This window comes from Mycobacterium sp. E2462 (assembly GCF_001672685.1).
Lineage (GTDB): Bacteria > Actinomycetota > Actinomycetes > Mycobacteriales > Mycobacteriaceae > Mycobacterium.
In genome coordinates this window covers 1-49,743 of sequence record NZ_LZKC01000307.1, presented here as the reverse complement: position 1 = coordinate 49,743, position 49,743 = coordinate 1, and the positions used below count along the sequence as shown (strand labels likewise).

At 67.5% G+C, this 49,743-nt stretch carries 22 protein-coding genes and 2 pseudogenes; 12 read left to right on the top strand and 12 right to left on the bottom strand.

The window, feature by feature from the left end:
• A pseudogene (locus A5714_RS27455) lies at positions 1–401 on the bottom strand (hypothetical protein); the annotation flags it as partial.
• Positions 402–771: 370 nt separating this feature from the next.
• Between A5714_RS27455 and A5714_RS15765 the strand changes: the two are divergent.
• Genes A5714_RS15765 through A5714_RS15745 form a run of 6 tightly spaced genes read left to right on the top strand, consistent with a single transcriptional unit; the run spans position 772 to position 27,253 of the window.
• Entirely contained in the window at positions 772–1,392 is a 621-nt protein-coding gene (locus A5714_RS15765; RefSeq protein WP_068286530.1) for a hypothetical protein, read from the top strand.
• A complete protein-coding gene (locus A5714_RS15760; protein ID WP_068286525.1) occupies positions 1,389–2,387 on the top strand; it encodes a hypothetical protein in 999 nt (332 codons plus the stop codon). The genes A5714_RS15765 and A5714_RS15760 overlap by 4 nt, the downstream gene beginning before the upstream one ends.
• The gene (locus tag A5714_RS15755) at positions 2,384–3,160 is read left to right on the top strand and encodes a hypothetical protein (RefSeq protein WP_068286523.1); all 777 of its coding nucleotides are present in this window, start codon (positions 2,384–2,386) and stop codon (positions 3,158–3,160) included. Before A5714_RS15760 ends, A5714_RS15755 begins: the two co-directional genes overlap by 4 nt.
• Before the next feature lie 34 nt (positions 3,161–3,194).
• Positions 3,195–3,659 carry a YbaB/EbfC family nucleoid-associated protein gene (locus tag A5714_RS15750; RefSeq protein WP_068286519.1) on the top strand — a complete coding sequence of 155 codons (465 nt, stop codon included), beginning with the start codon at positions 3,195–3,197 and terminating at the stop codon, positions 3,657–3,659.
• A 2-nt stretch (positions 3,660–3,661) separates the two neighbouring features.
• Complete coding sequence (locus A5714_RS25445; RefSeq protein ID WP_156747341.1) at positions 3,662–4,744, top strand: WXG100 family type VII secretion target; 1,083 nt, start codon at positions 3,662–3,664, stop codon at positions 4,742–4,744.
• A gap of 45 nt (positions 4,745–4,789) precedes the next feature.
• Entirely contained in the window at positions 4,790–27,253 is a 22,464-nt protein-coding gene (locus A5714_RS15745) for an NUDIX domain-containing protein (RefSeq protein ID WP_068286518.1), read from the top strand.
• Here the strand turns inward: A5714_RS15745 and A5714_RS25440 are convergent.
• Genes A5714_RS25440 through eccCa form a run of 4 tightly spaced genes read right to left on the bottom strand, consistent with a single transcriptional unit; the run spans position 27,250 to position 35,828 of the window.
• Entirely contained in the window at positions 27,250–28,947 is a 1,698-nt protein-coding gene (locus tag A5714_RS25440; protein WP_082959775.1) for a MinD/ParA family protein, read from the bottom strand. The two genes, A5714_RS15745 and A5714_RS25440, sit on opposite strands and share 4 nt — an antisense overlap.
• 55 nt (positions 28,948–29,002) lie before the next feature.
• Positions 29,003–30,388, bottom strand: coding sequence for a type VII secretion-associated serine protease mycosin (mycP, locus tag A5714_RS15735; protein ID WP_082959774.1), 1,386 nt, complete (start codon positions 30,386–30,388; stop codon positions 29,003–29,005).
• Complete coding sequence (gene eccD, locus A5714_RS15730) at positions 30,385–31,803, bottom strand: type VII secretion integral membrane protein EccD (RefSeq protein WP_156747340.1); 1,419 nt, start codon at positions 31,801–31,803, stop codon at positions 30,385–30,387. The genes mycP and eccD (A5714_RS15730) overlap by 4 nt, the downstream gene beginning before the upstream one ends.
• Entirely contained in the window at positions 31,800–35,828 is a 4,029-nt protein-coding gene (gene eccCa, locus A5714_RS15725) for a type VII secretion protein EccCa (RefSeq protein ID WP_068286508.1), read from the bottom strand. Before eccCa ends, eccD (A5714_RS15730) begins: the two co-directional genes overlap by 4 nt.
• Before the next feature lie 86 nt (positions 35,829–35,914).
• Here eccCa and eccD (A5714_RS15720) point away from each other — a divergent pair, with 86 nt between their 5' ends.
• Complete coding sequence (eccD, locus tag A5714_RS15720; protein WP_068286505.1) at positions 35,915–37,411, top strand: type VII secretion integral membrane protein EccD; 1,497 nt, start codon at positions 35,915–35,917, stop codon at positions 37,409–37,411.
• A 105-nt stretch (positions 37,412–37,516) separates the two neighbouring features.
• Here the strand turns inward: eccD (A5714_RS15720) and eccB are convergent, their stop codons facing one another.
• A complete protein-coding gene (gene eccB, locus A5714_RS15715; RefSeq protein WP_231975901.1) occupies positions 37,517–39,004 on the bottom strand; it encodes a type VII secretion protein EccB in 1,488 nt (495 codons plus the stop codon).
• 198 nt (positions 39,005–39,202) lie between these two features.
• Here eccB and eccE point away from each other — a divergent pair, with 198 nt between their 5' ends.
• Together eccE and A5714_RS15705 are read left to right on the top strand one after the other, a co-directional pair.
• Positions 39,203–40,828 (top strand): type VII secretion protein EccE, encoded by a 1,626-nt coding sequence (gene eccE, locus A5714_RS15710; protein ID WP_231975900.1) that lies wholly within the window; start codon positions 39,203–39,205, stop codon positions 40,826–40,828.
• 48 nt (positions 40,829–40,876) lie between these two features.
• A complete protein-coding gene (locus tag A5714_RS15705; RefSeq protein ID WP_068286495.1) occupies positions 40,877–41,674 on the top strand; it encodes a DUF5336 domain-containing protein in 798 nt (265 codons plus the stop codon).
• Between the two features lie 32 nt (positions 41,675–41,706).
• Here A5714_RS15705 and A5714_RS15700 read toward each other — a convergent pair.
• Positions 41,707–42,690 (bottom strand): annotated as a pseudogene (locus A5714_RS15700) (AAA family ATPase); the annotation flags it as partial.
• 42 nt (positions 42,691–42,732) lie between these two features.
• Positions 42,733–44,544 (bottom strand): type VII secretion AAA-ATPase EccA, encoded by a 1,812-nt coding sequence (eccA, locus tag A5714_RS15695; RefSeq protein WP_068286492.1) that lies wholly within the window; start codon positions 44,542–44,544, stop codon positions 42,733–42,735.
• Positions 44,545–44,700: 156 nt separating this feature from the next.
• Between eccA and A5714_RS15690 the strand changes: the two genes are divergently transcribed.
• Both A5714_RS15690 and A5714_RS15685 read left to right on the top strand, forming a co-directional pair.
• Complete coding sequence (locus A5714_RS15690) at positions 44,701–45,018, top strand: hypothetical protein (protein WP_068286489.1); 318 nt, start codon at positions 44,701–44,703, stop codon at positions 45,016–45,018.
• The gene (locus A5714_RS15685; protein WP_082959771.1) at positions 45,015–45,449 is read left to right on the top strand and encodes a YbaB/EbfC family nucleoid-associated protein; all 435 of its coding nucleotides are present in this window, start codon (positions 45,015–45,017) and stop codon (positions 45,447–45,449) included. Before A5714_RS15690 ends, A5714_RS15685 begins: the two co-directional genes overlap by 4 nt.
• 152 nt (positions 45,450–45,601) lie before the next feature.
• Here the strand turns inward: A5714_RS15685 and A5714_RS15680 are convergent, their stop codons facing one another.
• Positions 45,602–46,072: a nuclear transport factor 2 family protein gene (locus A5714_RS15680; protein WP_068286487.1), complete on the bottom strand. Its 471-nt coding sequence runs from the start codon at positions 46,070–46,072 to the stop codon at positions 45,602–45,604.
• 127 nt (positions 46,073–46,199) lie between these two features.
• A complete protein-coding gene (locus tag A5714_RS15675; RefSeq protein ID WP_068072752.1) occupies positions 46,200–46,658 on the bottom strand; it encodes a MarR family winged helix-turn-helix transcriptional regulator in 459 nt (152 codons plus the stop codon).
• Positions 46,659–46,725: 67 nt separating this feature from the next.
• Between A5714_RS15675 and A5714_RS15670 the strand changes: the two genes are divergently transcribed.
• Entirely contained in the window at positions 46,726–47,115 is a 390-nt protein-coding gene (locus A5714_RS15670; protein WP_369829447.1) for a DoxX family protein, read from the top strand.
• A 28-nt stretch (positions 47,116–47,143) separates the two neighbouring features.
• On the opposite strand, the gene ctpC is transcribed toward A5714_RS15670, so the two are convergent.
• Positions 47,144–49,330 carry a manganese-exporting P-type ATPase CtpC gene (gene ctpC / locus A5714_RS15665; RefSeq protein ID WP_068072759.1) on the bottom strand — a complete coding sequence of 729 codons (2,187 nt, stop codon included), beginning with the start codon at positions 49,328–49,330 and terminating at the stop codon, positions 47,144–47,146.
• A 10-nt stretch (positions 49,331–49,340) separates the two neighbouring features.
• Entirely contained in the window at positions 49,341–49,622 is a 282-nt protein-coding gene (locus A5714_RS15660) for a DUF1490 family protein (RefSeq protein ID WP_068072765.1), read from the bottom strand.
• Positions 49,623–49,743 lie beyond the last annotated feature (121 nt).

Here is a 49,743-nt window from a genome sequence, read left to right as displayed (position 1 = left end):
TCACCGTTCTTCTTGGTGCGCAACGCCTTATTCGCCTTATGCTCCTTGGCGCCGGGCCCACGCTGACCGCCGCCACCACCGCCGCCGGGTGGCGCTCCCCCGGCCCCCGCACCGGCTCCCACAGGCATACCCGGACGCGCCACAGCTGGGCCTGGCATGTCAGTCCCCTTGGTCGCGGCAGCCACCGGCGCCCCGGCCGGGGACAACGTGTCGCGGCCCAGCGATCCGATGCCGGCGCCGCCCCCGCCATGGCCACCCCCAGGCCCCGGCTTGCCCAGCGCGTCGAGGTCTTTCGGCACACCTTCGGGTAATCCGGTGTCCGGCATGCCGTTCTGGTGATTCTGCGCCGCACCCAACGCCTGCTGGAGTGGCTCTTCGAGGCCCTGCGCCGCTTGACTCAAGCCGCTACCCAACCCCGAGCCACCCGCCCCACCGGCCGATGGGCTGGCGGATCCCCCCAACGGGCTCGCGGACCCCCCCAACGGGCTAGCGGATCCACTTAACGGGTTAGACGATCCACCAAACGGATTGCCGATTCCGGTGCCCGTGGGCAACCCGAGGTCGTCCGAGCCGGACCCAGGCACGCCTGAACCGCTGAACGGATCGGTAAACCCGGCACCGTCGGACGCCGACGAGTTGCCGAGGCCGGCAGTGGGGCTGCCCGGTGCACCGAGTCCACCAAGGGAGCCGCTGAGCGGGTTGGCGATTGCGGCAGTGTTTGGCATCGGGAAGTCCCCGGAGCTCGCACTTGAACCACCCGACGGATCGGCGATGCCCGATCCGCCGGGCACCGCCAGGTCGTCGGAACCCGGCGGCGGCGGCGTGTTCGGGTCGTCGAAGCCTGGCGGCGGCGTGGTACTCAGATCGGTCGCCGGTGCGGCGGTGGTGTCCAAGCCGGTCACCGGGGGCGGCGTCGTGTCGAGACCGATCGCTGGCGGCGGCGCGGTGTTCAGGCCGGCCGCTATCGGCGGCGGGGTGGTGTTCAAATCACTCGTCGAAGGGAAAGCACCGTTAGCGTTACCCGCCCCGGGCGGCGGGATGGTGTTCAGGTTTGGCGGCGGCAGCGCGGAAGTGGAACCCGCATTAGGCGGGGGCGCAGTGCTGTTCACGTTCGGCGGCGGCGCAAGGTTGTTCAGATTCGGTGGCGGCGGTCAGCGTGGGCCCGGCGCCAAGGAGCATAAGGCGAATAAGGCGTTGCGCACCAAGAAGAACGGTGAGCTCGTCCTCGGCGAGGTGGATGCCGTCGTTCCGGTGATCGGTGACGACGGACCGGAAGAGGCCGAGCCCGTGCAGCGGCCGCCGACGCCGGTAATGCCTCCGGCGCCGCGACCGCCGGTGCCGACTCCCTCGCGGCGCGCCGGCTCCGAGCTGCGAACCCAGGTCGGCCGATGACGTCGCTCGAGGCGGTGGCGGTACTGCGTCCGACCCCGCGGCCAATCGGGCCCGGCGAACTGGCATCGGACGGCCACTGGCGCGCCGTGTGCGAGTACCCGGGCAGCACACCTGCCGAGATGGCCGTGCAAGCCGGGAAGGCCGCCGTCGCCGCGGCCCACACCCCGGTGGCCCGGGTGCGATGGCTCGTCCACGCGGGGGTGGGCCCACAAGGCGGCCAAGGATGGCCGGTGCATCATCACATCCAGAACGGCGTTGTCGGATGCCACGGTAACGCGCTGGAGTTGAAGCAAAACTGCGCCGGCGGACTCACTTCCTGGCTGCTGGCCGCACGACTCCTCGACGACGACGGTTACTCCGTCTCCACGGGCGCCGATAACTGGTGCTGGAGTGATCGCTTTGCCACCTCGAAAACCGTTGGCGGTGAGCCCTTTTCTGATGCAGCACACGCGGTGGTCATATCCTGCGGCGGTGGCTTCGCCAAGCTGCTGGGTAGCGGAACGGCGAGTTGCCCGCAGATGGCCGACGACTGGCAAGGTCGAGCCGGCTATTGGGAAGCCGTCGACGCCAACGACTTTCAACACGTGTACTCGCGCCTCACGGCTACCCGGTCCCTGGACTCGATGCGTGAATCGCTTCGCATGTTCATCCGCGCGATCCGGGCCGCGTTGGCCGACGCCAATGTCAGCGCGCAATACGTCACTCACTTCGTACCGCAAGGGTCCGATACCGGACAGCCGTTCCGCTCGCTGGCCAATCTGATGGGGTTGCCATGGTCGGCCGACCTTCATCAACACACCCTTGACCACGGATATCTGGGCGTGAGCACTCAAGCCGACGCCTTGGTTTTCCTGGCGCAAACCGGAAACCTGAAGCCCGACTCCATCGTGATGTTGCTGGCGGTCGAATACGAGCTGAGTGCGACAGCGATGGTCTTGCGCGTGGTCCGTCCGCCCCGAGTGTCGACGGATGGCGTGATGCGGGTGGTGGCATGAACGGGACGCTCATCTCACACGTCGGAACCCTCGATCTGGTCGACCTCAACGCGATCAGCCAGTATTTCGGCCGCGATTTCATGCCGTATCCCTTCATGTTCACCCAGGGACCGCGTTTCGCCACTCGAGACGACGCTGTCGCCTACGCCGACGCGGTGCTCGAGCGGTTCAACTACGGCGACCTGCAGGTCTTCGTGGAGTGCGTGGCGGCCTATGACGCCGCCGACATCCGGGTGGAGTGCCATGTGCAGTACATCCCCGCCGATACACCGAGCCAGCGGGTGATCGCCTACCGCACAGGGCACCTCGGCTTTTTCGCGGCTCAGCGCCCTGATAAAGATGTCGTCGACATCTACACCGTTTCACCCTACGACCTGGGTGCCGCGATCGCCGAAGCCGTCTCATTGACGCAACCGGGAGTGCACCCGGCAATCGTCATCCCCGAATACGTCCCGCGGGGAAAGGCGGAATTCGACGAGGACCCCTTCGACGTGCGGCACCGGTCCGCTTCGGCAAGCGAGATCACGGTCCCGGCGAGCGAGGTGACCGCATACTCGACGATTCAAAGTCATTGGCGCCCAACGCGCAAATGGGGCCTGGACCGAGGAAAGCGCGCGCTGGTATGGGTGCGAGTCGGCGACGACGGGGACTACATCTACGCGGCGGATCAGGCCCATGCCCGGCCCATGACCAGGGCATTCCTGCACGAGCAGGTCGATCGGCTCATCGCCGATGACGTGGCCGTTCTGCGGGAGTTTCGACGTGAGTCGTGAGCCATCGACGACCGACCCTCAAGGAGGCATTCACGTGGATAACGACGCCATGAATCACGACCTCACCCACGTGCTTTCGTTGGTGCAGGAGCAGATGCGCGATCTGGCGGTCATGCAGCAACGCCGGGCGGCGCTGACCGCGACGGCAACCGCGGCGGACGGTACCGTCGAGATAACCGTCGATGCGCAGCGCATGGTCACCAATACGGTGATCGACGAGTCGTACCTCGACGAGTACGAGTTCGCCGATTTGGCTGGCCACATCACAGCCGCGGCACAGCAGGCCGTACAAGAGATCGAACGTCAATCGGCGGCTCTGTTGGCGCCCTTGAATCAACGCCGCCAGGACATCTCGTCGCTTTCCGGCCTCGTCGCGGACCTGCCCGATTTCGGCAGTCTGTTATCCGGACTGAGCGCACCCGAGGGCACGCCGTCGCGTCTTCGTGACGGCGGAGACGCCCAGGACGAAGATCCGTCGTTCCCGACCGTGAGGAGATAGTGATGACCGAGTCACTGAGCGTGAACCCGGAGGACCTCCAGACGGCTGCCGCGAACGTTGCCGATGTCAGCGCCACGATCAAGCAAGTGCTTTCCACCCTTCAGGGACAGCTCGCCGGTCTGGGGTCGCCGTGGGGCAATGACTCCATCGGTGACGGCTTCGCCAATGGGTCCAGCGGATACCTCACGCAAGTCGATCAGGTGGATAGCTCCATCAACGCCACAACGCAGCAGCTGGACAGCCTGGCACAGTCATTGACGGCGGCCGCCAGCAATTTCCAGCATCAGGATCAACAAGGCGGTAGTACCGGAAATACGTTGTTGAGCATGGGTTCCGGTGGTGCTGGGGGCGGTTCGGGCTCGGGTGACGGTTCCGGTTCGGGCGATGGTTCAGGGTCCGGTTCGGGTGCCGGCGCTGGTCCCGGCTCCGGGGGGCCAAGCACGGTGTTGACGGCGTCGTCCCAGCTCGCACCGATGCAGCCTCGGGAGTTCCTGCCGCAAACTCCCGCCCTGTCGGGACTTTTGCCCGAGCTGCCTGCTATCCCGGCCCAGCCGGCCGTTCCGGCGGCGCACGGGTCGCAGGAATTGTTGTCATCGGGGGTGGGTTCACCGTCGCCCGAGCTGCCTCGTATTCCGGTCCAGCCGGCCGTTCCGGCGGCTGAAGTCCTGGGCGGCAACGCTTCCGGCGCGGCCGCTGCGCCGTCACTGGCCGTCCAGCCGGGGTCACCGGAAGTGCCGGCTCATCCGCCCGCGCCCACAAACGTGGCTGTCCCCGCGGCGTCGACCTCGCCGTCCAACACTCTGGCCGCCGTCTCGCCCCAACAGTCCGTTCTGCCAACGGTGCCCACCAGCGGTGGTCCGGCGACCCCCACAGGGAACGTGTTGAGCGCGATTCCGGGAGCGGGAGGCTCCACTGCGGGGTCGGGCCTCGATGCATTGGAACAGCTCGTGGAGCAGATGGCTCAACCGGCGGGCGAGGGGGTGAGTGCGGCAATGCAGGCGGCCCAGAGTGGCGGGCAGACGAATCATGGCACACCTGGTGGTCCAGCGGCGCCCGCCAACGATCCCGCCGCTGCGGTGAAGTGACGGCGCGCGACCGAGGAACCGTGCGCACGCATCGCGGGACATTTCATGGGCATTGAGATACCTTCCGGCCTGCAGTGGGTCGCGTATTTGGCCGGCGAGCAATGGCCAAAAGGTGACGAGACCGCGATGTTCCAGATGGGCACGGATTGGGACAACGCCTCGCAGCAGATGTCGGCCGTCATCACCAATCTGCAACAGGCGCAATCGCAGTCGGCGTCGGCGATCACGGGCCAGACGGCCAGCGCTGTCGCGGCGCAATTTCAGTCGCTGCTCACCGGTGACACCTCGATCCAGAGCCTCGCCGATTCGATGTCCTCATTGGGCAGCTTGGCCACTCAGACCGGAACGCAGATTCAGTACACCAAGCTGCAAATCCTGAGCACGCTGGGCATCGCGGCCGCCGAGATCGCCTATGCGCTGTCCTCTGTCGAGTGGACCTTCGGCGCATCGTTGGCATGGATCCCGCCCATTGAAGCGATCACGATGGCGGTGATCCGTGAGCTGGCCGCGCAATTGATCAAGCGCATCCTCACGGCGGTGGCCGAGACCCTGACAAAGACCGGCCTGCGTCAGCTACTCAAAGATGCTGCGGTGGGCGCGATCACCGGAGCGGCCATCGGGGTGGTGCAGGATATAGCCATCGAGGAATACCAAATCCACGAAGGCGTACGTAGCGGAATCGATTGGGGCCAAGTCGCCGAAATCGCCGTTGGCGCTGTCGTCGGCGGCGCCGTAGGCGCCGTTGCGCACGGTGTCATATCGAAGTCATTGGGCGAATCGACCAACATCGGAGCCAAGGCCCTCAAGGGCGGGCTGACCCACTTCAGTGTGGGCGCGATCGGCAATGTCGCCGGCGCGGAGGCCACCGGCGGCGGCTTGTCCGCCGACGACATCTTCGGTGGCGCCGGGGGCGGTGCGGTCTCCGGAGGGATCCATGGCGCCTCGGAGCACCCCGAAGGTGACGCCCACGGTGAGAAAAGTGCCACCTCCACCGAGGACGCATCTTCCGACGACAAGTCCTCCGATGACGCTGACGATGACGCCGACGGCGCGAGCATCACCACGCTCGTCGAGCCCGACATCCCCAAGACGTCTACGGGGTTGGATGACTTCTTCCCGACGAGCAAATCGGGGCCCGACGGTGACTTGGCCCCCGGTGTTTCGGAGACCGGCACCAACGAGAGTCCGCCGCCCGCAGGCCAAGGCCGCTCACAGGCGGCACCCACACCCTCCGACGGCGACACGTCCGCCTCCCCGTCCGACTTCGGCGCCAGCCTCAGCCGGCAGTCTTCCGGCTCCGACCTTTCGACGGCCGCCACCGTGTCCGCTGCGACAAGCGAATCGGCACCGGATCGCGGTGCACATGGCGTCTCGGGCAATGAATCCGGCGCCACCGCCGCTGGGCAACAGGCCGAGTCGGCCACCGGTGGCGGTGATGGTCCGGAGGCCCGGCAGGTTCAGCCAGTTCCCAACGACACGATCGCGCCGTCGAGTTCGCCGGCAAATGGGGGCGCTCCCGCACTGTCCGGAGGCCACCAAAGTTCAGCCGCCGCCAACCCGCAAGGGGGCGTCGCGAACGCGCATCGACCCACGCAGGCATCGGCGCCGGCGAGTTCAGCCCCGAGCGGAGCACGGACGAGTCCGCCCACCGCAGAGGCCGTCGACGGCGCCGCACGCAACGGTCACGCGGCGCAATCCAATCAATCGTCAGCGGGCGCTTCGACCGGCGCCCGCCCCTCGGCGTCCGGACCGGCACCGGTGGCTCGCACCGCGGACGGCCCCGCGGTGGAACCGCTCGAGCGACCCGGGTCGGCGGCCACCTCTACAGCCGATTCCACCTCGAGCCAAGTCGACCGCAACACCAACCCGGTGAACGCAGGCGACGGCGCGGAAGGGACCACAGCGTCGACCACGGCCGCCGAGGACGGCGGCGGAGCATCCGTAGCCCGGCATCTGCCGGACACCACAACCTCACACGACGCCGAGCCGTCGACGACACCCGTTGTTGCGCCGGCAAACTCCGATGTCGCCCACGGGGTACCCACCGAACCAAACGCCAACGAGCCGCCGGCCACCGATGGCAGCGGGCAGCTGGGGCAATCCGAACATCCCAATGACGTGCAGATTCAGGATTCGCGGCCGCATTCCGCGGAACCGATCGGTGATCCGCAAGTCCCGCCGCGAGTGCCGGCCGAGATGGCGCCTGTCTCGGGAGATTTCGAAGCCGTTACCGACGACTCGGGTGTTCGCGGCGCGGCATCCGAGGCTGACGCAGGCGGACGATCGCCGGCATCGGCAATTAGCGACGGGGACGCGGCGTCGGACGCAAGCCGTTCGACCCCCGACAATGCGGAGCGAACATCGCGCCCCGAACCACCCGAGCACCCGCAGCGCGCCTCGGCCAGCGTGTCAGCCGACGCGGGCGAGTCACGCCCGACGTCGGAGCCCGTCGCGCGAAAAACGGACGAACCGGCGTCGCGGCAGGACAAGTCGTCGTCGAATCCGAGGCCGTTGCGAGACGTGCTACAGGGATTGCCCGCAGAGCCCACATCGGCAAGCCGTGCACGCTCGGACGGCAACACCGACGAACGAACCGTTTCCGCAGCCGCGAAAGACGAATCCGCGCCCGCCGACAGCGGTCAGCACGACGTGCTGCGGCTCAGGGGCGGTGCCGGCGACGGCAGTCGCTTCTGGCAGACGCTCAGCAAGATCGCCCAACGCGCGACCGGGTCCGACGACCGGGCCGCCAGCCAGGACCTGTTTCAGGCCCTCAAGGAGAAGGCCGAACGGGTTGAATCCGCGCGGGACGGCGATACGCATCCCACCCCAGACGACGGGTTCGGCGCGGACCCGTTCGGGCTCCGCGAGCCCAGCCCGACGCCGGCTCACCTACAAGGCGTGAAACTGGCTGACGTTCCGATCCATTCGCTGGGAGAGCACATTCAGACGATGGATATGGCCAGGCGGCCCGGTGACCCGCCACCGGCGGAACTGGGTCACTGGTCGGAGGCGGCGCCGTCGCGTGGGCGCTGGTTCGAGGACGACCCCGCCCGGCCGTCTACCGAGCCGTTGCCCACGCGACTCGAGATGCCCAAAGTCTTCCACTCGATCTGGTTGGGCGGCCCGGTGACCGACGGCCGGAAAACGACCGACCTCGTCCGCCGCAACCTCGAGAAGCTCAGCAAGGCGGCACAACGCGAGGGAATGCGGGTGATCCTGTGGACCGACGTACCCCGCACAGACTTCGATCGACCCAGTAGTGACGCCGCCCGAATGCTGTCATGGGCGAGACGCCACAACGTCTCCCTCCTCAGCCCGGACGAAGTCTTTCACCGCGCGGAACCGATGCACCTGGGCGCCGAATACCGGTTGGAAAACGCGAAGGGGACCGCCGCCGGGTTCACCGCGGCCAGCGACATCCTGCGGCTGGAGATCCTGCACCGGTTCGGCGGCATCTATACCGATCACGACAACCGGGTTCGCCGCCTGGATGGGATGCGAAACCTGTTGGGAGCGCCGGGATTCGCGCTGCACTCGCAGGACAACGGAATTCCGAACAACTCAGCCCTGCTCGCCGCCCGGGGGCACCCATTCATCCGGAGATACCTGGACCGGATCGGCTCCAATTACCGGAAGGTCCAAGACCAACTTCACCCGGAGGTGCACGGCTTCGTCGGTAATTCCGCGAAGGAGCAGCACAAAGCGTATGTCCTGCGACCCGGAATGGCCATCCGGCGCCAATCGGTAACCGAGCGAACCGGCCCGTTCAACTTCACAGCGGTGACCGAGTCTCTGAACCTGCACGACGACTCGGTCCCGCGCATCCGCACCGATCAGTTGGATATGGGCGCCGCCCACACCTGGCTGAGCACCAAGCCGCTACGCTTCGCGCCCGAGCAGGCGCCGAAGGTGTTGGAACACGCCATCAGCGGCTTGATCAGGGATTTGCAAAACCGAAGGGGCGACCTGAACTTCGCGGCGATAGCCCCACTCATCGAGGGGCTGCCCGACCCTGCGGCCGGGTGGAAAGCCGTCGTCGATTACCTGCACAGCGTGCCCGAGTTACGCCGCCAGGTGCAGACAGTGACATACGCCTACCTGCGCCCGAAATCGAACGTGCCCATCCTCGGTGACCGCCTCCGGGTCCGCCAACTCGATCTGCCGCAGTCCGTTCTCGAAGCCTTCGGGTTGCCCGGGCGTGGGCGCGCCATCGACCTTTCGGGTACCTGGCGGCGGGCGGCGTTCTCTGTTGACGTGCGATCCGGTGAGTGGGGCTCGCGAGGACTTGCGCACTCGCCGGGCGATGAACAGCCTATGACGTTCTCGGACGGGGGGCATGGCGGAGATAACGCGATACTGCACGGCCTGCCGCAAGAAGACCCGAGGCCTGAAGATGCGGGCCGGAGCGTTGACGAGTTTGACCGACCGCCATCCGAGAGCGAAGCCGACTCGCTTACAGATGAGATGGTGTTGCAGTCGTCGGCGGAGAATGATCACAGCGATCCGCAGCCATCGAGAGCCGTTGACATACAGCGTGATACGAACTCGGCTGCAGGCGGCGAGACCCGAGCCGAACAAGGGGGGGAGCGGTCCGGGCAACCGACCCCGGCGCAGAGGTTGTCCGCAGAGTCGGGGCGATCCGCAGGCCTTCCCCGTTCGCAGGAATCCATCAACGACATCCGGTCGTGGATCGGCGATCTCAACAACGACGGAGACCCCGCGGTCGCCCCCGACGGTCCCCGGCTGGCGAACTGCGGCCCCGCGACGATGGTGGTGTTCGACCGCTTGTCGGGTACGCCCAGCTTCGGGCGCGCCTACGTGGACCGCTCCACCGATGATCACCGACAAACCCATGAGCGGTACTCGGGCGATGGCGACCGGCGGACTCATGAGCTGACCCGGGACGAACTCGGTGCGGCGACCGGCCTGCGCCTGGTGCGTAACACCCCTGAGGGGATTGCCGACCATTTGGCCGCCGCGGGGCCAGGAGCCCACACCGTCGTGGCGGTCCGATATCGAAACGGGCTGCAGCACAGCTTCAACGCCTATTACGACGGCACACGTGTCCACGCCTTGGACGGACAGCACGGAACGGTGCGATCATGGCCACCGCGTCTGGATCGCGCCGAGAATCCCGTCGTGCAATGGTTTGTGGGAGTCCCGTCAGACGGCGACCGGCCGGTCGCGCCGCCGGATAAATCGGGGCGGTCCCAGGACATCACCAGACACGGGGACAACCCGGACGAGCACTCGGCGCCGAACGCCCAGAATCCCGGTGCTTCGGACCACGCCGGCACCGACAACAGACGGTTGATACAGGGCCTCAGCGACGGTTCGGGGCTGCCGCACGCCGCGTCTAGTAACCAACGCCAGCTGCGGCACACGTTGCCCAGGCGGGAATCACGATCTTCGGACTCAAGTTTTGGCGGCGAGCCGACTTCTCGTTTCGGGCCCGAACACGTGAACGAATTGGAACGCGACCCGTTCCTCGACGCGGATACAGACCGACATTCCCCACGTCCTCTCGCGGCGATGTCGCCCGAGCAGCGCGACGCGTGGGAGCAGGAGTTGAGCCGGCATGGCACCGAGCTGAGCAGCAGGGCGCGGGCGAGGCTCCGGCCAGGCGCACCGACGAACCCACGCGAGGCATGGGACCGGTTTGCTGAGGCCCTCGACGCTCGACGCCTCGCTGCGGCCGACCCCTCCCACGGAGCGGCGCGCGGGCACGCTCAGGCCCTCTTGGCTGTGGCACAACACGACCTGCGGCGGTTGGGTATGGATCCCGATGCGTTGGTAGACCGGTACCACGCCCACGCCCACGCCCACGCCCACGCCCACGCCCACGCCGACGAGACGCGCGCGCCGGAGCCGGCTGCATCCGGCACACCACCGGTCGAGGGAGCCGGCGAACCACATGGCTTACCGACCAGCGGCGATGGCCGGGTGGTCGATGCAAACGGCGAGAGCCACTGGGGCCTCTATGGTGCGGCCGGGCTATTGCTGCGGGCTCGACGCCCCGACGGCTCACTTGCCGTGCTGCTGCAGCAACGAGCGGATTGGACGGATGAGGGCGGCACCTGGGGGCTACCTGGCGGCGCTCGAGACCTCGAGGAGACCGTCGAGCAGGCCGCGGTGCGAGAGGCTCGCGAAGAGACCGGCCTCCGCGACGACTTGGTCACCGTCCGCGCACCCGTCGTGACTGCTAGGGCCCCCGGCATCGACTGGACATACACGACCGTGATCGCGGATGCGCCCTACGCGCTGGATACCGTGCCCAACGACGAGGGGACCCGGCTGCGCTGGGTTTCCCTTGACGAGGTCGAAAGCCTCACATTGCACCCGGGATTGGGCGCTAGCTGGGGAAGTCTGCGGATCCAGATGGCCGATAACCCGCTCCCTGCGCCGCGTCCCAGCGCCCAGCTCGACCCAAATGTCGACCCGATGGTCGGTGTCGGCGTTTACAGCACGCTGCGCACGCACGCCACGACATTCCGGACCGACAACGATCTGTTGTTCCGCTACGACACCCGTCCGCCCGACGCCATCTTCGCTCAGGGGTTCGCAACCCGTGATCCGTCGGTTCCCGGTCTCTTCGACGCGAACCATTTCTTATCCACCACGCGACACCCCAACATCGATCTGAACTTCATTCAGCCTGAACACGATCGAGTGTTTCTTTACACCATCGATGCGCCTGGCGGTATCGACATCAATGCGACAGAAGGCCTCGATCCCGATGAGTATCAGCAAGAAATCGCGTTCCCGGGCGGGATCAGGCGGGAAAACATCGTAGGAGTGCAAGAAGTCCTGCAACTGCACGCCGAGTCGGGCGATCCCGACCGTCCTGCGGGGCCCCGCTTCGCAGAGTTGGAATTGAATCCGCATTTCGACCCGGATCTCCCCAACGACGCCCCGCCCGCGCCGCTGGGAACCGTCCGCGACGACAGCGTCCCCTCCTCACCTAGCACTGGCACAGACATAAGCTTTGCGCCGGCCTCGAGCGGTGTGTACAGGCAGGGTTCGGAATCCCCGTCAGGATTCAACGAATTGGACGACGGCCCGTCGACGTCGCGCAGGTTCCGAGATGTCCTGGGCTCCTTGCCTACCGAAAACCCATCAGCGGCACAACGCGCTGCATCACCGGCGGAACCGTCTCCGGGTAACGCGCACCCGCCCCATCCGACACTCGGTGATGACGAGGCGGCCACTGGTGGCCACACGCACGGCTTGAGTACGCCGCCCGCGAGGGATGACGAGCACCCACCGCAGCCTTCGGCCGGCGACGACGCCGCGGTGCATCACGACGATTCGGCAGCACCGCAACATCTCGCGCCGACGGATCTGCCACCGGTCCCGCATGCGCCGGAGGGGCCGCTGCCCTCGCTATCCGGTGGCCACCGTGAGGCGTGGAGTCACGAGTTGGCGCGGCACGCCGAGGGCGACGGGTCCGCGGCGGCCAAGGGCAAGCAGCGTGAGGGCGCGCCGCAGACCCGGGTCGATGCCTGGGACCACTATGTCGAGGCGCTCAGCGGCAATGAAGATGGGCAAGTGACCCGGGCGCGTGCCGATCTGGCGCGTTGGGGGATCACGGATCCCGATGCGTTGCTCGCGGTCTACCACGATCAGTTTAATCCGCCCGACGCTGCCCCGCCTTCGGGTGACACCGCGCCAGACGCCGCTGCCGCACCCGCCCCATCCGCACCGAAGGCGAAAGACGCGGCAGCGAACGACAATTCGAAGACTCCATCCAGCGGGCAGACGCAGCTACGACACACCGCGCCCCGTTGGGAAGCCCGTGATCCCTCACCATCCTCGGACTCAAGTTTTGGCGGCGAGCCGACTTCTCGTTTCGGGCCCGAACACGTGAACGAATTGGAACGCGACCCGTTCCTCGACGCGGATGCAGACCGACATTCCGATGACGCGTTGCACCCGACAGCAGCTCCTGCCGACGGCGCCGACGCACGAGTCAATCCGTTGACAGCAACGCTCGCCGACGTTGCACATGACGGCGCGACTGCCGGCTCGTCCACCGTGGATGCTCGTCCAGAACCCAGTCGATCGATCGAAGTCTTTGACGAGCATGGCAATCCGATAATCCCGGCCACCGCCCTGCCCGGACGAGTTACCGTTGATCCACCCGTCTTCACGACCGACCGGCCCAGCGCGCAACTCGATCCGAGCGTCCGCACGGCCGACATCACGGGCGTACCGGCCAGCCGTGAGAACCCGAGCGCCGCTCTGCACTTTCGCGCGGACGACAACCTGCTGTTTCGCGATGATTCTCGGCGTCCCAGGCGAATCTTCGAACAAGGCTTCAGGCCGCGCCAGCCGACTAACACCGATCTTTCGTTGATGTTGAATGACTACGGAAGTGCATTCGTTTCTACTACGCGCGATCCGCTGCACAACCACTTGGGCCAATCTGCGCCCAGAGCAAGGGTTTTCCGCTATCTCATCGACGCGCCTGGCGGGATCGACATCAATTCCACCTTCGGTTCCGAGCACGGCGGCGACCACGAGGCTGAGGCCGCATTCCCCGGCGGAATCAGAACCGAGAACGTTGTCGGAGCACAAGAGGTGCTCCGTGAGGCGAACATGGTGGACCGCGCCCTGGGCAGGCCGATCGAGCTCGGACTCGGCGAGTTCGTTCGCAACCCGCACTATCAACCAACCGCAACAAGTCCTCATTTCGGAGTGCAGGAGACTGAGGCCGGGTCGTCGACTCCTGACGGTCCGACTCGGCGGGACCCCAGCACTGATCACCCAGCCGGTGCCACCGAAGCGCCCACTGGCGGGCACACGCACGGCGCGAGTACGCCGCCTGCGGGGGATCACGAGCACCCACCGCAGCCCCCGGCCGGCGCGACTGCACCGCGTACCGTGCTCGGGAGTCTGCCTGCCGAGGACGCCTGGGAAGACGAGCAACCGATCGCGCCAGCCCACGAATTGAGCTTCGACTCGTCCAGGCCATTGCCCAGCGCGCAACTCGATGCGTCGCTCGGACTGGACAGCGTCACCGGTATCCCAGACGGGCTAGCCGCACAAATCCGCGCCGACGACCTTCCCCTCTTCCGCGACGACACCCGCCACCCCAGCGAGGTGTTCACCTCAGGCTTCGAACCGCTCGACCCCACGAACACCAACCTGACGACCTTCGTCCTCGGTCGGCCCGGCGCGTTCGTCTCGACCACTCGCGACGCGACGCTCAATCACCTCGGGCCGCCGACCGAGGCCCGCCCCAGTGTTTATCGCTACCACATCGTCGCGCCGGGTGGCATCGACGTCAACGCGACCCTGCCTCACCACCAGGACGGGCATGAAGGAGAAGTCGCCTTCCTGGGCGGCATCCGGCGCGAGAACATCCTCGGCGCCGAACAGGTGCTCGACGGACGGCCGCAAGTTCTCCGGCTCGGCGGCTTCATCCCCAACGACCACTTCGACCCCGCCGCACCCAACCCTCACTTCGCCGCCGAATCGCCCGCCGAGACGCCCGACTCACCAGAGGCCAGCGACGACGACATCACCCCCATGAATACCCCGAGGGCTCGGCCGGCGGCGCTTCCGCCTGAAGTGGCGGCCACGCTCGAGCTCGACCCGCCTGACTCGTCACACCCTGAGGGCGCCACGCAGCTGCCGGAAGCCGAGTTCGACTCCGGCGCCGGGGACTTCGACGACTCGGGCTCACGACAGGATCTGTCTCCCACCGCGCTGCGTGGTGTAGCCGCCGATATGGATACATCGGATGTCCGACCCGCCCAGGCCGATGCCGCGGAGCTCGAGTCCCATCGCGCGCCGCTGCCGGAACCTCCCACCGAACAGCCCATCTTGGCTCGTATTCCGCACTCGGTCAACTCAATTGACGAGGTGCGTGACTGGATCGGTGACCTCAACAATCAGGGCGATCCCACGGTTCCGCCAAGCGGGGACCGATTACTCAACTGCGGGCCGGCGACGATGGTGGTGTTCGACCGGTTGTCGGGCATCGAGGGACCCGCACGCGCGCATCTGGGTCGGATGAGTCCTGACGACGTGGGCCTGGCGACCGGGCTGCCCCTCGTGCCCCGCAGCCGCGATGGGATCGCCGAGCGTTTACGGGACGAGGGCGCGGGGGCACACACCGTGGTGGCCGTGCGGTACCGAGACGGTCAGGCGCACAGCTTCAACGCGTTCTACGACGGCGAAGAGGTCCACGCCCTCGACGGCCAACACGGAACGGTCACGCCTTGGCCGCCGACGCTCGACCGCTTGAACAACCCCGTGCAGGCGTGGTTCATGGGAACACCATTCCATGGTGATGCGTCGATATTCTCCCTCTCGCATCGCGCCGAATCCGGTACCGTGCCGACACGGTCCGCGCTGCACGCCACGAATGACCACGAACCGGCTGACGAAGCGCCGGAGCGCGAAGGCAGCTCCTCGGCAAGCGACGACGGGGAGCGCGGCGCTTCAGACTCATCAGAATTCACCGAGACGGATTATGGAACGAACCCGGTCTCGTGGTTCGATCGCGACATCCGGGACGATGCCTCGCTGGATTCCTTCCTGCTCACTACCGGTGACAACGACGACGTGCGCAGGTGGCTGGAAAGCATCGGCAATGACGAGCGGCCCGACGTCGCGCAAGACGAGCCCGTCACGCTCAGCCAGGCGCTGCCGCAGGAGAACTGGTGGCGGATGTATCTCGACAGCGGCGACCACGCCGCCGCGCTAGCCCGCGACCCCGCCAACCCCGGCGGCTTGTATGACAGCGACGAATCTCCTGGCTTCCAGGCCGACATGGAACACGCCTACCGGTCGGTTCTCGACAACCCGGAAGCGCTGCGCCAGCAGTTGGACTGGGACGAGTACAACCGCATGCACGCGATGGTGACCAGCAACGCGCGCGCGGCCGGTGACGACGATTACCGGATCACCGGCACGGACTACGACCGAGGCATGGACCACTACCTCGGCACCTATTGGGCGGCGGACGACCTGCTGACCGAGCGGATCGGCGACCGCCCCTTGATCACTCAAGGAAGACTGCGCGACGTCCCGCCGCTACGCCGTGGCGACGTCATCGTCACACTGACTCGAGACGACGACGAGTATCCGCTGCTCACCACCGCATACCGAGCCGACCGCGTCCCGGAGATGGTGAACGCGGTGTTCGACCAGTACCGGCAGGATCTGGGCAACGCGAGCTCGGAGCACCAGCGGTTGCGCGCCATCGGGCGCGTCGTGCGCACGCTGCATGTGCTGCACCCGTTCGGTGAGGGCAACGGTCGACTGAACGTCTACTTCCTGTTGCCAAGATTGTTGCAAAGCAATGGCTTTCGCCCGGTCATCACGCCGTCGATGGCGCACCTGTTTTCGGGCGGATTCTCGCTGGACCACATCGCGACAGCGCTGCGCTGGTTTCAGGGTCAGCACCTCGAAGACGGGTTAGACGGTATGGGGGAGTCCGCGCCGTGGCGCGTGACCGACGACGATGCCGACTCACTCTCGTCGCGACCCACGTCGGCTTCAGGGTCGGAGGGCGGTTCAGGTCCCCGCAACGCGCCCGCGCCCACCACGCTGGGCGGCTTGCCCACGGACGATGCCGCTGCCGACGCCCCCGCAGAGCATCAAAACGCTGCTGCATCAACGCAAGAGCCGCGACCCAGCGAGTCCGACCACCCGATTGCCCCCACCGCAGGTATCGCGCCGCCACCACCGCTCGACGAGCACAGCGAGTTGACGAACGTCCAGGTGGCCGAGTACAACCGCACCGTTCGCGACTGGTTAGACCGGATCGCAGACACGGACTGGCCCGACGTCGCCCGCCCGTCCGCCAGCCTCAGTCATATTCTGCCCGAGGAGAACTGGTGGCGGCTCTACATCGACCCCCAGGATCATGCGGCGGCGCAGCAACACGACGATCCGGGCTTTCTGTACGACATGCAGAATTCTCCCGGCTTTCAGCGGGCCATGGTCAGTGCCTACCGGTCCTATCTCGACAAGCCAGCCGGGCAGCGGCCGCCCATCGATTGGGACGAATACTCGGACATGCACTGGCAAGCCACTCGCGGCATCCAAGGTGACTTCGAGATCGCCGACGTCGAAGAGAGACATAACTTCCATCCGATAGTCGGCGACGGGCCGGCGCCCGACCTGCTGACCGAGCAGGTCGCCGGGCGCCCGCTCGTCACGACGGCGCCACCGGAGTTAGGCAAGTACGACCCTCTGCCGCAGAGCCTGCGTGACAACGCGATCGTCACCATTTCTTCGTCGTGGGGCGACATCCCAGCGGTCCGAACGGAATTCGCCGAATCCGACGTGCCGCGAATGGTGAACGCGGTCTTCGACCAGTTTTACGAGGATCTCGGGGGAGCGGAAACCGAACACGACAAGCTGCGGGCCATCGGTCGGGTAGTGCGCACGTTGCATGTGCTGCACCCCCACAACGATGGCAACGGTCGTCTCAACATCAATCTGCTGTTGCCGCGGCTGTTGATGGAAAACGGCTTCTCGCCGGTCGTCACGCATTCGATGTCCGATCTGTTCTCCGGTGGTTTTTCGCTCGACCAGATTGCGACGGCATTGCGGTGGGGCCAAGACCGTGATCTGACACGGGGTCTGGACGATCTGCGGAACCCGGAATCGCCTACCGGGACGGGAACCGCGGCGGCGCCTCACGCGCCAGAAGATGAGTTGCAGGGACTGCCACCGCAGGAACCCGAGGCGACGGTGCTAGGGGGCTTGCTCACGGACGAGCCCGCAACCGACGACGCCGCGGCGCATCAAGACTCTTCCGCACCAGCGGAGGATTCCCCGCGGGTGGACGTGCCCCCGGTCGCGCCCTCGCCGGAGGGGCCACTGCCCCCACTACCCGATGACCGCCGTGATGCGTGGAGCCAGGAGTTGGCGGGCCATGCTGAGGGGGAGGGGCCCTCGGCGGCCACCGGAAAGCGGCGTGAGGGCGCGCCGCAGACCCGCATCGATGCGTGGGACCGCTTCGTTGAGGCGCTCAATGCCGGTGAAGACTCGCAATTGGCCCGGGCGCGTGCTGATCTGGTGAATTGGGGGATCACGGATCCCGATGCGTTGCTACCGATCTACCGCGATCAGATGGCCCTGCCATCACCGAAAAGCGGTGCTTTCGGACCGCTACGTGACGCGCCGCCGGTGGATGCCGACCTCGATCACGAGTACGGCCCGTTGGTCAACGCCAAGCGGGTCAAGCCCGAGGAAGCCGATCCTGACGGGCTGACGCACATCAATCCGGTGTTCTACCGACTCTCCGATATGCCTCCGGGGCTGCTCGATCTGCATCGAGACGCGAACTGGCATTACGCGGTCGACGCCGAGGGGCACATCCGCATCGGCAGTGAAGAACTCGCCGACATGCTGTCCCACGACGAACTCATCGAGCAGTTCCACGCCACCTACGATAGGCCGCCGGCCTCTGACGTTGAGCTCGGCGAGTTCCGCAGCCTGATTGACGGGCAGGGTCATCCCACCGTCGCGGTGGAGTTCGACGCCCAGGGCAATGTTGCCGCCGGCCGGCCGCAGTCGCGCGTGAGCGGTGAAATCGGCTGGAACGCTGAGACACATCAGTGGGAGGTCAACGACAAGTCCGGCCGGTACATGAGTGAGAAGGTCCGCCAACCCTTCCCGACTCAGGACGAGATGCGCCGCTGGGTCGACAACGTGGCCACCCGGCTTTCGGCGCATCTTGGCCAGCCCGTGACAGGCAGGTTGCTCAAACACGCCGACCGGCCCCAGCCTCCCGACCTGGGACACCACGATGCACCGGCGCCCGCGCCCGACCCGCCTGCCGGCGACACCGCCCCCGACGCCGCTGAGGCACCCGCCACCGAAACACACCCAGCGGATCCCGCCCCGCCTCAACCCGAGCCGCCGACCGCCCCACCGGATCCGAGAGCCGAAGACCCAGCGCCGAAGGAGGGTTCGAAACCTGTACCGCCGCAGGAGCCGCCCGAACCGGAACCCCGGCTGCCCGCCCGCATCGGGGACAACCTGACCCTCGGCGGCACCGACGTGCTCGAGCAATTCAGCTCCGACGATGCGGGGCTCAAACACGTCGAGCAGGTGGTGCGGCAATTGGGCGGCGACGCCGTATGGGAGAGCAACCGGGAGCAGGTCACCGCGCTGTTCTCCGACGACGGCCTGCGGCCCAACGTCGGCGGCATGCTGCGGGGCGGCCACGTACCGACCCGCGTCATCGACCTCTCGGGCAGGCGGACTTTGACGATCAGCCTCCGATTGGACGGCGCATCGGAGCACTCCACCCTGCGCTTCAAGGAGAACATCAAAAAGTACGAGTTCGAGCACACCGCCGACTCCACCAACACCTCGGGTTCCTTCTTCGAGCATCGGCGTCAGCTCTACGGCATCGTGCAGGGCAACATCACCCACCCAAAGGCGAGCGACACCGCCGCCGCGACCGGCTCGCGGACGCACGACACGGCGCTGACCAACCTGCGCGCCGACCGCCAGATCAGCGGCGCCCAAACAGCGGAGCCGGGCACCCGATTCCACGGACAGATCCAGGCCGTCATCACCCACCGGCTCAGCACATCGCCCGACGAGACGCATCCCCATCCCCTCGCTTACAAGACACAGGTTGTCGTTCCCAGTCGCGACGTCATCAGTGGCGATGAGCACCACGCCGACGAGGCACGTGACACGCTGGGCCCGCTGGCCGGGGAGTCGGGTCGGCCCGCTGCCGGCCAGCCTGAGGCACCACCGCGAGTGCAGTACTCCCACGCCTTGAGCGGTTCGGACGTCGTCACGAATTTTTCGCTGCTGACCGACGACGCCCCGCCGTCCGCACGCGAGGAAGACCACGGCCACCCGGCCAACCCCGCACGGCCGCTCGAGTCCGCGGCACAGCCGCAGACCATCGCCGCCTTCGTCACCAGCGAACCGATGCGGGCTGCGTTCGCCAAGGCGTACGGCAACAGGCTGGGCCACCGCGCCATGAACGAAACCAACAGCTGGCTCAGCGTAGAGCTGTTGCAAGCCAACCTGCATTCCATGACCAACAAACAACCGCTGGTCCTCAACTTCGAGGCGATACCCGGCGCCCGCCTGGAGGTGCACGCCTTCATCGAACCCGTCGGTACCCCCGCGAAAACACACCCGCCGACCACAGACACCGAAAACCGCGAAGCCCGCCCCATGATGCGGGCCACCGGCACGACGAAGGAAACCGAGTTCCACTTCGGGACTGAGACCGACACCACGCAGGTGCGCCAGGACGTGGTGACCTGGTCGGCGCAGCTCCCCACCCCCGGCCGCTTCCGCGGCCAAGGCGGCACCGACACGGGCCAGATAAGCGGCGGCCTGGACGGCACCTTCACTCGCGGACAAGCGGACAACGAGACACAAACCCGCCAGTGGCGGGTCCGCACGACACTGAAAAACCCTGCGCCAGGCCAGAGTTGGCACGGCCAGGTTCGGCTCCGAATCGAGATGCACACGCCCGACTCGGTCTCACCGGCCAAACTCGGGGAGCCGTTCAAGGGCGCCGTGCACGAGACCCGCGGCCGATTCGACGTGCTGATGGAGCAGTCGGAGACCAGCCCGACGACCGACTACCTGGGCAAAGAGGTGTGGGCCCCACCGCAGCGGATCTGGGGCATGCCTGCGACCGAACGCAACTCGGTCGTCAAACCAACGCTCTGGCGCTTCGGCGCAACGCCGGCCGCGGCCAGATCGGCGGCGGCGCCGGAGATTCCGCGTGGGGCGCGCAAAGAAGACACCGTTCCCTTGCGCGGGCTGGGCAGTCTGGACCGCGTCACCAACCTGGACCTGAGCGGCTTCCACGGAATGCTCGATTCGATGGGGCACAAGGCCTACGGCAGCCGCTGGAAGAACGTTCGTCCGCAGGTGTCGTCGTGGTATCACCTCAACCGCGTTCGCGGCTCGCTGGCCGCCATGTCCCAACACAGCCCCCTGAGCCGCCCGCAGTCACCGGGGCGCTCATCGGGCGGCAAGGACTCGTTCACCGCCGACTTCGAGCGACTCACCTTCCGCAAGGTGATCAACACGCTGTCCAGTCCGAGCGCCGAGCTCACCGAGGGCGTCGCGAGCACCACCGATCGCAACCGGCAGACCGCGATCCAAGTGGCTCCCGGTGGCCGGGGCGGTGATTTCAACGACAGCACCGTGTTCGGTGAAGCCCTCGGCGGCGCGAACACGACCGTCCGGGACGGCGAACGCGTGCGCAATCAGCAACGCGTGGCCGTCGCAACGAAATTCGACCAACCGATGGCACTCTTCGAGGGTTGGGTACGGCTCGACGGCACCATGACCGGCCCTCGGGCCACCGTGCACGAGTCGGGTTTGTTTCCCGTCGAGATCGCGATCCCCCTCACCGATCTGCAAGGCTCCCGCACGCACGACTCGTCGCTACCGCCGACGTTCACCCGTGACATCCCCACGGGATTCGTCGACGAGCCACGGCCCAAGCCTCCTGCCGACCCCGTGGATCAAGCGCCTCTGCCCAAAAACCCGTTCGCCCCCAACTCGATCGAACACCAGGGGATCCGGGCCGCCGCAGGCGCCCGGCAGGACCGATCGGCTGCTCCGGCTCCCTCGGCGGTGCGTCCAAAGCGGCTCGACAACCTCAGCTACGTCGTCGACCGGGACGTCCGCGACAACCCCCAGGCGTACCAGCTGATCGACAGCCCAACCGCCGACGCCCCCGCGCGCCGCGCGACAGCCGATGCGCCGAACGAAGACGAGGCCCGGGAAGCCTCGGCGCCACGCATCCCGCTTCGCCAGGGCACGGTCGAAAGCATGCTCGACGGTGAAGGGGCGGACCGCTCGACGCCGTTCGTCCCCAGCGACCGGGATGCGCCCGAAATCGGGCCGAGCCGCCAGGGCACGATCGAGAGCCGCGCCGGGCGTCAAGGCACCGTGGACAGTACGACACCGCTCCTTGGCCGTCGTCAGGGCACCGCGGACAGCGCCCCCGATCGCCGGGGCACCGCCGACGCGCCGTCATCCGAGGCACCGCAGCATCTGCTGACGGACGCCGCCGACGGCACGGCACCGCCGCAACCGCCCGAACCGGTGCGGCCACAACTGGACTGGACGACACCGGGGGTCACGGACGTGCACCGTCCCCCCGAACACGCCTTCGGACCGGCCTGGCATCCCTCCGACATGCTCGTCGGCATCGACCCCGCGAGCGGCCTGCTCGAGGCGATACGCCAAGACCTCGCCCCGGCCCTCGGCCGCTCCCTCGACGAGGCGATCGGCGGGCTTTCCCACGCGTTCGGCCCCAACATCTTGCTCGGCCGGCTGACCCACGAGTCCGGTAAGGAATGGAGTCACGACGTCGCGGTGCGGGGCGGCAAGATCACCGTCAAGGTACGCCCGGTCCGCGGCAGCGACCCCGACGACTTCGAACACATCGGTCCGTCAAAGAAATTCGAGACGGACCTGTCCACGGAGTCACAATCATCGACCGCCCACATCTACGGCAATTCGCTGCGAACGGTGGCAGGCGCGCGGATCCAGATTCCCGTCCCGCACGGCTCGGTCAGCGCGCAAATCACGCACACCTCGTCGGTGCGCCCCCGGGAAGACGTCTCGGGCCGGGCCGACCAGGGCCTCGGCCACCTGAGCAACGTGGACTTCCCGAACTTCACGGGCGAGATCGAACACCGGGTACCCGCCAGGGTGCGCACGACGGAGCCGCACGACCTGTTCCGCCAGCCGATCCGCTTTCACATCAGCTACGAACAACACGTCGTCGGCAGAAAGGTGCCGGGCGTTCCCGAAGCGCCACAACCGGTGCGGCTCAGCGGCACCTTCTCCTACCCGAAGGAAACCCCGACCCTCGTCGGCGGCGACCGTGAACGCGATCTGCCCGCGCCGGGACGACGCGTCGAGCTCGCCGTCGACCAGGCTGTGGTGAAAATCCGGCCACATACCGGCCGTGACTCGACGGCCGCCTCCGGCGGTGAAGGCGAAAGCCGGTCTTCGGGAGAGGATTTGGTGGCCACCCACATCCTCGACTCGATGACGTCCCAAGGCAGCGCGGTATTCGGGACCGCGTGGCCACAGGTACGCGCCGAACTCGCAGAACACCTCACAACGATGACCGTTCAACGGGCGCTGGGTGATTACAGCCGGGGCGGCACCAAGACGGTCCACCTCAACTCGGTGCGTGGCGGTCAGATTGTGCTCGGCGCCCGCCTCGACAGCTTGAACGCCACGGACTCGAAGCCCACCACCGAGTTCTACAGCGGCGGCCAGCAGTCGGTGGGAGCGGGTGTTTCCAACATCAAAGCCAGCGCCTGGCAGGGCTACGTTCAGGCCCAGGCAGACATACTGCCCGGCCAGCACCCCGTGAACATCTCGGCGCTGGGCCGCCTGACCGGCGGCATCGGCAACGAGACCGTCGACGCGCGAACGCACAATTCGGCTGTCGGCAATGTCTTTCGCAAGAAGGTTCCCACGGTGACGCATGTCGGCGTGGCCACCCTCACGGTCGACATGAGTCGGCCGACCGGTCTCTTCGGTATCGGCGGTGGTCGCGTCAGCCACGTCGGCACAGCACGACTCGACTTCATCACGCGGGAATCGCCGACCGACGCGCAAGACCACCCGGTGTACGCCCCGCGCGACGGCATTATCGGCAACGACGAACGGCGAGACGCCGTCGCACCTGCCGACCAGACCGGGCTACCGTCCCACGGGTTCAGCCGTGACACCATCATCCGCAAAATCACCAACGGTGCCGACGTTCGCAAGCACGTCGTGGAAAACCTGTCCGCGCTGAAAATCCCCGATATCAGCAAGCACCTGGACGACTACCTGACCGACACCCGCCTGGCGAGCAAACTGGGCGAGATGACCCGAGCCGACGGTGACGTGGAGCTGCTACGGCGCGGAAATCTGCGCATCACCGCCCGCGCCGCCGTCCGAGAACTCAACTTCCAGGAGATCGAACACGAAGGCGGCAACGCGTACGTCCTCAACGACGTGACTCGCAGCCGAAATCATCAACCCATCAGGACCCGTGAGGCCGGGGGTCGGGTGATGTTCGGTCCACACTGGCGGTCCGAAGACCTTCAGGGCAGCCTGCTGGCCGGTGCTGGCATCACCGGCCGACAGCGCCAAGCCCCGATCTCCAGCCAGGCGGCCCGAGTCTCGGCCAACGGGAAATTCCCCCGCGCCTACGCCGTATTCGACGCCACCACGGAAATGTCAGTGACGGTGACCTACGCGGGTAAAGCCCACGAAATCCCTCCCGTCGAGGTTCGCGGCCCAATCCTATTGCCCCAGAATGAAACCCACCCCGTCGCCCTCGAACCCGATCACGCCCCGGCGGAACAGCAACCGCCACCGCAAGCGGACCCCGCGGCCCTCGCGCCCGACCACGGCGGCGGGAATCCCGTTGGCGCAGGCGTCTCGAACTCACCGACGGAGATAGCGTTGTCCGCGGCCGTTCATCGCGAGGACGCCGACGTCAACGTGCAAACGCCCGAACTATCGGCGGCCCCGCAGCAGCCCGGTCCCACGGCCGATGCAAAGACGCTCGCACCGGATCCCCCAAGCGACAACGACCGCCGTGACGACGCGCAGCCGCCGAGTCGCCCGACTGCGGAGTCAACGCGCAGCGCTGCGCCACGCCCCGACGTCCCCGATGACGCAACAGTGGTAGTGACGACGCCGTTTGACGAATGGCGGCGGTTCGAGGCGGCTGATCCCGGGCGAGCCCAGGCCGTTCTGCAGGAAGCTGTGGCCAGGCTGGAGCGGGTCGGAATCGACGACGGAGCGCAGGCGATTCAGCGGGTCTATGCCGCGTTGCCTGATGTCGAGCGCCGCCTCAATAGTGTCGACCTGGCGGAGATTCTGTCGCGGCGGGTGGCGACGGGTCAGTCGTACCCGGCCGGCAAGGGCGGCGCCCGGGGCGGACAGGCACACCCCATGGTGGACCAGGTTCTGCAGAACCTGGAAAGGGCTCGGGATGAAGGCCGGCTCACGACCAGCGAGATGACGGGTCTCGCTCTGCTTCTTGACGAGGTTCCTTCGATCAGCACGCGCCAATTCGACCGGCTGACCGCTCTGGGCGCGCAGGTCCCGGACCGATTGCGGCCGGTCGCGGGCCGGAGCAACGCCACGGCGGGACCGTCTCGACTGGGGGGCAACACAGCAGCAGGAACATCCCGGCTCACGGGAAACGCCGGCTTACCGGTGGCGCGACACCGGGAGGTTCACCCTCAATCATCGCGCGCCACAACCACTTCAGCGCCGAAGCGGATAAAGACCGAAGACGCCGCGGCCAGCGGCGAACACCCATCCTCCAGGGGCGGTGCGGCCGAAAGCTCCACCTCGAAGGGCAAAGGTAAGGCCCCGGCAAGCAAGCGGACTCGCGACGAGCGTGACGCGGGCCCCGCTGCCGCGACGAAGCGGCCGAAGCCGCCACCCGCCGACGGCGAAGAGCCGCCGTCGGGCGCCCCCGGCGACGACACCCCGATGACCGCCAGGAAGCTCGAGCAGATGCTTGTCGCCCTGCAGGAGCGGCTACGCGCCAATCCTCGTTCCGAGCGCGGCGCGCGCACGGACATCGCCAGGCAGTTTGAAAGCCGGGGCGCGTCGCAAACGCGGATCAATACGACCGCCACCTGGCTCAGCGAGAAATCGTGGCGAGAGGTCAAAAGGAATTTCGCGGGTCGGCTCAGTGCCCTGCCGGACTATGAGGAGCACCGGGCTGCCATCCAAGACCTGTTGAACAGCCTGGGGCTCTTCGAGGGACAACTTCCCGAGCCGACGACGCAGACAAGATCGATCTATACCGCCGCGGATTTGGTCAGCGTGTTGCATTCGCTTATCGACTTGCGCAGCGAGCCCGCGTCGCCGCGAAGGGGCAGTGTCTTCCGAACGCTGGCCGAACGAACCGGGCTCCCCGAACGGCCAATTCAGCGGTGGATCAACGCGAATGGATCCCTGAAGATTCCGACCGAGCATCTCAGCCGGCTGCCGCGCTACGCCGCACACCGCGAGCAGTTGCGAGACGCCTTCACGCGACTGGAAAATCACGACGTCGCCTCGCACCTCCCCGAGCCAGGCGATCCAGCCCTGACCGACCGGGTCACCGCCGAAACCATTGCGGGCGCGCTCCGAAGGCTGGCCGAGGACCCGCGGGCCTCCATGCCGGCAATCAGCCGCGCCCTTGGCATCGGGGAGCAAACGCTCGGGGACTATGTCGCGCCCGGGCACGGTGGTCTTCGCAACCGAGAGGTTCCGCAGCACCTGACGCGGCTGCCCGATTACGCGCAATGGCGGGATTCGATCGCGAGCTCACTGATCGCCATGGGTCGAGGTGTGCAGGCGGCGGAGTTGCCGACGACGATCAGGGCTCAAGACTTCCTCAACGTCTTCCGCACGCATCAGGCACAGGTCGCCGATGCGATAGCTCGGATGCGGCGTGACCCCGCGTTGTCGGCCCACGACGCCGCACGAGCAGCCGGGGCGCCATGGGGTGCATTTGCCATCGCGGTCGGCGCCGGACCCGCGATCCGGGACCGGGCGGACATCGAAAACAGGCTGCACAACCTCTCGCCGCTTCAGCAGAGGGGGGTCGCCGCGCTCGTCGAAACTCTCAACCGCCTCGCGCTGGGCACCGAAAGCGCCGACGGTCCCATGGTTCCGATAACGGTTCGTGGAGGGATGTACGCGCCGGACCGCCGCTTCGTCGTCGCTCGCGGCCCGGACGAATCGGCGCCCGGTTCCCAGGTGGCACAGCTGTACGCGCGAAACCCGGAATTGGTGCGCGATCCGCGGTCGTTCGAACATGACCGCTCGGCGCAGCTACTGCGTTGGGTGTCAACGGTATTGCGGCGTCGCTTCGCGTCGTCCGGGGAGGTGCAGTCCTACTTCGACCGTGAGCAGCGGACGTTGTATGTGTCGTCGAACACCTATGCGGGGAACCGAGCGATACGGGAGTTCTTGACCGACTCCCCACTGGGTGATGCTTTGGATCTGCCGCCGGAGCACCAACCGACGAGCAGGGAGACGCGCCACTGGCGCAAGCTGCGCAATGCGATGTCGCGGTCGACGGCGAACGGCGACGGACTGGTCGACGAGATCGTGGATGCGATCCGGCAGGGCCGCGTAAGCGTTCCGGACGGTCGTTACCGAGACGATGACCGGACCGTTGAGCTACATGCCGAGCGCCGAATCCAGGAGGAGCTACAACGTCAGGACCGCCCCCTCGACCTGCGGCTGCTTGCGGGCACCATGCGGGCCTGCGCTCAATGCGCCGCCGCCCTCGGATTCGACGACCAGCGATCCCGCGGCCCATTCTGGATGACCCACGGCGCCAACGCGTTCCTGCCGACGGACCAGATCCTCCAAAACAACCTCAGCGGCCGCGTCGGGACCTCCGCCACCAGGGACCGGAGCGGCCGAATCACCGCCGATCACAACACCGACAGCGACACGGATGCCGACACCGACGACGAGTCGATTCCCGGCGGCGCCGAGAAAAAGGCCGACTAGGGCCAGATGGGTTGCGCAAACTTGGCCGACACGGCACCGGCCAATTCGAGATAGGCCTGCGCCGTCGCCGGCCTGAGCAAGGCGAAGTCGAAGTCGGCGCCCTCGGCCAGATGGGGCTCGAACGGGATGACGTGGATCGACTCGCAGCGCGCTTCGAAGTGCTCGACGACCTTGTCCAATTTCAGTGCCGCGGAGCCGGGTTTGGACGCGCTGAAAACGACGTGCGCGCTGCGCACCAGCCCTGCGTGACCGTGTTGACTGAGCCAATCCAGTGTCGCCGACGCGCTGCGGGCCGCGTCGATGGACGGCGAACTCACCAGAACAATGGCGTTGGCCAAGTCCAGCACGCCGGCCATCGCCGAATGCATGATCCCGGTGCCGCAGTCAGTCAGGATGATGTTGTAGTAATGCCGGAGAATGTCCATGGTCTGGCGATAATCGGTCTCGCCGAAGACTTCCGCCACTGCGGGGTCTTGCTCACTGGCCAGCACCTCCAGCCGGCTCGGCGCCATGCGGGTGTGGTTGCGGACATCCGCATAACGTCGAATCCGGTTGTCCCGCAACATGTCTCGCACCGTCGACGATGTCGAGGTATCGAGCACCCGTTCGCCTAGTGTGCCGCGATCGGGGTTGGCGTCGACGGCAATGACCCGGTCGGTCCGCACCATCGCCAAAGCCGAACCCAACCCTATGGTGGTCGTGGTTTTCCCCACCCCGCCCTTGATCGACAGCACCGCAATCCGGAAGTCACCGACAATGGGGGTGCGGATCTGCGCGAACAACTCCTCGCGCTCGCGTTCTTTGCGCGACATACCGGGATTCACCCGTCCCCCGGTGATCCGGTACACCACCTGCCGCCAACCCGACGACGGAGCGTCGGGATGGCGGGTCAGCACCTCAGCTTCGTCGAGTGACGGTGCCACGCGGTAGGTCGGCGCGGTGTCGGGACGAGGCGATGGGTGCCGATGTTCCTGCCGGTCGGGCTGGTCACGAGAGTGCCGCGGTCCGGCCGTCGTTCGTGGACCGTGGTGGTGGCCCGCGGGAGGTTGCCCCGGCATCTGTTCGGGGGACGCCAACCATGGCGGCAGGCCCTGCCATCCGGGCAGCAGCGGCGGTGGCAGCCCGGGAGGCCACCCCGGCGGGGGACCCTGCCAGCCCGGCTCGGGCAGCGGCAGCCCCGGCGGCCACCCCGGGGGCGGTACCGGGGCGTCGGTGGGATGCGCACCCCGGTGCGCGGGCGGCTCGTCGCGCGCGGCGGGCGTGGCCTCGTCACCCGGAACATGTTGCGTCTCATCGTGTGCCGCATCGAAGTCCGGGGTCACTGAAGGGGTCGACCTCTGCCAGGGCGGTGCGGCCATGCGTCGGATCGGGCGTGGGTCCGCGGTCTCGTCGGGCACCGGCTCGCCAGCGGATGCCGGGTGCTGGTGAGGTTCGCGTGCGTCGACAGCACCGTCGTCATGCTCTGCCGGCGTGAACTCGGCGGGTGTCGCGGCCTCGTCTGCGGGAACGAGGCCAGCGTCTATGTCCCCGGGATCGCGGTCCTGTTCGGGGCGCATCGCGTCGATCGATTCGGTTCGATGCTCGTCCCGTTGCGACCGCCGCGCCGCCATCTGTGCCATCAGACGAGCGGCTCTGCCTTCGACCTCGTCGAACTCGTCCGCCGGATCCGGACCGTGCTCGAACGGATCGTTCATGGACACTGTCGCACCTCGACTTTCGGCGCGGCGCCGTTCACCAGCGGCGTCGCCTTCACTGTTGGCTTTCCGTTGCGCCCTTGCCCAGCACACGGTTCAGGGCCATGGTGATCCCGGCCAGGGTCACGCAGGCGGCCACGACGATCAGCGCGACGTTGCGTCCTCGACGGTTAGCCGGCTGCGGCGCGGGCGGTCTGCTGATCGGCCGGGCGGCAAATGGAGCCCGCCCGGTTCCTGGCGGCACGTCATAGGTCAACGCCGCGACCGGGTCGATCACCCCGAAGCCGGTTGCCGCGTTGGGGCCGGCCCCCGGGGTCTGCGCGGTGCGTTTAATCCGTTCCATCACCTGCCCGGCTGACATCTCGGGAAAGCGGGCGCGGACCAAAGCAACCAGACCGGACACGAACGGAGCGGCGAAGCTGGTGCCGTTGACCGCCACCAGGCCGTGCTGCGGATCCTGCCAGGCGTTCATCAGCCCAGAGCCGTTGGGATTCAAGGACGTCAGTTGCTCGCCGGGGGCGGCCAGACTCACCCACGGTCCATGCAAGGAGAAATCACTGGGCTTGCCGTCCGGTGCCACGGCGCCGACGGTCAGCACATAATCCCGAAACCATGCCGGGCTGGTGATCGTGCGCACCGAACGCCACGCATCGGCGAGCGGAAGGTTTGGATCGCGCGCCTCGTTCTGGGCGCTGCACAGCCCTTGAGCGCTGAGATTTCCCGCCGCCGCGACCACCACGACGTTTCGCTCGAACGCGTACCGAACGGCCTGCCCGACGGCCGCATCATCCAATGCCGCGCCCACGGGTGCACACGCCGCCTCGGACAGGTTGATCACTGTGGCGCCGACATCCACCGCGTGAGCGATCGCCAAGGCCAGCGTGTGCGTGTTGCCGTACCCCGGCGATACCGCGTTCGGGTCGTTTTGGGCGGATCCACTTCCCTTGACCGAGTACAGGTCACTGTTTTGGCGGATCGACAGAATGGTCGCCTCGGGTGCCACACCGGCGAACCCATCGTCGGGACTGGGGGCCGCAGCGATCAGTCCGGCCACCAGCGTGCCGTGTGCATCGCAGTCGACCAGGCCGTCCGTCGACGACACGTAGTCGCCACCGGGCTCGAGCGCACGCAGCCGCGGATTGGGCGCCACACCGGTATCGATCACCGCCACCTTCTGACCGGCTCCTCGCGAAAACCGCCAGGCGGCAGAAAAATTGAGCATGACGTCGGAGCTGGGGCGCTGTTCGAACCGGCTGCCGGGAACTACCGCGCCGATCCCGCAGGCGACCTTCTGCTCGGTCGGCTCCGGTGGCGCGACGGGACCCACGGGCGGCCCGCCAGGGGGCACCAGCGGCGGCTCGATGGCCACCGCGGACGCCGGTGCGAGGGCCGTCGCGGCTATGAACAGCACGCCCGCAAGGGGCACCACCCGCCGCTTCACGCGCCGCTCAATCGGTCGTAGGCGCCGATCACCCACAAAGCCAGCGGTATCAGCGCAGCGGTCAGCAGGTAAGTCGAGTAGTCCAGCATCGTCTTCAGCCGCTGGGACCCGGGGTGAGCGCGTATTCCGAGGACCGAGAGGCCGGCGATCAGCGTGAGCACGATCACCCACCCTGCCAGCGACTGCAATCGGCTACCGCCCTGCGCCAGAATACAACTCAGTGCCGCCAAGCCGCCCGCGGGAACGGCCAACCCGGCGCGTTCCAGGGCGGTACCGGGGCGTTGAACGTAGCATCCCAGCGCGGCAGCGCAGGTCCACGCGAACGCGAGATCCGACCATGCGGGGGTGCCGCGAGCGGTGAGAACTACCGCCACGCCGAGGGCGGCGGTGACGGCCAGGCCGGTATAGAGCGCCGAACGCGTCAAGGTTTCCGATCTGCTGCGGGACCACACATCCTGCTCATCGACCGCGCCCGGGCCCCCGTCGCCTTCCGTGCCGCGTCGGCGCCGAGCGGCACGGGCGAAGCGCACCGGCAGGCGCGGCACCAGGCGGCAGCCCAACGTGGTGAACACGGCCAGCAAGCTAGCCGTCACGCCGACGCCGGCGCCGGCCGTGTGTGCGGCCAGCGCGAGGGCAGCGAACCCGGAAATCACGCCGGCGCTGAGATAGCCCCAGTGCCCGGTGCCGATGACGCGAAACAGGGCGCCGGCCAAGAGAACAAGCGCTGTGCATCCGCTCGCCAACGCATAACCACCCCACCCGCGCAACGCCAGCCAGCCGACTGCCGCCGCGACAGGCAGTGTCGCCCACCCCAACGTCGCGCCCACGTCGGACTGGTGGTGTGAGCGATGGGCCAAGGCCGCGGTACCGGCGAGCATCAGCGCCGTGACCACAGCCAACCCCAGCAGCACCGCCCGGTGCGGGGCGAAAATGGGGGAGAGCAAGAAGTAGACCCATACCGCGGTGCCGAGGTAGACACCGGCGAACGTCATCACGCGGGCCGCCCGCCAATCCCACGCAGCGCTACCGGTTTTGTTCAGGCGCGCTGCGGCATCCACCACGTCGTCGTACAGCGTCGGCGCGCACAACGCGCGCTCGGCGGTCAACCGCAGCAGCTCGCCCTCGGCGACGCCGGCTTGGCGCAGCGTGCGGTCCGCCGGCAGCGCCGCCGTGCCGTCGTGACGGGTCAGCACCCAGACGTCGTGTCTGGCCTCCGCGGGCTCGTCGAGTGAGTCGGTGTTGACGCCGTCACGCAGCCTCGCGACCTTCACCAGCTCCAGGGTCAACCCGGCGATCGGCACGTCCAACGGCAGTGACACGTCGACCTGAGTCCGGCTGCACAGGAACGACACTCGCACCCGCTCCGGCACGGGCGAGATCGTCGCGGCGTGCCCACGACCACGGGGGTCGGTCATCGGTCCGGTGCCCACGACAGTTGGATCACGTCGCTGCGGACCGTTCGGGAGATCAGCATGCCGCGCCCCGGCGGCATCAGCTGGGCTTTGTAGCCGAACAGCGCGCCTTCCTCCTTGGTGCCGCTCATCACGAGACCGTGGCACGACAAATCCCTGAGCCGCCCGACGATCGGATCCATCAGGGCCCGCGCCGCTCCGCCGATACGTCGGGTGACGACGACCCGCAGACCGATGTCTCGTGCCTGGGCCATGTATTCGACGATCGGGGCCAGCGGGTGGTTCAAAGAGCCACCCGGAATCAGGTCGTAGTCGTCGATCAGCACGTACAGATCCGGGCCGTGCCACCACGACCGCTCCTTGAGCTGCTGCTGGGTGATGTCACTGGGCGGCAACCGATCCTGCAGCGACGCGCCCAGCGCGGTCATCAACTCTCCGCAGGACTGCGCGGCCGTCGCGTATCCGCCGAGGTATTCGTTCTCGACGGCACCGAGCAAGGTCCGGCGGAAATCGACCAGGATGATCTTGCACTCCTGAGGCGAGGCGTTCTCCATCAACCCCTGGGCGATGTTGCGCAATAACGCGGTCTTACCGCATTCACCGTCACCGAAGACCACCATGTGTGGCTGGGCGTCGAAATCGAGTACCACGGGCGCCAATTCGGACTCGCTGAGACCGATCGCAACCTTGGCCTTGCTCAGTGCACCCGCCCGCCGGGCGGCCTCGACGACAGCGTCGCGGCCGACGTTGTGCGGCAGCATCCGCACCCGCGGCGCCTCCCGGTCACCGTAGAGCTGGCGCACCGCCGCGCAGGCGTCGGCCACACCGGAGGGCAGGTCCTCGACGTCGGAGCTGGAGTCCAGGCGCGGCAACCCGATCAGGATGTGTAGGCGTTCGGGGCTCATGCCGCGGCCGGGCCGCCCGACCGGCACAAGCTCGGCCCACTTGCGGCCGACGTCGCTGTCGACCGGATCGCCCATCCGCAACTCCACGCGGGTGCCGAGCATGTCCTTGACGGCCGGGCGGATCTCCATCCAGCGACTGGCGGTGATCGCCAGGTGGATGCCGTACGACAGGCCCTGGATCGCGATGGCCTGCAACGCAGGTTCCAACAGTTCGAAATCGCTTCTGATGGTCGCCCAGCCGTCAACCACGAGCACGACGTCGCCGAAGTGGTCGTGGCTCAGCGGGTCTCGGGCGGCGACCTCCGGCGGCATGGCCGCCAGTTGCGCCTTGCGCTGGCGGAAGTCGCGCATCGATTCGATTCCCAGATCGCGGAATCGCAACTCGCGCTCACGCAGCAATCCGCTGACCTCGGCGACCGTGCGGCGGATGCGATCGGCGTCCATGCGGCCAGCGACGCTGCCGACGTGGGGGAGGGTGGTCAGGCTGCCCAGGGTGCCGCCACCGAAGTCCAGACAGTAGAACTGCAGCTGTTCGGGAGTGTGCGTGGCCGCCGCGGCCATGATGAGCGTGCGGATCGCCGTCGATTTGCCCGACTGCGGGCCGCCCACCACTGCCACGTTGCCCTGGGCCCCGGACAGGTCGACCACCAACGCATCGCGGCGCTGATCGTAGGGGCGGTCCACCACGCCGATGGGTAACCACAAGCGCCCATTGAGGTTTCCGGGGTCGTTCCAGGTCTGACTGGGCAAGAGGTGGTTGACCGGGGGACTGGCTTCCAGGGGCGGCAGCCAGACTTCGTGGGCGGGGCGGCCGTGGCCACGCAGCCTGTCGACCACCACGTCGAGCAGCGTGATTTTGCTCGGTCCGGACGCCGCCGCAGCGGGCTCGTCGACGCCCGCGTCGAGCGGGGCGACGGTGGGGACCGGATCTTTGTCGACGGGGGTGGCGGTGAAGAGCTTGGCCGCCTGCGCACCGAGCAGCGTCGTCCTGCCGGTGCGCGCCGAGAGCCGGGGACTCACGTATTCGCCCGAGACGTACGACGAGTTGAACCGGACCGGTTCGTCGGCATCGCATTTCAGGAAGGCCGAGCCCGGAACGCTGGGCAAGTGGTAGGCGTCCGGGACCCCGAGCACACTGCGGGACTCGCCGGCGGAGAACGTCTTCAGGCCGATCCGGTAGGACAGGTGCGAGTCCAGGCCGCGCAGCTTTCCTTCCTCGAGGCGCTGCGACGCCAACAGCAGGTGGATGTGCAGCGAACGGCCAAGTCTACCGATCATCACGAACAGCTCAGCGAAATCTGGCTTCTGCGAGAGCAGTTCGGAGAACTCGTCGACCACGATGAACAATGCCGGCAGTGGGTCCAACTCGGCGCCGTTGGCCCTGGCGCGTTCGTACTCGGTCACGTTGGGGAAGTTACCGGCCGAGCGCAGCAGTTCCTGGCGCCGATTCATCTCGCCGGCCAGGGCGTCGCGCATCCGGTCGACCATCGTCAGCTCGTCCTCGAGATTGGTGATGATCGCCGCGATGTGGGGCACACCGTCGAGCCCCAGAAACGTTGCACCGCCTTTGAAATCCACCAAGACCAGGTTCAGCACCTCCGGCGAGTGCGATGTGATCATCGCCAGAACTAAGGTGCGCAGGAATTCCGACTTCCCGGACCCGGTCGCGCCGATGCACAGGCCATGCGGGCCCATGCCGGCCTCGGCGGACTCCTTGATGTCCAGTTCCAGCGGTTGTCCGGACGGGGTGTACCCCACGGGGACCCGCAGGCGGCTGCGGGGTGTGAGCCGTCGCCACACGTCCTCGGGGACGATCTCGGCGGCGTCGGGGATCTTGAGCAGTGCCATCAGCCCCGGATCCGTTGCCCGGGTGTCGGATTCCAACGTGACGATGTGAGCGGCGCCGCCCAACTGGTACCGCCCGAATGCCCGCGCGGTGGCTGCCGCCTCGGCCAGCGTCAGGCGGTCCGGCGTGGCGAAACGCTCCATGCCCGCCGCGGTGCGGGCCCCGATGTCGTCGCCGTCGGCGACCAACTGCAGCCCGCGCCGCGACGCCGGCCCCTGCCGGGGGCCGTTGAGGTCGAGCACGGTCACGCTGTCGAGTCCGGCGTCGGCCACCAACCGCTCGTCGCCAGTGACCTGGCCGTCGTCGATGATCACGACCAGTTGTGGCAAGCCCTGTTTGGGCTGGGCGTTCCGGGTGAACCGGCCGCGGTCCGCGAGGTCGTTCGCCAGCGAGCTCTCCAGCAGTTCGAGCGAGGGGAACAACATCCGCATGCTCCCGCACCCGTCTCGTGCCGAGGGGTGCTGCGCCTGCGGCAGCCATTTGACCCAGCTCCAGCTGTCGTGTTCCGGGTTGGCGGTCACCAGCGCGACGTGCAGATGATCCGGGCCGTGAAAGGCGCACAATTCCAGGAGCATCGAGCGCACCAACTGCCGACCGAGTTCCCGATCGCCCTCGAACGTCACCACCGGAAAGGCGCGCAGCGACACCGCTGTTGGCAGGGCATGCACCACCGAATGCGTGGTGACGAAGCGCCGCAAGGCATTGGTCGACACCGGCTCCAGGTCTTCGGGCGGCCCGGTTTCGGGTGCCATCAGCCGGGTCGCCAGCCGGTGGGTACCCACCCCGACACGCACGTGGCAGAAGTCGTGGTCGGTGGGGCGGCGCTCCCACATGCGCCGCGTACCGGCCACATCGATGAGGGTCCGCGGGTCGGGATGACTCCACTCCAGCGCGGCGCGCTGTGCTTCCCCGGTGGCGTTCGCGTCGTCGCGCAGGCCGGCCAGGTAACTGAAGAAGTCCTTGCGTTCTTCGTCGAGTTCGGCCGCGGCCTTGCCCACTCGGCCGCTGCCGCTCATGAACATGCCGGCCACCGACATCACCATCATCATCGGAAAGATCAGGAACGTCGGATTCCGGCTGACGTCGCGTCCGCCGACCGTGATCATCAACGCGATCATGCCGACGCTCGCAACGACCATCATCAACGGCATCAGCTTGCTCAGCAGGCTGCCCGGAATGAGGCGCGGCACGTCCGGAGGGGATTGAAGGGCGACCTCTCCGCCGGGCATGCGCGGCGGCGCGACACGGAGGCGACGGACGAAACCTTGCCTGCCCAACCTAACTCCTGTGCCTCTGGCCGCTCGGCAAAACGAGCCTGTCCACGTAGCGTAAACAGTATGCGTCGAGACCCGGGTTGCGCGCGATGACGGAAGCACCTTCGTTGGTAGACCTCGACGCCGAAGCGTCCGAAGGGCAAGAGCTGAGCCGGATCACAGTTCTGGTCGGCGAGCTGCTGGTCGACGTCGGAGTGCCCGACCGGGCCGGCGTCTCGGCAATCGTCAACGACGTCATCGAACTGATCAACGAGCGAATGCCCCTGCACGGTTCAAAGATCGAATTCGATAATCCCGAAGGGAAGTGGACGCTCGCGCGCCTCACGGGTGACGCGATCGATCCCCACCGTTCACTCGCCGAAGCCGATGTCCACGACGGTGAGATCCTGGTGGTGCGCGAGGCCCGGGCACCCGCGTCGTCGTCTCTGGTCGACGACCTGACCGGGGCGAGCGCGACCGACGGACCGCGCCGCAGTTGGTTTGCTGAGCAACGTTGGACAGCAGGGTTTTTCGGGATGAGCGTCGCCCTGTCGGCGGGGACGGTGGCCATGCTCGTGGGCAGTGGTTCCGCCGCTGGATGCGTCGCGGGGGTGCCGTTGCCGGCGCTGGGGGTGCTCGTCGCCGGCATCGGTGCCGCGCTCGGCGCGTTCGTGCTGCGGATGCGTTCCGGCGATTCGCCGACGGCCACCTGGTTGGCGGGTATGTCGCTGTTGCTGGTCTTCGGGGGGTCGCTGCAGGTGGTGCCGGACGCCCGCGGCGTTTCGGCCCTGGCCATCGCGTTGGCGCTGACGGCTGTGGTCGCCGTCGCGCAACTCGTGCACTCCCAGCACGGCCGCGCGATCTACGCCACCGTGATTGCGGTTGCCGTGCTCGGGGTGCCCGTCGCCCTCGCGTGCGCACTGGCGCACCCCAATCCGCGGGCCCTGGGCGCGGTTTCGGCGTCCGCCGCCGTCGTCGTCGTGTACTTGGCACCCCGGATCGCGATCATGGTGGCCAGGTTGCCGGTGCCGCGGGTACCCACCGCCGGTGAGCCGCTGGACGACATCGAAACGCAGGGCGGCACCGCGGTCGAGGGCGTGAACGCCGTGGGTAAGCAGGTCATCCCGACGGAGGAAGGCATGGCCGACCAGGTGCGGCGGGCCCGCGATCACCTGACCGGCCTTGTCGCGGCGGCCGCGACCCTAGCCGCGGTCGGCTGTTATCAGGCGCTCGATGTCGGCAATGGATTCTTCTGGCAGGGAACGGCGTTCGGCTTCGCCGTAGCGACGGTGTTGTGTTTGCGGGGTCGCAGTCATCACGACCTGGTCCAGTCCGCCGTGTTGATCGGTGGTGGCCTGGTGATCGTGCTGATGGTCATCGTGAAGACGGCGACCCGGGTCCCGGGCTGGCAGGTGAATGCCGCCGTTGCGCTCGTCGCCCTGACGGTGCTGTTGGTGCTGTGCGGCTTGGTCGCGCCGCGGCTCGAGTTCTCACCGGTGATGCGGCGCCGGGTGGAAATCCTCGAGTACGCGGCGATCGCGACGGTCCTTCCCTTGGCTTGCTCGATCACCCGCCTGTACGGCATTTTTCGCGAACTCCGGGTGTGACCGTGCGAGCCGTAAGCTCTCACGAGATTGGTTATGGGTCGCACCGAGTCGAATTCGGTGGTCGCCGGCTCGCGTTCGCGCTCCAGCGTCTTGGGCGCAGGTGTCTCACGGTTTGGGCGGGCTGATCTGCTGTCCCGCCGGGTCTGCCGCTATCCCGTCGTGGACGATCAACGCGGCCTGCTGGGACAATTCGGGCCCGGGCGGAAGTAGCTTCAGCACCGGCCACGGCGCAGTGCGGGGCGTCTCGTCGGTGCCGCCGGGAGCCTTCGCTCCGACGAGCCCCAGCGCCGAAGCTGCGGCCGCGTCGGCGACGTGGAAGCGCACGCCGACATCGTTGACGTAGAACAGCTGTCCCAACGCTCGGCTGCCGGACTCGTCGGTGGCGGCCCGCACGTATTGGCCGGTGCCGGGCGAGAGGTACACGCCGTCCAGGCCGGGCCCGCCGCCGTCGGCGGTGGCCAGGCGCACGGGCTGCGCGTTCTCCGGTAGTGGGAGGCGGTTTCCGATCAACAGGCGGGTGCTGGGCGCGGCCGCGGAGTCGTTGCGCTGCCAGGACATACACGCCACTCGATCCGGGTCGGCGTGGATGAACTGCGGGGGAGTCGCGGGATAGCGGTCCACGCGCAGACTGTGCACGATCGGTGACGCGCTGACCAGCGCCGGGGAGATGCCGATGGGCTCGGTCGCCGTGGGCTTGCTGTAGCGGATGATGTCGGCGGTGGCCGCGGTGATGGGCTGCAGCCCCTCCGGCAGCGCCACGTACAGCTGTTCGCCGCGAGAGTCCACGGCCCGCAGTATCGAACCCACCCGGTAGGAATCCGGTAGGTATCCGGTGGGCGCCCCGGTGTCCTGAATGTCGATCGGCAGGATCGGGTCGACCAGCGGGAACGCGTTCAACAGCCCCGGTGAGACCTCGCGGATCTCGCCGTCCCCCAGATGAAGGGCGTTGCGCAGGGCGGAATCTGCGGGATCGATCGCCGCACGCACTCCGTTGTACAAAAGATAGGTGGTGTCACCGGACTTGGTCAGCATCATCTGGTCGGGGGAGGCGACGCGCACACCGTCGCCCAGGACAGGGTTGTTGCCCAGGACGGTCGTCTCCACCGGCGAGATGCGGGCCGGCTCGGTGACGGCGGGCGGTTGCATCGAATCACACACCGCCCACGACGAGGTCGACGAGTCGTCGGGGCCGTGGATGCTGCTGGGTCCACCGACGACGCCGACCACCGGTCCCAGCGGGACAGAGTTGAGGAAGTTGTCGTCCACTTGCTTTGGTGCGTCGCTCTTTCCGACGATCAAACGGGCCGACGCCAGATTCAGCACGGGATGCAGGCGGTCACCGATCCGCACGAACATGGTGCCATTAGACTTGCTGAGCATGATCGTCGCGTCGCCGAAATTTGGCGTCGGCCTGAAGAACGCGAGGACGCCCGCGCCTCCGCAGATGAGCACGGCGACGACCACCCCGACCAGCAGCGCCCGCATCTGCCCCCGCATCGGGTCGTGGATCATTCGGGAATCGGCGCGGATGAGCGCGTGCTCCAAGCGGCGGACCAGAAGTCGATACCCATTGACCTGCGCGCGTGTGGTCACCTGCGCCGGCATGGCGGCCCCTCTCGGCGTTCGAGGGAATGTTCAACGACGCGTTCAGCTTACCCGGGCCCGTGCGAGCCTCGCCGAGACGCCAAACCTGTTGCGGCGCAGCCCAGGGGGCCGCTGATGACAGGCGCGACGCGACGGCGGCTGGGGCGACGAAGGGCGTCGCCGGGACTCGTCGCCACGCGGGCGATCTTGCCGCAACGCGTCCTGCCGCTGACCGATGTGCTGACCGTGCAGGCCGTTGTGGTGGCGGGGATCGGCGGCGGGTTGCTGATCGACCGACCCGGCTGGCGCGCGGTCGCCGCGGGCTTCGTCGTCGCGCTGCTGTGCGTGGTGCCGATCCGTGGACGGTCGATGCCGCGCTGGGCGGCTGAGCGGCTGGGCTTCGTTTTCGATCGGTGGCGCCGCAAGCGCCGGCGCGGCCCATCGGAACCGTTCGACGCGAAGGCGTCCGACGGTACGCAGATCGGATTTCACTGGGATGGCAAGACTTTGCTGTCGCTGCTGCGCATCGATCAGAATCCTCAAGCGATCACCGTGATGGAGCCCGCGTTGACGGTAGCGGGCGAATCGGTCGCCATGGAGGTCTTGGCGGAATGTCTTCGCCAGTTCGACATCCGCCTGGATTCCATCGATGTGATCTGCCGCGGTGTCCGTTCACACGGCAACGGCCACGTGGGTGCGGTCTACGACGCTGTGCTGGGCCCGCTACCCGCGGTCGCCGAACGTGCGGCGTGGGTGGTGGTCCGGATGAACCCGACGGGCTGCCCCGACGCGGTGCGCCGCCGAGGTAGCGGGCGGGACGCGATCATGCGGACCGCGGCTACCGCGACCCGGCGGGTGGCCAATCGCCTTTCGGATGCGGGGGTGCGGGCCCACATCATGACCGCCGCCGAAATGACCAGGGCGGTAACCGAGTTGTCCGACGGGTTGGACGTCACCGACATCGGTGAGAGCTGGCTGGCCTGCCACGCGGGCCGCTTCGAGCTGCGCAGCTTCTCCATCACGCCGGCGTTGTTCACCACGGCGGGGCTCGAGTCGTTGTGGACCGTCCCGAGTCATTCGACGACCCTGTGTGTCACGCTGCGCCGCAATGAAAGTGACGACGTCCTGCAGCTTCGCGGGCTGGTGCGGTTCGGTGTGCAGGGACGGATTCGGGTGGACCTGCCCGGCCTGGAGGAGCTACCCGGTAGGCAGTACGCCGCGCTGCTGTGCAGCCTGCCAGTGCCCCCGCCGCGCCGGTCGGTCCAGCGGTGGGTGGTGGGCCGCGGGGCCACTGCGTTGCACGGCCTGACATTGCCCACGTCCGGTTGCGGCCAGCTGGTGGGCGCCGACGAACATGGTCGCGCGGTGGCGTTGCCATTGTTCGGGCCGCGAGTTCAGCGGGTGGAGATGTGCGGCACGCTGCACCTGGCGCAGCAGGTGGTGTTGCGATCGTTGGCCTTGGGCGCGGGCGTGCGGGTCCGGACCAGCCGGCCGGCCGCGTGGCAGGTGATGGCGGATCAGGTCGGCGACCGTCATCTGCTGCGCGTCAACGACAACGGCAACGGAGCGGTGGCGGCGCCGGCCGGCCCGTCGCGCCCCTTCGCCGTCGAGATGTTTGACGGCCCTTCCGAACGGACCGTTCCGGACGGGGTGACGACGATGGTGGTCCGACCGGTGCACGCCGAGCCGTCCCGACGAGCAGATGTGACCCTGCAGCTGCTCGATCACGATCACGACCTCGTCCGGGTGGCTACCCGGACGGAATCGGCGGTGGTCACGATGGTGGCTACCGACGACGAAATGCGGTACCTCAAGTCGTCATTGGATGCGTGACAGACTCGTGTGGACGGTGCTGGCGATCGATCGATCAGGGGAGCGACCATGACCAACACACCGGGCCCGTCGGCGCGCCAGCCTTACACCACCGCCTACGGTTGGTATCCCGCGCCGCCCGGTGCGAAAACGCAGCGCCCGGACCAACGGAGCAGAGCGCTGTGGGCCGCCGTCGCGGTGCTGGGCGCCGCGACCTTCGGGGTGAGCGTTGCCGCGCCGGTGGCTTCGGGGTACCCGATGCGGCTCAGCGTGTTCGCGGCGGTGGTGGCTGCCGTAGGGCTGCTGCCGGGTCAGGGGGACCGGGGCTGGATCGTCGTGGCGCTCGCTGCCACCGGCTTCGGCGATGCGACCTGCAGCTGGGTCACAGGCGGCATCCCCAACTGGGCGGTGACGGTCGTCATGGTGCTGACCGCGCTGCAGTCGCTCGCCGCGGCCGGTGCGTTGCTCCACGAAGGCCGGGCCACGTACACCAAAGATGCTGCGACACACGACTATTCCGCCTACGCGCAGCTGACCCAGCTGTATCAGGCTTATGCGGCGCACTACCAGCAGCCGCGGCCGGAATCCCAGGCCGCTGCGTACGCCACGGCGGCCGGCCAGGCCGAAGCGGCCGCCCGCGGCGCCGATGCGGCGCAGGAGTCGTTTGCGGACCTGCAAGCCAGGTACGCCCGGCACGGTGTGGGCGCCACCGAGCAACCTGCCCGGGGCTCGAGCGGCGTGCAGTCGGTAGCGCCCGCGGCCGCCCCGGGAGTGCCCGGGGCGAATCACGTTGCCTCGGAGCCCGGGTCGTATCACGCGCGGCGGCAAGCCGTCGACCAAAGCGCTATCGAGCCCACCGGTCCCTAGCTGCGGCCGGCCACCTCAGCCATCGCGGCCCGTCACGCACTGCTCTTGCCGGCAAACCCATCGGCCATCGACGCGGCGAGCTCCATGAACTCCAAGCGTGTCCTGCTTTTCAGCAAGTCCAAACAGATCTCACCACCCTCGCCGAGATGTTCGTCGTAGGAGACGACGAACAGTGAATGCGCGCGCGAACGGAAATACTGGGTCAGTTGATCGAGATCGATCGGCATGGCACCCGGACGCGCGGAACTGACGACCACCGTGGCGTCGGGCACCAGATGGGCGTAGCCATGATGCTGCAACCAATCGAGGGTCGCCAAGGCGCTGCGCGCAGAGTCGATCGCCGGGGCGGCGACCACGATCAAGGCGTCGGCGGTGTCCAGAACGCCCCGCATGGCCGAATGCGTCAGGCCGGTGCCGCAGTCGGTGAGGATGATGTTGTAGAACCGATCGAGGACCCTGTGCACCGCACGGTAATCGTCTTCCGAAAAAGACTCGGACACCGCGGGATCGCGCTCGGAGGCCAGAAATTCCAGCCGATTGGGACTTTGCGAGGTGTGCCGGCGCATGTCCGGATAGCGCAGCAGATCCCCGTCGGTCCGGAGATCGCGGACAGTCGACCGGGTCTCGTTCGGGCCACGCTGGGCCAGCGTCCCGAAGTCCGGGTTGGCGTCGACGGCGATCACCCGGTCACCCCGTAGCGATGCGAACGTTGCCCCCAGGCCGACGGTCGTCGTCGTCTTCCCCACACCGCCTTTCAGGGATAACACCGCGATGCTGTAGGAACCCCGCACCGGCTGATTGACGCGATCGGTCAGAGTCCGGATCCTTGCTTCCGCCGCGGATTCGCCCACGTTCAGCCTGCCGCCGCTCAGGCGGTACAACGCCTTTCGCCAGCCGTGCCGGGGCGGCCGCTTCGCCAAGCGAATCAGGCCGAGTTCGTTCGCGGCCGGCGCATTGGCGCCCTGCTGCCATCCCGCGTCGTCGGGCAGGGTGGCCGTGAAATGTGTGCGCAGCGGTGGTCGTGCTTCGTCGCGGTCGGTCATGGCACCTCCCGGTGGCTATTTCAGGTTCAACGTCTGCAGAATGCTGCTCAACGCCGCTTTCATGTCGCTTCCTTCGATGAGCATCAATGCGTCCTCATCGATGCTCTGAAACGCGGCGTCCTGACCCTCGGTGAGGCGGTAGGCGCGTTCCTCCTCGGCCGCCTCGATCACGTTACGTACGAAGCGCCCGTTGCCGGCCAAATCGATGTTCTTTCGGACGTTCCCGTCGTGATCGGTGGACTCCTCGGCGCACAGCCGCGTGCACACATTGACCAACTCGTCGTAGGCGCTCGGTGACAGCTCGGAGTCCCGCGACTTCGCCACCAGGTGGCCGATATCCCCCAGCTCGTAGGGCGTGTAGGACGGAAACCGGATTCGTTTGGTGAACCGTGACGAGAGCCCCTCGTTCGAGGACAGGAAGCGATCGATCTCGGTGTCGTATCCGGCGATGATGACGACCAGGCGGTCCCGGTCATTTTCCATGCGGGCCAGCAGCGTATCGACCGCCTCGCGCCCGAACGCGTCTCCACCGGAGAGGCCGGTCTGGATGAGCGTGTATGCCTCGTCGATGAACAGCACGCCACCCATGGCGGTGTCGATCAAGGCGCTGGTCTTGATCGCGGTGCTGCCCAGGTGCTGCCCGACGAAGTCCTGGCGCTTGGCCTCGACGACGGAAAGCGACTCCAAAAGCCCTAGCCCACAGTAGGTTTTGGCTACCACCCGCGCGATCGTGGTCTTGCCGGTGCCGGGCGGGCCGGTGAACGCCAGATGCAGACTCCGGGATGCGGTGTTAAGCCCCTTGTCCTCGCGCAGCTTCGCCAGACGCGCCGCGGACCGGAGTTTAGCGACTTGAAGCTTGACATCGGCCAAGCCCACCTGCCGGTCGAGTTCCTGTTGGGCCGCCCGCAGGTGCTCGTTGCCGCGCTCGGTCATGCTTTCCGCATCCAGATGGGCCGACGTCGGTGAGCTGGCGGGGTCCCACCGGTCGGTGCGGGCTTCGATGGCCTCCCGGGTGGTGACGACGAGCCGGAACTTGGGATCCTTCAGGGCCGCGTAATTGGCCTCGAATCCCGGTTCCTCGCTGTAGATGCGCTCGAAAATCTTCCGGGCGTCCGGCTCGTTGCCCATCTCCCGCAGCGTGAGGCCCTTGCAGAACTCGGCGGCCCGGCGAGCGGCCGGGATGGGGCCTTCCAGTGCTTCGTCGAGCCGACGCAGGCCTTCACCGAACAGGCCCATCTGGGCGCAGGCCGACCCCACCATGAGGTGTGCGCCCGCCGCGAGGTACTCGTCGGTGAACGTTGCGGAATCAGCAAGCGCGGTCAGCACATCCGGCCAGCGTTGTGTGGTGAAGTGCAGGATGCCCCGCATGTAGGCGCAGATGCCGTCACTGGCCGGGTCCGGGTGGGCGGCGCGGGCCGCGGCGAGTTCGTCGAGGGTGTATTCGGCTTCGTCGTAATCCTTGCCGTGGATCAGGCTCGCGATGTAGGCGAGTTTGATCTCGGTCAGCGAACTCAGCGTGTAGTCCACGTACAGGCCGGTCTCGAAGCGCCCGCACAGCGTTCGCGGCCCCAAACCCAACCTGCGCTGTTCGCGGCCCAACAGCTTGCTGGTGCGGTTCAGGTGGTGGATCACCTCGGGAGTGCTCTCGCCCGCGGCCGCCCGGCCGAGCCAGGCGTCACACATGTCCGGGTCGTATTGGGTTGCCCGGGCAAACGCCTTGGCGGCGTACTGCAGGTCGCGCTCGACCTCCATCCCGTCGATCGGAATACCGAGTGAGAGTATGCCCGCGTCGAACACACGCTGCGCGTTCCTGTTCTCACCACTCATCGAAGGCCCCTCAGCTCTCTTCGATCGGACCGGGTCGGTGCGCCGGCCGACGCGGCAGCGCCCGCATTTGCCGGCCGGCAAGCCGCGACTGCCCGCCTGCGATTGTACTAAGCTGCGGGCCATAGCCTTTCGAGCGTTCGAGTGAGGACAGCCATAATGGTCGGATCGCTGGGCTCCCGCAGTGGAGGGATTCAGGTTCGGACGACCGAACGCGGGTTGCCAATCGCCCTCAAGCTCGATAAGCGCGAGTTATCGAAGTCCCCAACGCAATTGGCACAGGAGATTCTGACGCTGTGTCAGGTTTCGGCCAAGCGCATGCAGGTCGAACGCCGACGCGCGTTGCTCGCCGCCGGCGTCAGCCCCGGCATCGTGCGCGGTCTGAATCTCAGTTCACCCGAAGAGTTGGCCCGGGCCGAGGCGGAGTCGAGCGACAGCCCCGACGATCTCCCCGACACCTGGATGAGACCGATATGACCGGCGGCCTTGCGGATTCGCTACTGGCACGCATCGCCAAGCAGCGGGATTTGATCGACGCGCTCGATGAACACTGCCGCTCGATCACCGTGCGTGCCACGAGCCGCGATAAGGCGGTGAGCGTCGAAGTGGACGGGCTCGGGGCGATGACGGGCCTATGGCTGAGTGACTTTGCCTACCGCGTGGGAGCCGACACCCTAGCCCAGCTGATCGTTGACACCGCCCACGCCGCGGCGGCGAAAGCGGCTGAACGCCAGCGATATCTGCTCGGGGAATTCAGTCAACGAATGACGGCGTTGGAGCAGGCGCCGCTCGTTCGCCACGACGGCAGCGCGTTCCAGCCCGGTCCACGGCGCTCCCGCATCGACGCGAAGGAGGCGACGACACGGCCCACTAGGGGGAAGTCCCCGGGCGCGGTGCCCGGGGGTTGAGCGGGCCCGCGGCGACCCGGTGACGGCGCGGTCGGAGTTCTGTGGCCGACCGGCGCCGCTCGCGCGGCTTCAGGTCGTCACCGGTGCGGGCCGCCATGGGCGTGCGGAGGACCCCGATCGCCACCGCGCTCGACCGGATGTCGTTGTGCGCCTTACAACCCCAGATCGCTCAGGCCCGGGTGCTCGGTGGGCCGGGGACCCGCCTGATCCCAGTGAAATTTGCGCTCGCTCTCGGCGATCGCGACGTCGTTGATGCTCGCGTGGCGCCACCGCATGAGACCCGCCTCGGTGAAGTGCCAGTTCTCGTTGCCGTAGGCGCGGAACCATTGCTGATCGACGTTGTGGTACTCGTAGCAAAACCGTACCGCGATCCGGTTGCCTTCGAAGGCCCACACCTCCTTGATCAACCGGTATTCGAGTTCGCGTTGCCATTTCCCGCGCAGAAACTCGACGATCGCCGGGCGGCCCTGGATAAACTGCGACCGGTTGCGCCACCAACTGTCCTCGGTGTAACCCTGGGCAACTTTCTCGGGATCCCTGGTGTTCCAACTGTTTTCGGCCAGCCGAACCTTCTCCACGGCGCTGTCTGCGGTGAATGGGGGGAGGGGCGGTCTGTCGGCCATGGTGCACTCCTCGAGGGCTGCGGCGGATCATCGTTGTGACGTGTCGTCGACAGGGCGAGGCACCGCGCTACGCGGCGCAGTCGAACGCCCCCATCCTATGCCGTGACGTCGGCGGGTGCCGGCGGCGTCACCAACTGGCATCCGGGGCGATACGGGAGAGCAGCTCACCCAGCTGGACGACGTCCTCGGCGGTGAGGTGGTCGAACACGTGTCGGCGCACCTCGCACACATGTCCCGGCGCAGCCTCGGTCACCTTCTGAAATCCCTTGTCCGTCAAAACAACCCGCGTCAGCCTGCCGTCGCTCGGGTGACTCTCGCGGTACGCGTATCCGTCGGCCTCCAGGCGTTTGACCACGTGGGACAACCGCGACAGCGACCCGTTGGTGACGACGGCCAGCGCCTTCATGCCCATGGTCCGGTCGGTGCGCTCCGCGAGTCGACCCATCACGATGTACTCGTATTGATTGAGGTCGGAGTCGCGGCGCAACTGCGCGTCGAGCGTCGTGGGAAGCAGGGTCATGATCCGCACCAGTTCCAACCATGCCCGGCGCTCGCGTGCGTTGAGCCACCGCACTCGCTTACTCACACGTCCACGATAGCGACTTGACGCTTCAACCGATATCGGTCAAGCTATGACTTGAAATTTCAAGTCAATGGAAAGGCGGGCGATGAACATTGCGCTGTGGGTCCTACAGGGAGTGCTTGCCGTAGCGTTTCTGGGCGCGGGCTCGATGAAACTGTTTGCGAGCCAACAGGCCTTGGTGAGCCGGGGCATGGACTTCGCGGAGCGCGTGCCGATGGGTGCCGTCCGGGCGCTGGGCCTGGCGGAGGTCTTGGGCGCCATCGGGGTGGTGTTGCCCGGCCTCGTCAAGATCGCACCCGTGCTGGTGCCCGTCGCGGCGGCGTGCCTGGCCGCGGTCATGGTCGGGGCCGTCATCCTGCACGTCCGCCGCCACGAGGGGCCCGCCGTGCTCCCTGCGGCGGTGCTGCTGGTGGTCGCGGTCGCCGTGGCGTGGGGCCGGTTCGGGCCCTACGCTTTCTGAAACGCCGCGGCGCCGGCCCGCCCGAGGGTCAGTCCAGCCGATACCGGATCAGCCGGGAACTGTTGGCCACCACCGCGACCGAGGACGCGTTGTGCAGGATCGCGGCGAGAACGGGGGACAGGGCGCCACCCGCGCCGATGATCAGCCCTGCGGCGTTCACGGCGATGGACATACCGTAGTTCTCCCGGATGACGTCGACGGCCCGGGCGCCCAGGTCGCGCACGTCGAGCAGGCGGTGCAGGTCGTCGTTGGCCAGCGCCACGTCGGCGGTCTCGACGGCGACGTCCGTGCCGGCCAGGCCCATCGCGATGCCGATGTCGGCGGCCGCCAGCGCGGGGGCGTCGTTGATGCCATCGCCGACCATGCCCACCACGTACCCGGCGTCCTGCAGCTCACGCACCACCGCGAGCTTGTCCTCGGGCATCACCTCCGCGCGCCACTCGTCGATCCCCAGCTCGTCGGCCACCACCTCGGCGATGTCCGGGTGGTCGCCGGTGAGCATCACGATCCGGCGAATTCCGTTGGCACGCAACCGCTCGAGCACATCGGCGGCTTCGGGCCGCACCTCGTCACGAAGGCTGATCAACCCCACCAGCGTGCCGTCGACCGCCAGCAACAAAGGCGTCTCGGCCTGGCGGCGCAGCTTGTCCACCCATTCCGCGGCCTTCTTGGACACCTTGACCTTCTCGGCCCGCAGCAGCCCGGGGCTGCCCAGGAGCAGGGTCCGCCCGTCGGCCCAGGTGCGCATGCCCAGGCCCACCAGTACCTCGCACTCCTCGTGTGGGGGGATGGTGATGTGGCGTTCCTCGGTGGAGCGGATGACCGCCTCGGCCAACGGGTGGCGGGAGTGGATCTCGGAGCTGGCGGCGTAGGCCAGCACCTGCTCCGGTTCCCAATCCTTGTGCATGGCAACGATATTGGTGACGATCGGGCGGCCGACGGTCAGCGTCCCGGTCTTGTCGAACACGATCGCGTCCACCCGGCCCGCCTGCTCGAGGTGCGAGCCACCCTTGATCAGGATGCCGCGCCGGGCGCCGTTACCGATCGCGGCGCTGATCGCGGTGGGGGTCGAGAGCCCCACCGCGCACGGGCAGGCGATCAGCAGCATGGTCATCGCGCGCCGGACGTCGCCGGTGACCGCCAGGGTGATCGCGGAGACGATGAACGACGTGGGAACGAAACGGCGGGAGAAGTTTTCGCCGACGGTCTGAATCGGCGCCCGGTCGTGCTGGGCTTCCTCGACCCGGGAGATGATCCGACCGATGGTGGTCTGGTTGCCGACGGCCTGCGCACGCACCACCAGGCGCCCGCGCACCACCACCGACCCGGCATGCACGTGCGCGCCGGACACGACACTCACCGGCAGGTTCTCGCCGGTGATCGCGGACTGGTTGACCACGGCTTCCCCGTCGACCACCTCGCCGTCGACCGGGATGGCGACGTGGTCGTGCACCACCACCTCGTCACCGATCTCCACGGTGTCGATCGGCACCTGGACCTCGGTGCCGGCCTGCGGGCCCTCCCGCAACCGGATCCACGCCGTGTCCTGGCTGCCGCGCAGGAGCTCGGAGATGGCGCGCCGGGTGCGGCGCAGCGTGAGGTCCTGAAGGTACTCGCCGATGTTGAGCAGCCACAGCACGGTGAGCGCGACGACGTTCTCGCGCAGAATCAGGCTGGCCACGGTGGCGGCCGACACCAGCGCGTCGGTTCCCGCCCGCCCGGATCGCAGCGAGCGCAGGGCGCCGCGCAGGAACGGGTAGCCGGTGAAGATGGTGACGCCCGTGGCGACCGCGCGGCCGCTGGGCCCGAGCAGCGGTGGCCGGGCGAACACGTAACGGCGCACGCCCAGCAGGGCCAGCGCCGCGCCACCGATGACCATGCGCAGCACGTCGGCGTTCCGAATCTCCGCCGAATGCGGCGCCCGCGCCGGGATCAGCTCGGCCGCGACGTGCGCGGCGGACCCGATGGCGTCCAGCAGCTTCGGGGGCTGGGCGCGTCGCGGCGAATACCAGACGACGACCGAGCCGGTGCGCGGGTAGGCGTGCACGGCGCGCACCCCCTGGCAGGCGGCCACGGCCTCCTCGACGGCCACGGCGCGCCGCGAGTCGCCGCGCAGCCACGGCACCGCCACCCGCATCCGCCCCGCGGCATCGGAAAGCACCCGCAGCGCAGCGTTATTCGACGAGTCCACCTCGGGGACCAGGGCCAGCGTCATGCGCGAGCGGTCAGTGCTCGTGGTCGTGCACGTCGGTGACGGCCGGGGTCGGGGCTTCCTCGCCAATCCGTTCGCGGGCCTCGGCCATGACGTCGGCGAGCTTGAGCCGGGCCGACTCAGCGGCCTCCTCGGCCTTGCGGGTGCCCCGCAGGCCGAGCTCGGCGCCCTTGACGGCCGTTTGGTGCAGCGGGGCCTTGTCAATCGCCTTGCGCACTACCTCGTAGGCCGTCACGCCGACCAACCCGGTGACAACCGTTCCCGCCGCCTTCGCCAAGAGCCCGTACACCGCCATGGAAGAAACCTTTCTCTTTGTTCGTCGGAGCGTCAACCAGCGCTGAACCGACGTTAACATTGAGATATTGCGATATCAATATGGATTGCCATGCACAAGGATTGGGAACCGGAGCAGGTGC

Coding starts and splice junctions, on each gene's coding strand:
- A5714_RS15765 (WP_068286530.1), top strand. CDS start 772: ATGCCCGATCCGCCGGGCACCGCCAGGTCGTCGGAACCCGGCGGCGGC.
- A5714_RS15760 (WP_068286525.1), top strand. CDS start 1,389: ATGACGTCGCTCGAGGCGGTGGCGGTACTGCGTCCGACCCCGCGGCCA.
- A5714_RS15755 (WP_068286523.1), top strand. CDS start 2,384: ATGAACGGGACGCTCATCTCACACGTCGGAACCCTCGATCTGGTCGAC.
- A5714_RS25445 (WP_156747341.1), top strand. CDS start 3,662: ATGACCGAGTCACTGAGCGTGAACCCGGAGGACCTCCAGACGGCTGCC.
- A5714_RS15745 (WP_068286518.1), top strand. CDS start 4,790: ATGGGCATTGAGATACCTTCCGGCCTGCAGTGGGTCGCGTATTTGGCC.
- A5714_RS25440 (WP_082959775.1), bottom strand. CDS start 28,947: ATGAACGATCCGTTCGAGCACGGTCCGGATCCGGCGGACGAGTTCGAC.
- eccD (WP_156747340.1), bottom strand. CDS start 31,803: ATGACCGACCCCCGTGGTCGTGGGCACGCCGCGACGATCTCGCCCGTG.
- eccD (WP_068286505.1), top strand. CDS start 35,915: ATGACGGAAGCACCTTCGTTGGTAGACCTCGACGCCGAAGCGTCCGAA.
- A5714_RS15705 (WP_068286495.1), top strand. CDS start 40,877: ATGACCAACACACCGGGCCCGTCGGCGCGCCAGCCTTACACCACCGCC.
- eccA (WP_068286492.1), bottom strand. CDS start 44,544: ATGAGTGGTGAGAACAGGAACGCGCAGCGTGTGTTCGACGCGGGCATA.
- A5714_RS15690 (WP_068286489.1), top strand. CDS start 44,701: ATGGTCGGATCGCTGGGCTCCCGCAGTGGAGGGATTCAGGTTCGGACG.
- A5714_RS15685 (WP_082959771.1), top strand. CDS start 45,015: ATGACCGGCGGCCTTGCGGATTCGCTACTGGCACGCATCGCCAAGCAG.
- A5714_RS15680 (WP_068286487.1), bottom strand. CDS start 46,072: ATGGCCGACAGACCGCCCCTCCCCCCATTCACCGCAGACAGCGCCGTG.
- A5714_RS15670 (WP_369829447.1), top strand. CDS start 46,726: ATGGAAAGGCGGGCGATGAACATTGCGCTGTGGGTCCTACAGGGAGTG.
- ctpC (WP_068072759.1), bottom strand. CDS start 49,330: ATGACGCTGGCCCTGGTCCCCGAGGTGGACTCGTCGAATAACGCTGCG.
- A5714_RS15660 (WP_068072765.1), bottom strand. CDS start 49,622: ATGGCGGTGTACGGGCTCTTGGCGAAGGCGGCGGGAACGGTTGTCACC.